Here is a 56,457-nt window from a genome sequence, read left to right on the forward strand (position 1 = left end):
CCTACTAGCGATCGCAACCTATAAGCAATTCAAATATTACCCAATCCATTTGAATATGTTATGAATTGGATTGCATTGTTTCTTTGGGGTGGGGGCGATCGCGCCTTTGTAGAATCCTTGCAACTGCCTCTGTATAAGGGTTTCAGCTATTCTAGGTATCGCTTGGGATAGGGGGATCGCCTTTTTGTTCCAATTCAATTCATTAGATATCCATATCAAACCATGGAAATATCCAATCTATTTATCCATATTCATTTGAATTTGTTATGGATTGGCTTATCCAATTTGTTCTGAAAGATATGGATATAAGCAATCCAAATCAATCGAATTGGCTATAGATTTAGGTTTGTAGATGCTAGCCAAACTTTCCACGATCGCCTAGTTCGCCTAGTTCGCCTAGTTGCAATAATTGAGCTGCCTTAGTCCAATCGCCTAACTTATTAGTTTGAATTGCATAAACTATGGATTTTATATTGATTTTGAATATGGATTGAAATAGAATGAATATGTAATCCAAAAAGGTAGCTGCTTCATCTAATTGGATTGGATACTCTATCAATGAGAGGTAGTTCCATGCTATCAAGGCCCACACTCTCTAAATCTGCTGTGAGTTTCTCTCCTTTTGTCTCTTTATTGGTTGCTTTGGTTGAGCTAGCGATCGCTAATCTCAGCCTCTTCTATTGTTCTGGGAACCAGCATTTGACCTTTCAGCAGGCGATCGCACACTCTACAAGCTTCTATCTTTCTCCTGGACAGCGACTCACTAATAAACAAGCGATCGCAAACTTTAATCTCTTCTCCTTTTCCACTAAGCAATCATCTACCACTAAGCTGGCGATCGCTGGCTTTATGTTCCCCTGTCTCGCTACTAGCCCGCAGTTAGTCCTTGAGCTGGCGATCGCGGCTGTGATAGGACAAGGTTCTCTCTTTGGGTTCCTGGCTCTGTGTGCTCCTGATAGACGAGCCTTCTGCCATAGCTTATGACCGCTCTTTGGGAGACGGTATCTGTCTCCTTTTCCATCTCATTTAACCAATAAGCAATGCAATTTGGAGAACGGATATGGGTAAACGTGCTTGGCTCTCTCACTTGATTGACAATGACTATCTTCCTGCGATCGCTCTGCTATCTGATTCTCCTCAGGACAGGGCCAAGGCTCAACAACTCGCTGCTCGCATGCGCCAAGAGTGGTCCGATCGCGGGGCTCTAGCACTCAATCAACAGCAGAGTTTGATGGACCAAACTCGTAGGGCGATTAAAGACCAGTTGGGAGAAGACCATTTCTCGCTCGACTATATCAAGTTCTCGACTGAGGAATACACTCAGCTCAATGATGAGAAGCAGCGATCGGTCTCAGAACGCAATGAAGATGTCAAGCCGTTGCACAATCCTGATGGTATCGTGGCAACCGCAGTCCGCTTGCTGGAGTCCCCGGAGTGGGCAGAGGTGGCAGCAGGCTTGGCTGTACTGACCGGAAGGCGATCGAGTGAGCTGCTCTCGACGGCTAAGTTTGAACCCAAGACGCGCTGGAGTGTGGTCTTTACGGGGGCACTTAAACGTAGGGAAGAAACACAAACGCTCAGTTTTGAGATTCCCACGCTGACGACCTCGGAGAAGGTGTGCAAGGCCTTAGATAAGGTGAGACGTGAGTTACCGGAGACACAGGAGCTATCAGCTAAGGAGGTCAATGCTCGCTTTGGCCCCGCTATCGCGGCGGCGTGCGATCGCCACTTCTCGGACTTGGTGCCTCCTAGGGCCGGGGGCAACCTCTACACTCACTTGTTCCGCGCCGTCTACGCTACGATCGCCACCTTTTGGTACTGTCCGCCTCGAGTAGACCCAGTGGAGTTTAGAGCCGCGATTCAAGGCCACTATGCAGTCCTTGATGAACACAATCCCGAACTCAGGCGATCTCTGGCCGCTTCTCGTCACTACGCAGATTTTGAGATTGCGGACTCGGTCATTGCTCAGTATGCGGGCAAGCGCAAAGGGATTAAGCTGGGCTTAGGCGGCATTCAACCCATTGCTCCGTTTCAGGATAGGGTGGCTGACACTCCAACCAGAGAACGCCAGCGCCAGCAGCGCACGAGCCTTCGCATCTGGAAAGACGACCAACCCGCGATCGCTGACATCCTCGAACACTTTGACGGCAAACTCCAACCTGACAAGATGTCTGCTTGGGTGGCTTGGTCTCTCCAGCAATTGTCCACAAGAGCGACAGCAGCTGAATTTGAAGAAGTGATGGTTGATGAGGTAACGGAGGTTGAACCTACCGAGGCGATCGCTCTAGTAGAAACGGAAGAGATTACTACTACCGATGAACCAGAAGCGACACAGGCGATCGCTGCCACTTCTAAAACCACTGAGGCTGCACCAGAACCGATCGAGGAAAGCGAAGTTAATCAGCCAATCCAATCCACTGAACCCATAAGCAATTTGTCTCTGGAGCAGCCAACAGCTAACGGATTGGAATCTAAACTCGACAAGCTGATTGATGTTATGGCTCAGTTCGTTCAGTTTCAACTCCAGGCTCAACCACCTCAGATTCAGCAGCCAATAGAGCAAATCGCGATCGCTCAAGCAGGGACAACTAGAGTGGCGGCAGCACCCGAGATAGAGGCAATAATATCTCAACCCGCGATCGCTGACCAGGCGATAGATACGGCAGAGAAGACAAACACTGAAGAAAGCAAACCTCGCAAATACAAAACTGGTGAAGCTGATGCGATCGTCAACCGGGCGATCGATGCCATCATCCACCACAACAACCTCCCCAACCAGCTTCATGACCTCAAGTGGGCGATCACCATCAACGGGCTCAAGAACTTCACCACCAACCAAAGGGTCATTGAACGCATTATGCAGGAACGGAAAGCGGAGATCGATGCTCATCATCAACTCCACCAACTTCTCCCGGGCCACAACAACCGTCACAAAAGAAAACGCAAAATTGGCGATGTCGTTAGAGTTTGAGTGAGAAGTAATGCACTTGAGGTTATCTCAGCACTCTGAAACCTACCCTCGCTGAAGCGATCGCTATCATGAGTCAAGCGTCTTCTAATGCAACCGGGTCATTGACTTGATGCTTATGCTTCTTAAAAATCCTGTATCCGTAATGGCAATCACTTTTGGAATTTTGGTGCGTAGTTATTTATTAGCTAACTACGCACCAAAATTCCTGCTACTAACTAACGGCGGCTACAGTGCTCAATCCAGTCTGCAACTGACATAATTTCTCCATTGGGAGAATCCCAGATCGCAAGATGTTCAACTTGAGAAAAGCGGTCTTCTAGGTGCTCGATTCGCTGCTCTAGATTGCTGAGCCGCTCATGGTCTGTCAGTTTACTTTTCCATTGTCGGCTAAACTTTGACATTGTTTTTTCTCCCACTCCTAGGTTTCCAATGATTCTCAACCGCCCGGCGAAACAGCCCAGATGGGCTATGCACTATTCCTCGTTTTCGGTTTTCTTGAACGACTGCAATTGCATCCCGAATTACTTCGGGGTGCGATGCTAGGACAAGAGTTTCTAACCCGCAGTCGAGTGGAATATCTGCTGCTTCCACCTCTGCCCTAATGGAGTGACTATTGACCCCAGATGTAGACACTGCTGGGCTGGAACTATCATCTGCTACGTGATTGTCCCCTAAGCTCTCTAGCCCAAGGAGATAATCTAGTCTTGCAAGATGTTGCTCAATAGAATTTGCATCCAGTTCTATCAGCCTTGCTAGGTACGTATTCACCTGCTCAAGCAAGTCAAGCCGAGCGGTATTTGAAGACACGCCGTTTGGAACCATAATGTTGAGATGTAATAAAAAGTGTTTCGGCTCGCCTTTGGGTGGCCGAATTTTTTTAGATTCTGCATCTAAAGGCGAGTTGTTGAAAAATACTATAGCTTTCCCTTAAAGTCTTGTCCAGCAAGGGTTTTGGTTACTAGAAGTGATTCCAGAAAGCAGCCCTGATATGCTATTTAATGACATAGCAGATATGTTATAAAGATAGCAGCCTGAATAGAGTTAAAAAGACATGTCAGTTATGTTACTTAAAGCCAGTTCTGATATGCTACTCTGTTACACACAAAAGATAATCCCTTGTAAAGAGAAACCTTAATAAGGAAATCCCTGTGAAGTAAGAATCACTCTTTTAGATTCTTATGAGGGTAAGGAGCTGAGGCTCATGATTGCCGAAAAAAAGTTGAAAAATTTTTCAAATTCTTATGTCCATGCCAACAACTCGCTCTCGAAAGCAGCCGAAAACGGCAGACCCGGCTTGGAAGGCCCATGAAAACGAGAGTTGGATCTTCATCTCTAACGCTATAGATACTTACGGTTTGAATGTCTACGAGTTTCGAGTACTAGCTCATGTAGCGCGGAGAGCATCCACTAAGGGTTTTTGTACTGCTAGCCAAAAAACAATTGCCGATTATTGTGGAATGAATACACGCAAGGTAATGGAGGCCCTGAAGCTCCTTTGTGCTGCAAACATTTTGGAAGTGACTAAAACTGGACGGGCTAATAAGTACAAGTTGAAAAAAAGCCAAGAGTGGCTGCATCCGGTGGCTTTATCAGCTCTGCGACGACAAGCAAGACAAGAGGATTGATGCACTTGGCAATCGAGAATCGCATGTCGCGGTAGTCAAAGCTTCCCTACGCAGAATCGCTCTTGTGTATATCGTTTTTGTCTTGCAAGATTAGTGTGAATTTGTAGTTTTAGTAGGATTGCTACTCTGTGAGCAAGCCCCCGTTTGTTCCTAGTAAGTACCAGAAGGACATCTTTGACTGGGCTCTCAATGCCACAGGTAGTGCTACTGTTTGTGCGGTTGCAGGCAGTGGGAAAACTACAACTCTCATTGAGGCATCCAAGCTACTCAACAGCTCTGATGTCTTATTTGCTGCTTTCAACAAGTCGATCGCTGACTATCTCAGGACACAGGTTCCATCTCGAATCGATTGTCGAACCATTCATGCTATTGGTTGGCGGTGCTTAGGCAGAAGGTTACCAGGTGAGCTAACCCTAGAGTCTAATAAGTACCGTAAGTTGATTCAAGGCAGAATGGTAAGGCTAATAGGAGCTTGTAACCATCGATATGGGCTTCAAGTAGTTCAGTGGCACCTGGATCAGGAAAACTTGGAAGAACCAAAACCACCAGTTGAGGCAGAAATTCAGCAACAACTAGAACGAATTGTTCACCTTGCCCAATGTACCTTGACGGAACCATCAGACTACCAGGCAATCATAAAAATGCTGCGTCACTTTGGGGTAGCTCTTGATGAAAACTATCAAGACCTACTTCTTAATGAAGCTGAATCTATTTTGATTGAGGGGCCTGATCTCGCTATCAGTGCGCGTTTAATCTCGTATGAGGATATGCTTTGGTTGCCATATCTCTGGAATCTTCAGCCAAAACAGTATGAATGGGTGTTTGTAGATGAAGCCCAGGATTTGAGCGCTGCTCAGTTAAATCTGATTCTCAAATGTAAGCGGCCAAAAGGCCGCATGCTTTTTATTGGAGACGATAACCAAGCGTGCTATGGCTTTGCTGGGGCAGATTGTTACTCATTTCAAAGAATTCGCGACACTTTACGAGGAGCGGAGTTTCCGCTCAGTGTTTGCTATAGGTGCGGTACTAAGATTTTAGAGCTAGCCCGTGAACTAGTTCCTCATATCGAACCTCGTCCTGATGCTCTTGAAGGAAAAGTAGAATCTATTTTTGAAGATCAGCTGCCTAAAGTAGTGAAAAGAGGAGATTTGGTTATTTGCCGATTGGTGGCTCCTCTGATTACCTGGTGCATCGAGTTGATCAAGAAGCAGATTCCAGCTCGAGTGAAGGGTCGAGATGTCGGTAAATCTTTAACAGCGATCGTGCGTCGAGTCGCTGAGTTTGAAGGTTTTACGTTTGCTCAATTTCCTAATTTTCTGTCGTTGTATCAGGGGCACCGAATCCAGAAGCTTAAAGAAACTCCTTATAGTGAAGGGCAAATTGCCTTGCTGAATGACAAGATTGATGGCATTCTCAACTGCTATAAACGTTTCAATTGCAGCAATATAGAGGAATTTTGTGAAGCAATTGAGGCTCTATTCAGTGATCAATACCAGGCCGTAATGCTATCAACAGTGCATAGCGCTAAGGGGCTAGAAGAAGAGAGAGTGTTTATACTCTATCCAGAGTACTTACCGATGAAGTGGGAAAATCAGCAGCCTTGGGAATATCAACAAGAGCGAAACCTGAAATATATTGCTATTACGCGTTCTAAGTCAGCTCTTTTCTTCGTCCACAAGAGCAATGAGGACAGGCGTAAGGAATTAGATGTAGATGAGTTGAGCAATCCTTTAAAGTTAATGATTACGCATGCCGCTAAGAGCCACCGTTGATGAGAAAGAGATTGTTTCTAGGTTAGTTCCATTAGATGAGTGGAATTCTCTCAAAAATCGCAAGCATAAAGAGGTAGTCTTACCTTGCGGTTGCAAGGGAAACTTACGCACTTCTAAATTAGGGTTACAACACTTTTATCATCACCGACGTAGTACATCTTGTGATTGGGAAAATGAGGGCTTCGAGCATCTTTTAGCAAAATCCGAAATTGCTCAGGTCTGTGAGCGGTTGGGCTTCCTGATACAGACCGAAGCGGTGGGGCCTGACTGGCGTGCTGATGTTTTAGCTGTGCGGCAAGGAACCAAAAGGCTGGTTCGGGTTGCTTTTGAGGTACAGTGGTCTCCGCAAACCCTAGAGGTTACCAAGGAGCGTCAGGCGAAGTATGAACGTGATGATGTGAGAACTTGCTGGTTGTTTCGGAAGCTACCAACGCTTGAGCAAAGCTACAATTTGCCCATGTTCACTCTCAGTTTAGAGCCAGATAATCGGCTGATGGTAGAGATTGGGCAGCAACTAATGCCGATTGATTTATTTGTCGAATCGCTGTTATCTGGAAAAATCAAATTTTGCCAGTACTACACTTCCATACCTGCGACCACGGCACGGATCTACTTTCCCGTCATCAACTGCTGTAATTGTGATTCTCCTTACCACTATTATTGTGTGCAAAGAAAGTCAGTATCTTGTTGCGGCAAGAAGTTTGAGTTTGAGTCCAAGTTTCGGGAAAGCTGGCCTAAAGTCCCAAATGTTGAATTTGAGCCAGAGGTTCAAAGAGTAGTAGAGGAGTACAAGAATTCTTCTCACGGTCGAAATCTTTATCTGGGAGCGATCAAGCTGCGAGAACAATTGATTGCTTCTGAGCCAGCTAACCTAGCTATTGTCGAACCCTCTTCAGGTATAGATCCTATGCGCCAGTGGCAAAACCAAAGCCAAAGGCTGATCAATCAACGTCGTCATTCAAAGGTATCAACACTAACTTTTGGTTGTCCGTGGTGTGATGCTGCTCTTCCAAATAGTCTTTTTGGGCGCAATTTGGAGTCGGCTATTTACCTAGATCTTGATGCTGAAGTTACAGTACCAAGATCTAGGCTCAATAACGGTAAGCATTGGTGCTATTCAAAGCAGCGTACCTTCTGTGAACCTTGAGCATGACCTTTGGATAGCAATGAAGCCAATCAGCTGCTGTCTTTTGACACGCTTTTTGTGTCCTGTCAACACATTCAGTGTCCTATGGAGGAAATTCAGAATCCATGTATAGCAAGCGTTCTAGCCTCTTTCTGTTAAAACCCCAAAAGCAACCGTCCCAAAAGAAAATGCAAGATTGACGATGTCGTGAAGATTTGAACTCGCAGGAATGTAACGGAGAGTGGGAGATTTTTGGTTGGGATTTTGAGAGCTTCGTAGCTAATGGAGGTAAACCTTCTGCAATTCTTTAGATGTTTATAATACGCATCATTGAGTCAGGGATAACACGCTCAAAAACTCCGAAAATAAAAATAGAATCATGATCTGACATATCTGATGAGATAACTATTGGTGGGTAATTTTTTCTCCGATTCTCGGATAGCAGTTCGTGTTTGTTATACCGATAACGGTAGCGCTTAATAAGTATCTGATCGTTTACTACTGCTGTCACGATCGCACGATCTGGTGGGCTTTCAAATAAAGGATTCATTTCCTTCGCAACAATATAAGCACCATCTGGTATTCCAGCATCTTTCATCGAGTCACCAGCGGCTCGAGCAAGGAAAGACTTGTTAGGATTTTTAAGCAGTATGCTTGGGACTTCGATCTCCTCATAACTAGCATCTCCACCAGGAGAAGTTATGCCAGGAGTTGCCGAGATCCGGAAATCATATAGCTTCATTCGTTGCATCTTAAGCGTTCCATTCAAGCACCCTAGGATGTATTGATGAGCATCTTCTGGATCAGTGAATTGGTCCCGAATATAATCAATTTCAGTAACAATATTTAGAGGCAGCCGAGGTCTTACAACCTCTAGGTTTCCCCATGTTGAAGGACGCCCAGGAGCCTGTTTTTTCTTACTATGCGGCATCAACAATCCTCCTTATAAGCTCTTAGATGGGGGTTCTTGATTAGGCAATGCAGGATTTGGTAGGTCTACCCGACTATTTGCACTTTGCCATTGGGCAACTACAAAAGCTAAGAGTATAAGTGCTTTCAGGAAAGCAGTTAAAGACCTTTCAGAGAGAGTCAGTCGAAAACCTTCACTAGTGCAATCTGAGTTTGGCTTGTCAGAAGGCTTAGTTTTCATAGTTCATTAGCACTATATTGACACAATCAGAATAGTACTAATGAACTATTAACGGCTAGCTTTGATTTATATATGGTCCAGAAATTAATTACATTTCTCAGCCAAAGCTCCAGAATTTAAAGCAGCCAATGGCTGATTAGTTAATTGCAGAATGGAAAGCAGCCTTAAAGCCTGCTTTCAGTAATTGAGTTAGGGTTCCCAGTCTTTATAGAGCAGCCATTAGAGCAAAGAGCCTCGATCTTGGATATGAAGTTGAATCAGGATGAACCGTTCCTAGCTTTAATGGTAGTAGCTACCCAGAGCTTGCCTGATTCCTTGCCTAAACCGTTACGGGAAATAAAAGCATTCACACAACCAGAGTTGACAAACGCAATGTACCCCATCAAGCGACAAAGGCAAGTCAAAGTCCAAAGTTACAATCGCCCTAACCTTCACAGATAATGGGCCAGAGTCTTTAGAAGAGCGTGAGATCAAGAAACCAATTCAATCACACAACTTATAAGCAATTTCTTTCTGGAGTGACCCAAAGCAAACAGATTGGTAGCCAAACTCGACCGACTCTGATGCCAGAGCTCAGAGGAAACCAAAGGCTTTCAAGTGGAACCCAAGCTATGGATTGTGGAACACACTTGAAGTTGGTGAGAAAACGCTCGTATCCTCACTCGAGACCACGGACGCCTTTGATTAAGTACTTGATTTCGTCGGTTTGATACCCAAGAGTGGCAATGACTAAACACTGATTTGAAAGTGGGTTGTTGAGATACCTCTAGGAAGCATCTCTATTGGAGCAACCTTCTCTCAATGCAATCTTAATCCCACAAGTCAAAATCTGCCTCATCTACACCACTGGCTGCGATCGCTTCACCAAAAGAGCGTATAGAACCCATTTGGCATCTTTATAATGGTGAATGCAGGCACCTACACCCTCTACTTTAGTCGCTATGGCATATTCCAGCAGTCTCACCGATGCAGAATGGAAAATTCTTGAACCCCTGTTGCCTCAGATACTGCCGCAGAAGAAACGGACCCGACCCTGTGACTGGACGAAGCGGCAAATCTTGGATGGGATCTTCTATCAACTTAAGAATGGCTGCAATTGGGAAGACTTACCCAAAGACTTGCCGCCCTATTCGACGGTCTATTGGCACTACAAACAGTGGCGAGCCGCAGGTGCAATCGAAACGCTGATGCAGACGTTACATGAACAAGTGCGATCGCAGGTAAAAAAAGCCCAAGTGGACAACGTTAATCATCATTGACTCTCAAGCGGTGAAGAACACTTGCACTGCGAGTGTGGAGTCAAAGGGATTCTGTTTTTATAAAGCAACGAATGGAATCAAAAGACATCTAGCCGTTGACACGCTTGGGTTTCCCTTCTTTACCCACAGCACTCCTGCTAATGTTTCAGATGATGTCGGGTTGATTGAGATGCTGAGTCTCAACCTCGATTATTTCAAGTCGAAACCCGTCAATATTCCCAAAATTACCATCTTGCTAGACCACGGCTACCACATTGACTATTTGATTCAGGAGTTGGAGCAGGTTTATCCCCAAATTATGACGAAAATCCGCTTTCAATTGTCCACCAAACCCTCAAAACAAGAGAAGGTGGCACAAGGAAAAACTGGATTTGTCCCAGCGGTCGCTCGCTGGGTGATAGAACGTTCCAATGCGTGGATGGAGCGCTGTAAAAGTTTAGTTAAGAACTTTGAGCGCACTTTATCTCATGCCACAACCAAGATCAATCTCTGCTTTGTCCGGCTCATGCTCAAGCGGCTTACAGCCCCTTCCTGAGATCTCAAATGGGTTCTATAAGCCTTTCACGTATCAGGTCTGTACTTCCATAAAACTTCTGATCCCTAAAGGGGGAGCTGGAAGATGAGGCGATCGCTTAAATAATTCCTAGATAAGCGTTCTGGCAATTATCCTATCTGTGAAGCAAGGTGTGACAATGGATAGCTATTCATAGTGCTGGATTGTACTTCTCTGATTGTCTTATGCTCGGCATGATGCTAGCGCAAACGAGAGGGCGTTCTCGTCTCGTTTGGCAGAGGAGCGGGGCTTAATTTTTCTGTAATTAGGTCTGCGTGGATTGTCACAGCTCTGTTACCAGCGATTGCCCCTACCTAAACTTCTGGTGCTGCCTAAATATAATCCACCTCCAGCATTCGTTCTCAATACAAACGAGAGGCGTCGGACTGCCAGATTGAATTTTCCAAGGTGGTTACATTCTCATGCTGAGAATATCTGAGTTTTCTGCACCACTAAGCTAAAATAACCAAAACTCTTATTTTAAGGCTGTTTTGGAGTAGTATGCCATCTAACCTAGACCTAAATCAGATCCTAAATACAAATTACGAAACTGATCACAAAGACCTTCTCTTAGAGCAGTACAAGATGTATGTAGAGATGCATGACAGGATTAGTGCGAGAAGAAATCAAGTAAATAGCTTTTTCATTTCTCTTCTATCTGGGTTGCTAGCTATCTTTTCTATAGCTAGCAACCAGGATCAAATGGTTAAGTTTCCTCTGATTGGACTAGTAGTAGGTTTTTTAGGTTCCATCTTATGCATCCTATGGAATTTTAATATTCGGGCATACAGAAGATTGGTTGAGCGTAAGATCCAGATTATTTTAGAGATGGAAGAGTTTTTGCCATTTTACTGTTACAACAAAGAAAGTCACTTGAGAGAACAGGATCTAACCGAAAAAACTTATTTAAGACCTACCAGTATTGAACAGTGCGTTTCATTCATTTTTGGAATTGTTTACATAGTATTGATGATTTATTCATTGTTTGACCTCAAGTAAGTATGTTTTATTCCGTTGTGATGGAATGATTACACAAAAGATGGTAGAAGAATTAATTCCGCAGCTTATTAATCTTTTAAAGAAGTGGGCTAAAAATCAAAATCATAAGCAATTTAGTAATTTCTATATTTTTGGTAGCCTCATCAATGGAGGCGGAAATCAATTTCTTCAAGATATAAGTGATATTGACTTAATTGTTATTATTCAAAATAACGGTTCTTTAACTAGAGCTAGATTATGTCAAAAACTTCAAAAAGCTAAATTCGAGCTTGAATTACTTTTACGACCGATCCTCCAGCGAAAAAACAAAAATAAATCAGTTGTTAGTTTAGTTTTAGTAACTAACAATGAAGTGATTTGGGATGTACATAAATCAAAATCACCAAGGTTTTTTCGAGAGAACAAAAACAATTTCTTAAACCTCTTAGAAGGAAGTGATAAATTAACCTCAGTAGGGCTTAAAAATAGAGAAGCTTTATTAGATATTATTCAGGCTATTGAAAAAGCTCAAGATTATAGAAATAAATATCTTTCTATCAACTCTAATAAACCTAAAGAGTATAATGAGCAAGACATTTTTCCAAAAGATTTAGCACGGAGTGCCGCTCAAGTTCACTCTTTTGCTGTGAAAAATGAAAACAAAAAGTTTGATATCAATTCGGGAAGTAGCTATCTGATGTTTTTGCTTAAGCAAAAGGATCGTAAAACAAGTAATGAATGGTCTCAGCTAAACAGTAAAGTTGAAGAACGAGTTAATCGCAGTAGAGAACGCCCTGCTCTTAACGATTTTGATTTATTACTTCTTCATGAATTATTGTTTGATAAAGCATGTGCCTTACTAAAACAAAATTCTTCTAGTAACTCAAGTAAAAGTAGGCATCTTCTAGGAAGTAGAAGAAATTTATTTACTCCTTCTGCTACTAAGAAGACATCAGAGGTAAAGACAAAATCTAAATCTTCGACTGTAACTCACGATCGCAAAAAAACATCATCAACAACTACAACAAAGCTAGCTACAGAACCTTCTATAGCCCGTAATCGGGGGAAAACACCATCAGTAGCTTCAGCAAAGCCAGGTATGGGAAAAAAAACATCAACAATATCCCAGAAAACCACTGCGAAAAACGGTACACCTCGCAACACTGGATTAGTGAAGAGCCCCGGACATTGGATCATGCTAAATGAAAATTTCTTTTTAACAGAAAAAATTAGAACTAAACCAGATCAAAGTATTGAACTTCAACTATCACCAACGGCGGATATAGAGCAAGTTGTCGAGTTAAAGTCTCTTTATTCAGGGAAGTCCCATAATAGCAAGCAAATTTCCTACGCAGATCAGTCGAACGCTGGTATGGTGCAAGTCTTGTTTATGGAATCTGAATTGAGCGGGAGAAAAACTAGATTTAACATCACGCTTACGCCAATTCAGCGGTCACACAATAGTTATTTTGGAATGGAGATAGGCTATAGCAGAAGCTACAATCCGGACGAGATTGCTGAATTACGTGCTCGTCAGATGCTACTAGCGGAACCACTTCCAGAAGAGCTCGCATCGTTGTCCTATACTACTCAAAAAGAAATTTTTCCTGAATTGTGGGTGAAGCTGCAAAAACAACCAAGGTTATTTTTGCCAAAAGCATGGTTAAAAGCAGTGCATAGCCTGAAGACGAACGGAATTGTTGAGGATGTCTTAGAGCTAGAACTGGGTACAATCAGGAACAGGATAATGCGTGTCCGATTTCAGGGCAGGAGACAAGCGTCTGCAAATCAAAGCGGTGGCATCATCAAGTTTGAAGGAAGCTGTATTCTCGATAAATAGAACTATGCCTTAGTCGCCTTTTGCTTAATAAAAGAGGAACGATCCAGGAGCAAAGTCCGACAGTATCACGTTCCGCGCTATTCACCCGCGATCGCCCACCAGTATCTAAGATAAAAACTGGGAAAAGTGAGGGCAGCAGTGAAAAGGTTGCATCGTTTATCTACTGTTGCGGTGGATTTTCCATCCAAAGGGTACATTTTACATTGCGGTCTTGGTTGCAACGAAGCAACCGTTGCTTATTGTCAGCCCGGTTAATCAATTGTTGACTGATGGTGTACCAGTCTTGGTCGCCAAACTCTTGGGCAGCGATCGCCCGTCCCTGCTGAGTCCCGAGCCAGTAAGCTGACCCTGCCACTACGACTAGAGCGATCGCCGTGGCACTACTGGCCCAAACCAAACCTTGCCAAAAGACATCTTGCAGATAGAGCTTGCGAGTGCGGACGAGCTCTTGGCTCCAATCCCGCAAAGCGGTGGCGTTGATCTGATTAATCTCTTGACGGTACGCCTCCACCTTCTTTTTCAGTACTACATCTGCTGACTGAATGGCCTGGTCGAAAGCTGCATCAAAGGTAGACCTGAACTCAGGCAGCAAAGCTTTGGTGTCTTCCCCCCACTGCAACCGAATGCCTTCGATTTGGGCCACCGAATGATTCAGATTGGATTGGATGCTGCCATAAACCATGGCGGCTTTACGAAACGATTCATCCGCTGCTGATTTCATTGCGGCTGGAATTTCTCGGAGAATCTGCACATAGTATTGCAACGCCACTAAGAAGGGGTGCATTGGGTCATTGGTCGGAATACCCAACTCTGCCATCAATCGCAGAATAAACTCGCGATCGCCTTTGTCCAATTGGTTGAGGAGTTTATCGAGAACCGTATTCCCCGTCAGAATTGGCTTATGGTTGTTGCTATTGCTAGGAGTGCTGCTAGACATCATGGATACCCAACTGAGTTAATACTTGTCAGATTGAGCTGCCTTGCTTCCAAGATAGAAAGGTAAGTTAATCGCACCCTGAATCCATGTTGCTCGGCCTTCTTTTAGGCCAACCCCAAAAACTCGGCAGCTTTGAGAAATTCTGCTTCAGCTTCATCTAAAAAGACTTTCACCCGACGGCGATCGGCCATCGGTAATCCACTTTCAGGCTTTAAGGCGTCACTAAAGGTCAGGTTTTTATCGTCTAGTACGTCGTAAGTACTGTCGTAAAGGTCAGGGAAATTGAGAATTACGCCCCCTGTTTGCAGCAGCAGCTCTTTCGTTTTGCTGTGGTCAAAGCGGCTAAACTTTTCCGGTTCTCCAAAAAAGCAGTTCTTCAGCACCACATGGTCCGCGCGATCGCCACAGTACTCCATCAGCGTTCTGAGGGAGTTGATACTATCCTTAACCCGACTTAGTACACTGACCATTGTCAGTTGATACCCGATTTCGCTCAGGAAGTCGAAGAGCTTTATCTCTCGTTCAAAGCGCTCGAATAGTTCTCCTCCACCCGCAGGAAAATCAATCAGCACAATTTGAGTCGTGGGAGATTCCAGACTATTGAGGAGTTCATCGGCTCCTCCTCTAACACTCAGATCAATCCGGCTCACGCCTACATTTGAATCAAAGGCAGACGAGAACGCTTGGTTGTAATGACGATAGAGTTGAGCATTGCGGCGATCGCAGTCAAACGCCCGAGTGGGAATCTCTCGTCGAATAAGAATGTCACCCAGAGCCCGAGCGACTGTGCTTTTGCCATTGCCACCTTTGTCTGAGGTAATCCCAATCATCCGTTTCGGGTTCAGTTGCTTGGCTCGGGGTTCAGCAACTTGAAGTTGGAGTTTTGTCGTTTTACTGGCCATTGCTCCACTTTTTATCTCCGTTTAGAGGTCGTCATCAGCACGCATTTCTTGAAAACCATGCTCGTTGGTATTCGTTAATAGCGGTCGCATTTCACGCTCTATATGAGGTCGTGGTTGCTCTTCAACTGGTAGCCCTGATTTTGGCGATCGCGAGGAGGAAGTAGGAAGTGAGTCAGTCTGTTTGACCTTAGTAGGCTTGGAATCTAAAGCAGGGATTGTCGGCAGGTCAGCTTGGGGATTGAGAGCTCGGCTCTCTTGTAAATACCGCTTCAAAGTATTTAAGGTCAGGTCAACGCCTTCTGCCTTAAACACATTGACAATATCTTCTAAGGTGTAGCCTGACTCCTGCGCCGCTTCGATTTTAGGTCTGAGCCGAAACACCAGCTCTTTCACCTGCAAGCCCTTGGGATTTTGCGCCAGGTGCTCCAGTTTTGAACTCAACTGGTTCGCTGTACTCTCGGGATAAATCTTCGGCGGCTTGCCCATAATGGCCTCACTGAGTCTTGCCCAAATCGCCATGACTCCGATGGAACGCTCCTACTACTCTTCTAACGAAATCATGCAGAGGCTGACGGCTTCAGAAGGCGGTCTTAGCAAAACTTTGAATTTGGACTTGAAGTTTCTGCCATTGAGCCTGCCGAAATCTATCCGGAAGTGTTAGTACAGAATTCTGATGACTCGGTGGCGAGTTGGAGTTTTATGCCTAAGTTTGAGTCGATGGATCAGGCGATCGCGGAACTCAGAGGTGAAATTCGAGAGGCTTTAGGAGAGTCTGAGCTGCATCAACGCAGAACGATCGCCAAGCGCTTTTACGTCACTGAAGGGGAAGAACGGCAACTTGAAGAACTGCGGCAGGGGGTCAACCTTTCAACGTTTGTGCGAGCCAAAGTGTTCGGCTCTGGCATCCCTCGTCCTCGAGCGATCGCCCCTCAAATCAATCGAGAAGCCTACGTTCAGCTCGCTCAGCTTAGAGCGCTTTGCAACCAAATGGCGAAGGCAATGAATATAGCAGTCCAGCAAAACGGAGATTTACCGCTGACTCCTGCTTACCTAGAGCAACTGGAACGGTTGGAGCAACTGCTGGTAGAAATTGGACTGCAATTGAGCCCAGGCAAGCATACCAATCAGGAGGAAACAGACGCATGATTGGGAAGACGTTGCAGAATCACAACTTTAGAGAAACGACTCAATACGTGCTCGATAAGGAAGCGGCGCGATTGCTTGGTGGTAGCGTAATGGGCTCTGACTCGGATACGATCGCCCGAGAATTCCTGCTGTCACGGGACTTAAACCCCACCATTGAGCGGCCCGTTTATCACCTGATTGATGCCTACAGCTATGAGGACGCAGTGACTCAGGAGTTGAGTGACGAGTTTTTGAGAGACCGAGCGATCGCCCGTTTTGCGGGATTGGTGGTATCAGCACGAGAACCGGAATTGCTACGACGTGACGACAAAACCGAATACAAGCAGAAGGTGAATGAGTTTATCGACTCGGAACTATACGAGTATCAATGGTTTTGCGCCGTCCATGAAGATACGAAGCATCGGCATACTCATTTCGTTGCCAGTCGCATCAATCTCTTAGACGGGCGAGCCATTCCAACGTGGCAGGACCACGAGCGCAGCCAGCGGATTTGCCGGGAAACTGAAAAAGAGTATGGGCTTCAACCTCTAAAAAGCTCCTACGAAATCGAACGGCGATCGCCTACCCGAAGACAAATGGAGGCGTGGCAGAAAACTGGAATTCCCCCTGTGATGGTGCTGATGCAAGACGCCATTGACCAAGAGGCAATTCCAGGGCGTGACCTGGAGCAGTTGCAAGCAGCACTGCTGCAAAACCACAGCATTACAATCAGGCGGTGCGATCGCCCCAGCAAACCAGGCATCATTTTTGAGCAAGACGATGTAAAAGGCGAAGTTGTCAGGATGTCGGGATCTCAGCTGGGACGAGGCTACACACTCCCAGCACTCCAGCAACGGCTAGCAAGAGAGATTGAAACCGAACGTCCTGGGGTCGAGTGGGTAAACGGACAGGCAGTTGGGATCGACCCACTTGAGGATATTTTGAGGGTACAAAATGAATATGTTCATCGCTTAGTCCCTCAAATTCGAGAAATATGGAACCGGGACAAGGTGGGCAGAGGCAAACTTAAGGCTGCAACGTTTGAGGACTATCAGATTTGCTTGGGTGAAGAAGGTCAACCAGAACTCTATCACCGCGATCGCCTTCTAATGGGGTATTCAGAGGGTCAATACCAAGGGTATGGCCTGACGGAGCAGGACTGCTCGGCGATCGAGCAACTCAACCAACAATTGCGACAACCAGAGCTGCCACAGCCACTAAACCAGGAAAAGCAGCAGCAAGCAAGCAATTCTCCGAAGCGATTGCCCTCTCACTCACGGGATTTAGAACGATGACTAAGGCACTGTTAAACAAGGTTCTCTTTGAGGGGGCGAGTCTTTATCCTGGACTCCACAAAATTCACTAGGACTGAATGGAACTAGGTTTTCACTGAGCTGAGTCGAGTAGAAGAGCCTGAGTAGAATACAGTGAGCACTCGTTGCTTTGATATTTAGTGCCTCATTAGGAAGAAGATCAGAATTGAGTTCTAAGAAACTTCTGTCTTCGTAACAGCCAAAAAATAGCGGCATACTACCTTTTGTGAAATTATGTCCTAGTGGGCAGCAGCTCCAAGTAACCGCTAGGACTCAGTTTTAATCGGGCGATCGCTCTACCTGTAAGATGCCTAATCGTGCCCCAACCTTAGAACTAAGGCTAAAAGATGTCTGAAATTCGGACATCTAGAGCGATCGCTCAGCAGTTCACCGCATTGGTTGATCAAATTTGAGAAAAGTCAGAAGGGCGATCGCACGAGTCACGTAGAAAGGCAATCGCTCTAGATGGTTTTCAATGGCGACCTTGCCAGCCATACTACTTACCTGCAAGGATATTCGGCAACGTTCTGCCTATCCTCCAAAATCAAATGAATAGGTAGAACGTTACCACCTAATAGTAGTTAGACGTTTTCTTGCACCAGCCGTGGATGAAACTCTTGAGACAATTGTTCGAGCATTCCAAGCCGACGTTCAGCGTGGGTTGGCATTGTTTCGTCAGTACACCGGAAGCGACGACCTGCTATCGTGGCGCAGTCGCCGACTTCCACTCAGTGGTCACCTCGATGCGGAGAAGAGGCATCACTACTTCTTTCACGGCATTGGTGTCCGAGTGCAGCTTGCACCAAAGCTACACATTGACTGGGACTTCGGAAACGGTGGGCGCATGGATGGCTTTGATCTTTGGCGGTTGCAGCTTTTTCTTGAGGAGCGGTCGGAACTCCAGCACTTGCTTCCACTCGATAGACTGGGCCTAGTCTTTGATGCAGCCGTGGCTGATGGTAGTATCATCTCGCCCTGGAGAGGGCAGCACGATAGTCTTTACTACATCGCCGATGATTTACGCACGAGCGCAAATGCCTAACCATGCGCTGCGGCGAACGGCGGTATCACGTCGCGGTTGCAATTGCCGTGCCTCGTGACCGTTGTTCGCTGAGTTTGGGTCGTTAGATGGCCTTGATTGCTGTTGAGTAGTTAGTTTGTAAGAATGGCATTCTTACAAGAACTCACACCAGAAGAAATAGCGCTCATACCGAGCTATCGTCAATTTTGGTATGAAACTGCTTTTTCAACAGCTAAGCTCAACCATAAGCAAGTTCAAGACTCAATTCAAAGTCTCTATAAGATCTTCGAGCTAGAAATACCAAGCATCCATTTTTGTAATAATCTTTTTGCTTTGATCGAAGAAAGTAGAGACTTTTTCCAGCAATCATACGGCTGTGAAGATGGCTCAGTTTTTCCTAGTCAAGTAATGGCTCAAATTCATGAACTTCAGATGAGCTTCTTTGACAACGTTGGGCATTGGGACATGGCATTAACCTTCAAACTAGACTTTAAAGATGGGCAGGAGGTTGAACACAACATCTCGTCCTGTTTGCAGCAAACATTACTCAGCAATCTACCAGCTTGCTTCCAAGGCTACGAAATGTATACATACTGGGTATTTCCAAGAGTTTGGTATGCGAGTGAAGCAAGCCTATATGATTTTCACTTGTCTTCTGCCCAACGAACTCTTTTCAAGGCATATGATGATGTATTTTGGCAAATTTATCGACAACTTGTTCAGTCATCCAGTTGGTTTACTGCATTTGAGTCCGATTGCTTCGTGTGCGAACGCCCCATTGACTTCTTATTTAACTCTGATGGCACAAAAGTCTCATCTATTCTGTTTGTTGATGGAGCGCAGTTAACTTTGTTATAAGCGGTAATCTAATCGGGTCGAGGAGAGCATTTAACTCTCCCCGACCACACCATTTGCCATGCGGGTCCGCAACAGGCGGTTCCTGAAGACGCGCAAAACAATACTGGACAGGTGACAATCTTAATCTAAACGCGAGTATGATTAGCTCCGTGTCCCGGTAATCCTAAACAGTGCTAACTTGCATGTCCTCCAATTTTTGTTCGGTACTTAAGGCATTAGAACATTAAATCACTAGTCATCAATCCATGAATCATTTCATCTTTTGGGCACTTGGGTTTGGCACCTTATGGGTCGGTCTGAAGCTATTTGACGATGAGGTGATTCTAATTGTCTCTATTTTTGTCGGTTTAGGTTTCATCCTGGCTGGGCTGATTACGGCTCCGCTGCCGCTGCAAATTCCGATTGAAATCACGTCAGTGATTGTCTTGTTCAATGTTTGTATGCAGTGTATTCAACGGGGCGATCGCTCTTAAAGCGCTCTCTACAACCTACAGCTAGAGAGTGCTTTGTTGCTTCTATGAAAGGTCTGCAAGTCCTTTACCCTTGATCGGGATGGTTAGTCAGCTTCAGAGAAAAGGTTTTCTAGTTCAGTTAGTAGCTTCTCAAGCCGCTTTTGCTTTTTAGGGTTATTCCAAACCTTAGAGCGCTTTGACAAACGATAAGCATTATCTAGGACACTTTTGAGTGATTGCTGGGTAGAGCTGGTTGATTCAGCATTGCTAGCTTTAAGGCTTGCAACTCGTTCTTTGATTTGTGCCAAAGAGAGGTCTTGGGCGATCGCTTCCTCCAAAACCTCTTGCCGTTTTTGGGCATCCTTGATCCGAGCGATCGCTCTTGCCTTTGTGTATTCCAGCTTTCCTTGGCGAAGGGCTTGCAAGACATCACCGGGGAGATTTAGGAGCGGGAGGCGGCTGGTACGGAAAGATTCGGGGGTGAAGCGCCCGATGCCAGAGAGAGTAGTTTCAATGGTTTTGAGTTGGAGGAAAACGTTTTCCTCCAGTGCCTGATCTCGATTTTTAGCGTGGTTAGCACGGTTGAGGACAGAGACTACATCGGTCGTATCTCCATCAATCGCGATCGCTAGCAATTCAAGAATGGCTTCAGTTTCTTCAACAGGGTTTAGGTCTTCCCGTTGTAGGTTTTCCATCAAGGCGATCTGAAGGGCTTCCCTATCACTTAGTTCTTTGCTGACGATAGGGACTTCCACTAGCCCGACTGTTTGAGCGGCTCTGAGCCGTCGCTCTCCAGCTACTAGTTCGTAGTCATTGTTGCCAAGAGGACGAACTAGCAGAGGCTCTAGAATTCCATGCTCTTGAACGGACTGAACCAACTGCTGCATTTTCTCAGGATCGAAGTAGCGACGAGGTTGCTTTTCAGGAAGCTGAATCCTATCAATAGCAACAGATTGACCTGCTTGAGCTGGTAGCTCGTCTAGGAGGCGCACATTATTAAGTTGGTACTCGGGAAGCGGTTTGCGTCGTGCCATTACACAGCCTCTAATGCATCAGTAATTTGGTTGAGGATATCGACCACTGGATGTTTGGGGAAGCTAAGTGCTAGGGGTTCATGCAGTTGAGCCGCATCTGCAAAGGCGATCGCTCTTGGAATAGCTGGAAAAACGGTTGCGATGCTAGATAACTGATTCTGTACACTATTAAGGCTGGTTTTTCCTTGAACTGTTTGCCCTTCGTGCATAGTGGGGATAAAGCCTGCAATTTTGAGCTTGCGGTTGGCGCGTTGGCGAACCCGAGCAACCGTATCGAGGAGCATGTCGCAACCAATTAGGCTTTTGTAGTGGGTCTGAATAGGAACCAAAACATGGGTTGAGGCAACCAAGCTGATGTAGCTAAGGATAGCTAAGCTGGGTGGACAATCGATCAAAATGAAATCGTACCGATCTTGTACTGGCTCCAAGGCATCTTTGAGGCGAACTTCACGGAACTCCGCCAGGACCAGTTCCATTTCTGCACCGCTAAGTTGGATGTTGGTAGGAGCTAGATCCAATCCATGTAGGTCAGTATGAATGGGTAGCTCTTCATCCTGAACAATGGCGTGGTAGACGGTTTTAGAAAGTTTATAGGCTTCTACCCCCATGAAGTTGGTAAGGGACGCTTGGGGGTCCATATCTACCAGTAGAACGCGATGGCCTCGCTGGGCTAGCTGATATCCCAGGTTCATGGTGAGGGTGGTTTTGCCAACGCCTCCCGACTGGTTGAAGAGGGAAATGATTTTTACCACAGTCAACTTTTAGGCGACATCAAAAAGTGTAGGGGATTGTGATGGAATTATCCCTGATTTCACCACTATTTCATGCCAAAACTTAAGGCACTGGGTAGAAGCGATCGCATATTAGGTTGTGGGCATCCTAACTTTGGTTCTCGTGATACTCCCAGTAAGTCTAGGGGAACGGACTAAAGTACTCATCCTAAGCAAACTTTTTTGCTAGCAGACCTAACAACCAATAAGGAAAAAGACAATGACAGCCTTGTGGTATTACAAGCAGATTGATCAAGAAGTGGGTCCGCTCTCCCCCAACGACCTGGTGCAAGCAGTGGCTCATGGTCTCATCGCGCCAGAAACGGAGGTACGCCAGGAACCAGGAGAGTGGATGCCTGCCTCGAAGGTGAGTGGATTGTTTGAACGGGCAACGCGTACAAACCAAACAGCTACTATGGCTAACGGAGCCACGGGGCTGAAGCCTCCATTAGCTTCTCAAGGCTTAGGTGATGTTATTGAAGTGCTTGATTCTGCTGTGAATGGTGGTTTTAAGGTAGAAGTCTTGGGGTACCGCAGTTTGTCAGGGTCTCATGATCCCTCTACAGCCCAAACAGTTTTCTTTGCAAACCAAGCTGGACTAAAGCTTAAGCAAGTGAAGATTACGCTTCAAAATCATGAAGTACAAATCGAAGCTGGAGCCTTGCACTATATGCATGGTCGCCTGGAGATGGACAACAAGGCTGGGGGAGTAGCTGGCTTAGGGAAAGCGATGCTCAACAAGATGTTGACGAATGAAGCAGCATTTAAGCCCCGTTACCGAGGAACAGGCGAGCTTTACTTAGAACCATCTTTTGGCCATTTTCTGATTTATCAACTTCGTAATGAGGAACTGATCGCTGATAAAGGATTATTTTTCTGTTCCGAGGGGTCGCTAGAAGTTGGGGTTGCGATGCAGAAAAACCTCTCATCAGCGTTCCTAGGCGGTGAGGGACTATTTCAAACGAAGGTGAAAGGCAACGGTATTTGCGTATTTGAATTGCCTGTGCCTGCTAATGAGGTTCGCTGCGTTCAACTGAGCAACGAGACACTGAAGGTGGATGGTAATTTTGCCTTGATGCGGACGGGCAACATCGAATTTACAGTAGAGAAGTCAACGAAGAGTCTGTTTGGAACGCTGACCAGTGGAGAAGGGTTGCTGCAAACCTTTCGAGGAACAGGCAAAGTTTGGCTGGCTCCAACTCAAGGGATTTATCAGAGAATACAGTTGGGCGGGATGAGCAGTTTGAGTACTACTCCAAAATCGTCAAGTACAGCAACTTAACAAACAGCCATTCCTTTCCGATGTGCAGTTGATTTTCCTTAAAGGATCACTAAAGGCTCAATGCCATTGAGGTAAGCTCGGCTAAGTGACAACTGGTCTGCTGAACTTACCTCTATCGCTAAATAAAAGTGGGGCTGCTTAGGGAGTAACACAGCCTAACTACTTGAAGGTCTTTTTGAAAGTTGGATGTTCAATCAACTAGTGTTTTTGAACTAAACGTCAGCGCGATCGCTTCTTTTGCTGTTTCTTGGGTGGTGTGCGGTGATCGCCGAAGTACTTTTCGCTGCGGTAGCGGAGCCAAACTCGTAGAACTTGAGGAATTTGGTCTTTTTGCTCTGGGGTTAGGGTGTTGTAGAGAGCTAGGGCACGATCGCGTTCTCGACGACAGGCTGCATTGTTGTGAGCATCCCAATAACTTCTAGCCACTCGAATGAGACGGCACACTTCTTTGATGAGTTCTGGCCCGGATAGGGGTCGCTCTTCTGGGGCCATCGCTATGCTGGTTCGCTGGGGGTGAGGCGTGCGAGTTCTTGGGCTTCCAATACGGCTAACTCTGTAGCGGCGTTGGCAAGCTGCTGGGCAACGTTGACGCGAATACGTGGGTCAGCTTGCTCACAAACTTCGCGGCTGAGCATCCGAACTCGGTAGCGATAAGCGCTGAGGGATTGGGGATCAAGAACTCGCATGGGTCAGGACTCTACGAAGGTTTCGATGTTGAGCAACACCCGTTCTGACTCTAAGTATACGAACAAAATCAGGATCAGGTCTTCATCGCTCGTGACTTGAAATTGAAAGGCAGCGGCGATCGGTTCGACTTGGGGATGGGTGGCGATCGCAATGTACTCCCCAGGAGCGACATCAACAATGGTGGCGCTGGCATAGGTGAGGTCAACAGTTTGTTGAATGGCAAGTTTATTGCCCTGCTGGATGGCAATGCTGAAGGGAATGCCTTCGATGGAGGTGAGGGCTTGGCCGACTTCGTTACGGATGTTAAGGATGAGAACGGCCATTGGGCGCTGTTACAGTAAGAAGTGCGAGGTTGAGTTGCAGGAGCGATCGCGGATGATTGCTAGCCCGAAGTCACGATATTTTACCCCGGAGGAGTACTTGGAGTGGGAGGCACAACAGCCGCTCCGGTATGAGTATGTGGGTGGCGAAGTGTTTGCCATGACTGGGGGCACGGTGGCACACAACACGATCGCGCTCAATTTGGCTTCAATGTTGCGGGGGCATGTGCGGGGTGGGGCTCGCCGGGTGTTTATGGCAGATGTAAAGGTGCAAGCTCAAGCCCAAGGGCCGTTCTATTACCCAGACGTAATGGTGAGTTGTGATGACCGCGATCGCTCGGCAGTGAGATTGATTCAATACCCATCGCTGATTGTGGAGGTGTTGTCGCCAAGTACTGAAGCGTATGACCGAGGGGGCAAGTTTGCTCAGTATCGCCGGATCGCAACGCTGCGGGAGTATGTGCTGATCAATGCGGAAACGGTAGAGGTGGAGTGTTTTCGGTTAAATGCAGCGGGCAAGTGGGAGTTGAACCCCTACAGCGAGGGTGAAGAGGTCTATCTAGAACGCCTCGATTTCCACTGCCTGATCGCGCTGATTTATGAGGATGTCGTGTTCACACCTCCAGCTTGAGTTGCTTGGCTCGTTTTCCTTTGGTCTTTTTCCCGTTATCTGCTTTTTCCCGCTCGGCTCGAATGCAGTCGAGTAATACGGAAGCAGGTTCATCGTTGGGATCTTGTTCAACCAGCTCACCTCGAAAGGCTTTGGCAAGGATTGCTTGTTCTAGTTGAGGGATTTTTGTAATTGCTTGGTCTACCCACTCAAAAGTCCTGTTGAGGCAAAGGAAAAACTGCTCTGCTTCTGCTTGGAGTTCAGGCGGAGCAATCGGCATAACTAGCTGCTGAAGATTGCGAAGATACACTCTATAGCGAACACTGCCTTGAGTCTCAATTTCTAAGCGGCTTTGTCCTGAACGACTACGGAGATAGCGACAAAGTAGCTCTGATGACATGGTGCCTTTAGTCTGAAAAACTTGATACTCTGGGCTAACAATTGCAGGTTCATCCTTTCGATACCTTGCAATTGAGCCAATACTAAATCTGATTGGATTGAATACAATATCGCCAGAGCGAATAACTTTGCATTTTGGAGCAGACTTTTCTCCTAAAGGCTCTCTACGCTCGGTAATACACCCTTCATTAGATAGCCCAACGACTGGATATTTGTACCAGTAATCTCCAGCTAATTCATTACGGGCTTCTATATGATTACCAAGTTTTCCTTCATCCCATGAGGTTGTGTAGTGAGCAACTAAAAGATGTTCAAGCTGGTGGGCTTGCTCAAGTGCTTGTTTTGCCCGTTGATAGCGATCGCGCAACTCCTCAATCTTGGCAACAATCCGCTTTTGCTCATTGACAGGTGGAAGAACTACAGGAGCAGTTTCCAATCGGCTTTTATTCAAAATTGCTGCGTTGACCGTGGCAGATGCGTTCTCAATAATCCAGGAGCGTAGGAAATATTGTGACCAGTAGTAGAGAAAATGAGCAGAAACTATTTGAGCAGGTACTAAAGCATTAAGCTGTTGATTGATTACAGATGGGCAATTGAGTAAGCCAATTTTTCCAACAGTTCCTATGCAAACTGCTAAAGTGCTGTTTTCAGGAATGATACGAGCTTGCGCCGCTCCTAACTGAGTTAAAGTCCTGTTAGGAAGCAACATTCTACCAGAAGGATCAATTTGTGATGGCGTTACAAATGGGATGTCACCCTCCCAAAAAGCTGAATTACTAGTGGATGGAGTTTTTCCAGTAATTACAGATGCAATACTTTTGATATCTGTCCAGATCCAACCATCAGGTAGTTCTGTCAATTCGTCACTCATATCTTGCAATCAATTCAAAATTAAGGAAGTAGAATTCAATAGGGAAGGGCGATGCTGTTATGTTTCGTCCTCTTCTTCAGGCAATGGGGGCAATAATGCTTCTACCTGTAATAACAATCCTGGTAATTCTGTTGTGAGTATCTGCCACAAAACTTCCTGCCTAACTTGTTCATAACGATGAGCAATAATATTTCGTAACCCAATTGCATTTCGCCAATCGATTTGTGTGTGCGCCTGTTGAAATTCCAATGATATTCGTCGTGCAGCTTCACCCAAAATTTCAAACTGACGCTCTACAGCACTCTGCATAAAAACGCTAGCTAGATAATCTTCTAATGAAGCTCCTTGAGTGAATTCTTGAATGCGCCTGATTGCCTGCGCCATATCCCACAAAGAGGTTGCATCACGGTTATTCGCTTGCATAAATCACTCGATTGGTCTTCAGAATCTCAGCTCTACTATAGGGATTTTTAAGTAACTGCTTTTGAGTTAGATCAACTTTCCTGCCAAATAGATTTTCTATTTCCTCCTGCATATCTAGCCAGCTAGAAAGCGTTAAACAGTAAGCAGGAGCAAAAGTAATTAAAACATCGACATCACTACTATCGGGGCGAAAGTCATCTCGTAACACTGAACCAAACAGCGCAAATTCGGTAATCTGCCAACGCTGACAGTAAGCCTCGATATCTGATAGAGAAACATGGAGGCGATCGCGGATGATCTGCTGTAAATCGAGTTCAAGGTTGTACATAATCACCGTTATAGATAAACAACCTCAGATAAGACCCGCTCTCGAATTCTCGGTTTTAAGCCATTTTTGGTGACCACATCCACCTTCATCCCCAGCACTTCGCTCAAATCTTCCCGCAGTTCAACCAACTTAAATAACGTCGGAGCCTGATCGTAGTCAATCAACACATCCACATCACTTGCCTCAGTCTGCTCTTGCCGAGCATAGGAACCGAAGATGCCCAACTCGGTCACTCGGTAAGCTTGCTGCAACCGTGGCTTAATTTGGGTCAAGCGCTCTTTAACTTCCTCAAGCGTTTTCATAACGGCTTAAGCTCCTTCAGTTCTACAAACCTTCTAATTCACGCAAAAATTCATCTGGGCTTAGCTCGATTTCTCGTAAAATTTCTCGAACGTGGCTTCCTTTTTGCCTCACTGCCTCAAACCCTAACTTTTCAGCAGCTTGTCCATCGTCTGAAAATTGACGATTGGTCAACGGCTCATGCACTGACCTCAATCTGTTGAATGCCTACAAATCTCGGCAAATTCTCTAACTCATTGCCGTACTCCTCTAGGCAAAGTTCCAGCACTTCCTTGAGGTTGATTTGCAACTCATCTAAGCTCTCTGCTTGGGTATGTGCCCCCGTAACCCCTGGAACAATCCCAACATAAAGTTTTGTCTCTGGATCATATTCCACGTAAGCGGTAAAGGTTTTCATCAGAGTTGCTCTACTTAATTTCAGTGGATTGCTCGTGTCTTCTTATTCTAGAGTTGGCATCCCGACCGAAGCACTGGTTGCCTCTGCTGCTTCTTCGCCTTCCAGCAACACCATCAGGGCTTCCATCTCCTTCGTGGCAATCCGCAGCTTCTCCATAATCTCAGCCGCGATCGCCTCTGGTTCTGGTAGGTCATCCCCCGACTGCAAACTCTCATCCCGAAGCCAGGAAATATCGAGGTTTTCATTGCGCTTCGTGATCTGCTCTCGCGTAAAGCAACGGAACCGCCCCTCTTCACCCAGATCCACCCGCGCACTCAGGCCGTTCGGATCATCTCCATAGCACTGCTCAAACTCCACAAAATGCTCACGAGTTAGAGGAATGCGCTTGCCAAAGCTGGGCATATTGGTTCGCATATCGTAAATCCAGACCGCCTGGGTGTTGCCCTTTTCTGTCTTGCCCCGTTGGAAGAACAGCACATTGGTTTTCACCCCCTGCGCGTAAAAAATTCCCGTCGGCAATCGCAGAATCGTATGCAGATTGCACTTGTCCATCAAATCTGCCCGAATCGATCGCCCCTGACCATCCTCAAACAGCACGTTATCTGGCAACACCACCGCTGCCCGTCCCCCTGGCTTGAGCGATCGATAGATGTGTTGCAAAAACGCCAACTGCTTGTTGGAAGTGGGATAAGTAAAGTCATCCCGCGTCGGCATTCCCCCGCCCTTCTTGGTGCCAAACGGCGGATTGGTCAAAATCACATCAGCCTTCGCCAACCGTTGCCCATCGGGTGCCAGCGTATCTCCCAGCGTCACTGCCCCCTCAATTCCGTGCAGCATCATATTCATCAGCAACAAGCGGTGAGCATCCTGCACCAGCTCAATACCATAAAACGCTTGCTGTCTCTGAAATACCTGCTCTGCTTCACTCAAGTCAAACAAGTCATCCGTGCGCTGCTTGATGCAGCGATCTGCCGAAATCAAAAATCCACCTGTCCCCGCTGCGGGGTCTTGAATTAGTTCCCCGGGCTGCGGCTGCATCAGCGCCACCATGCAATCAATCAACGGACGCGGCGTAAAATACTGCCCTGCCCCCGACTTCTTCTCACTGGCATTCTTCTCCAGCAACCCCTCATACAGGTCGCCCAAACCCTCTTCCTTGGCAGAGTACCAGTCCAGCTCATCAATGCTCTGCACCAGCTTCTTCAGGATGCGAGGTTGCTTCACCGCTGTCTGAGCATTGGCAAAAATCGCCTGCACTCGCTGCGCCGACTCCTCCGACCCCAAATGCAGCAACGCCGCCCGATAAAACGTCAGTTGCTCCACCCCATCCTTGCTAGTTAAATCGCCCCAGCGATAGCCCTCCGGTAACTGCCCTTCATTCCCTGTCTCCTGCATCATCTTCAGAAACAACAGGTAGGTTAGCTCAGTTACATACTGCAAATAAGTGATGCCATCGTCCCGCAGGACATGACACAAACTCCACAGCTTTTGGACAATATCACTCGTTGCGCTCATTACAAGTCCCAGGCGATCGCGGTTACTGTAGAACCTAAAGTTCCTAGCTTATCTAGCGTATGCAAAAACCAGCAGCAGTCAATAGCTTGGAAAATCTCGGATGAGGCCGTAGCATTCTAGGGATCTAATTCTGGCGATCGCAGCAGGCAAACATCTCTGCGAAGAACTCCTCGAACTCATGCAAAGTATCTTTGGACGCATCACCATCAGCTCTGGCTACCGCGCTCCCGAAGTCAATCGCATCTGCAACGAGAAACACTTAGGCTGCGCCAGCAATAAATCTGACCAATCGGGACACATCTGGGATCAATACCTGAAAATTTCCTATTCTCAAAGGCAACATTACCTCAATTGACTCGATCGAGTACTAGAGCAAAGAGATCGACAAAGTTTTAGGAATTCTACTAAGTCCTTTTCAAGCTTGTCTGGCTCAAATTGGTATTTGAAGATTGGTTTAATCCAGGTTTGAAGTGTTTAGCTTCATGGTTTAGGAAGGCTGCAAGCCGATTGTGAATACGCTGTACACCTAACTGCGATTGTCCAGATAGCTGATAACAGAGTAGAATTTTTTCCTTTTCCGCAATTTCTAGCGTTGCTTTGTGATAGAAGTAACGGAGCCTATAACTCCCCTGAATAAAACTATATTCTCTAATTTTCTCATTATTAGTCTTTGTATCTTTCCCGCGATAGTCAAGAATAGACTTAGCGTCCTTAACGGCTTGAGAAAGTAATTTTTTATAGTTAGCCTCATCTTCTCTTAAATGCTCTATATCAATTGTGGATAGAGCCATTTCAGAATTGCGGATTGTTGGATCTTGTTCTGCATTGGGAGTTTTTTTCTTGAACTCTTGTGCAAACAATTGAATATTGTCAAGATAATCTTGGTTTCGTCCTGTTTCTCTAGCTCTAAAGTACCAAACTCGTAAGTCGTTGAGACAAGGAATACAATGCTGAAGATGGATTTCAAGGGTTGAGTTAAGTAATTCTCCATGAACTACTTTATTGGGCATAGTTACTTGATATAACTTAGCACCATCAAGATTGGCATTAGTAATATCAGCATTTGTTAAATTAGCATAGCTTAGGTCTGCATTTTTTAGATTAGCCTCTCTAAGGCAGGCATTTGTGAAATCTGAAGAACTTAAATTTACATCTGCAAAATTAACTTTGCTTAAATCTTTATTCTTAAATGTTGCTCCGTGAAGGTCACAAGTTATACGAGGATTTTGCTGTCTCCACTTATTCCAAAAATCTGTGCCCCTATCCAGAATCTCTAGCAGATGTTTGAAGTTTTCAGCTTCTTGATTTCTCCATTGCGATTCATCCCATTCTCCCCAGTCACTATTTTCCATCAGGTATCTCTAATCTCTTAAAATGAACTAACTTCTTGCCAAAGGTAATCACCAACCTTGCTCAAGATCGCCTCTAGCTGACCATTGAAAGTTTTGTTTAGGCGCTCAAACCCCCCACCTTGAGTTCTAAACTCGCCCTGATCTAAAGCCTCGCGATCGACAATCGTTTCTGCCTTCAATTGCTTACCAATCCGCTCCAGCCATTTCCGCTGTGGCGGTGTCCAAGCCCGACTTGCCAAAATTTGCTTAATCGCTCGATCCACGCGATCGCTGTAAGGAATCAACGCATCACCTAAAGCCGCCTGCCGGATAAAGCCAATGATTGAGGCGGCAGTATCTTCGTTCGTTGCATCTCGCCAAGCTACTTGGAGCGTAGTTTCTGAGTAACCCTTGGCATCCAGTAACAGCTTTAGCTCCTTTAGCTGTGCCCTGGTCAGTTCTCGCGGTCGTTGTGTCACCACCATCAGCGCTGGAATCTCATTCAAATTCTCTACTAAAAAGGCTTTGAAGCTGTCCAAATAGTCTTGAGGGCGTTCCGCATTGCCATAACCTCGCTCGATGCTGAGTAGCTCGTCTGCATGGCGGGAAATCAAAATCGGAGCCATTCCACCATCTCGTCGATCCAAAATCTCCGCGATCACTTTTCGCTGTCGAAACCACTCTCGTACCTGTGCTGAATCACTCTGCTTCAAATGCGGTACCAAATCACCCATTGTCATCCCAGCGATCGCCTCAAGCTGCTCCCGGTTGCGATCGCTCAAATGCTGCCGTTTGCGCTGCAACTTCGCCAAAAGCTGATCCAGAATTCCCTCAACGGCTGCTGGCTCTGTCACAGCTTCCAGTTCATCAATCAATTGCGTAAATGAAATGTTGGGATTGACCACTACTGGCTTCATCGTCGAAACCGGGGCGATCGCTTCGTACAAATTCACCGCATCAAAAATGCGAAACGCCTGTTTTTGACTGCCATCATCAAAGGTGCAAAGCCGAGTTGCCCGCCCCAACATCTGCTCATAGAGAATCCGCGACTTGACTCGGCGAATAAACACCAAATTGCAGATCGACGGCACATCAATTCCTGTCGTCAACAGCTCCACGGTCACTGCGATCTTCGGGTTCACCTCATTGCGAAACTGCCGAATCAACTGCAACGGCTTGTCCACACTCCCGGTAATCTTGGCGATCGCCTCATCCTCGACACTGCCATACTGCTGAGCGATTGCCTGCTTCAGTTGATCCACCACAATATCGGCATGGTTGTCAGTGGCACAAAAAATTAGCGTCTTTTCTGGCAACGAGGGATCGATGTGCTGGGCGATCGCCTCACAAACAACGCGATTAAACTCCTCCGTCACCACCCGCCTATTGAACTGCTCTACCTCCAACCGCACTTCATCCGGTGCGTGAACCAAGTCCAACTGACCCGTTTGAGGGTTAAAGAACTCCATTTGCTCACCCGCATCCCACACCATGCCTGATTCTGAGAGCTTGGTTTTGATTTGAAAGGGCGGCTCATGGTCGATCAAGTAGTTGTCGATTACTGCTTCTCGATAGCTGTAGGTATAGACTGGGTCTCCAAAAATTTCGGTAGTGTGCAGTGCTGGAGTGGCTGTCAACCCAATCTTGACCGCATCAAACTGCTCCAACACCCGTCGATACTTGGAGATGTAGTCGCTATAGTCACGAAATTCCAACTCCGAATCGCTCAGCTCGCGATCAAGCAAATAGCCCCGGTGGCATTCATCCACGACGATGCAGTCATACTGATCCACAGTCGGTACAGCTGCTTCATCACTTGGGTACAGAATCCGCTTCACGAAGCTTTGAACCGTGGCAATATGCACCTTGGTTTCTGTATCTGGTGCCGTGTCTTTCAGCTCTTTAATCTCAAAAATGTCGGCAAAGGTCTGCAAACTCTCCATACGAGAGTCCTTAAACGCATTCGTCGTTTGCTCCCCCAACGCCGTGCGATCGACCAAGAACAGCACCCGCCGGAAGCGCCTTGTTTTCAGCAGCCGATAAACCAGCGCAATACAGGTTTTGGTTTTACCTGTACCCGTTGCCATTGCCACCAGTAACTTCCGTTCATCCTTGGCCAAAGCTGCTTCTACAGCCCGAATCGCCTTAATCTGATAGTCCCGCAGCCTCAATCCGTAATTGAAGCCTTCCTGCGCCAGTCGCTGGTGAGCCTGTGCATGATCTTGGGTCAGCATTTCACTTAAACCCTGAGGAGTGTACCAGTTCCGTAGAGGTCGGCGTATGTTCTCAGGACGGCGCAAGTCCCGAAACCAGACCCCACTCTTAGTCCGGATCTGTTCGAGGAACTCTCGACCATTAGTGGCAAAGGCAAATGGAATTTTGTAGTCACTCCAAGGCCCACCCGGTAAAGTTTCCTCGCCTTGCACTTGGTAATCTCGGCTATAACGCTGCGCTTGATCCAGCTTCCCAGGTACATCAAGCCCTTGCCGCTTAGCCTCTACCGTTGCAACTGCTTGCAACCCAACGAACAACACATAATCCGCAGGTCCACTCTTCGTTGGCCATTCTGCGATCGCTAAATTCTTGCCTTTCTGAGGTCGAGTCCCCTTCTGGTAGGTTAGTAGCTCCGAATCAACCTCCCATCCTGCTGCTCGCAATTGGGCATCAATTAACCTGCGGGTTTCACGCTCATCCAGATCGACTAATGTATCTTGAGCCTGGGCGATCGCTGCTTGAATCACAGGTTGAGATTGGCTGACTGCGGCTGCCTGAATCTGGGCTAGATTGTCCAGCAGTTCCTGATTCTTAGTGGTCACCTCTTGCGCTAGTTCTTCAGCAACCAATCGTCGTTGCGCCTCGGCATCAGCCAGCGCTTGGGCTGCCTCTGCGGTTGATAGCGTGTTCCGAACTTCCTCCCGCAGCTGTTCTAATTCTGCTTTGAGTTCTAGCGTCTCTACTGCTGGGTCTGGGGGTGGAATAAACGGCCCAGGATCAAAATTGGGATTTTTTGTGAAAACTTTGTGGAACCAAACCGCTAAGTAACGGGCATATTTCAGGCAGCTCAACGCCTGCCGCTGGTTCCCTGCTAGACCATGCGTTGCTTCATTACCCGCCATCCGTAGCTCGTGAAATAATTTATCGACATCCCCTTTTAGGAGATTGCGATCGCGCAACCGCCTAAGCAAGTCAATCTGCCGCTCATCGGCTGATTTATAAAGCCCCACTTTTGCTGCTGCTAACTGAGCCAGCAATTCGCCAAACTGCCGCAGTTTAATCAAGCAGGTATTGGAATCGGTGGCAAAATACCGTTCAGCTAAAGCACCCAGCCGAACGAGCTGCGGATCATGGACTTCTAGAAAGGCAAAGTTGAGCGAGACCAGCATCGTGTTTGTAGGACCTCTATCAGCAGAGTCTCTGCATAGAGAACTGCCTGAAATCAGTTGTAGAGTTCTGCTTTAGAATCCCCGAACTAACCAGGTTTTAACCTACTTAGAGTAAAAATCTGGTGAAATGTATGTAAAAACCTCAACAAGTTCTACCCTTGCATCAAGCAACTTGCAATTTAGCTTATTTATTGGGCTCTAGCTTGTTTTGCGCTCTTGGATCGGGACAGACATACAAGGCAGGAACGATCACCTCGTGCCAACTCATACCATCGTCTTGAATAACTTTGCTAGTAAGCTGAACTGGCTCTCCGTAGACAATTACACCCAACATAAGATAACGTCGGGTCTAGGAGTAGGCGGTAGCATTGAATTAGATTGAACTGCCCAAGCAAAAACAGAATTCCGGTTGGAGTTTGATAGTGCGGCAATCATTCTAATCATCCAGGCGATCGTTTTATCAATAACAATAGGTTTGACGACGATTCACAGTAGTTTTGTTGTGATTGATCAAGAGCCGAGTTGAGTAATTAATTGGGCAGCAATAATCCCTTCAGAAGTAGATTTTCCACAAGAGTCGCAGACGTATAGCAGCGAACCTCTATTCTTTTTAGTGCGGGACAGAATACCCTCTTTGCACTTGGGGCACCCAACCCCTACATAGGACGCGGATGCCATCTCGGATGCAATGACAGAATCAGGGTTTGTAGGTTCATGGATGCGGGTGGATGCACTGGGATGCAAGCTGGATGCTGGAACTTCATCCACTAGTTTCACGGATGTTATCTGGTCAAATCCATAACATCCAAAGTGAGGGAGCTCAATGAAATAGGGTTTCTTCTGCGGCTCGATTACCAAGGCAAAACGGTAGGCTTGGGGGTCAGTTTTATCCAGACTCAGCTCTGCATTTTTAGCCTCACAAAATTCCATTAACTTGTCATATTGATTCTGTAACTCTGATTTCAAATCAGACGACATATTGGAGTTGACGATCGCGTGTTTTGCGTTGCTGCCAATATGCACATTCACGCAGTTTTCAAAATCGCTTCGATCCATGCCTGGATACTCGGACGCATTCGCATTCTGCCCAATAAAAATCATTCCGAGATTTTGGTGGGAGGCTTGCTTGACCGCAGACAGAACATATTGAGAAGCTGATTTGTGTTTCACAAAAGTACTATCAATTTCATCAAACATATACAGCACAAATTCTTCAAACCCTTCCGCTCCGGTGGAACGTCTCTCAACGCGATCGGCTAATTCTTTCATCCCTGCCACTGATTCTTTATGCGATGTCCAAGTGACAGGAATAGACCAGTAGTTTTTGCGGCTGTGGTACTGAGGATTGGACAGCTTGACCTGACCTGGGTGGGCTTTGAGCAGGCATACCGCGAGATTTTCGGCAGTAGGGCTCTTCCCTGCCTCGCTCCCACCGGTAACTCGCACTCGAATCCATTGAGCCGCTAGTTTTTCAAACTGCGACTTGGGTCTCCAGAGCCGAGACACATCTTCAACGCCGAGCGGTGGCTTCCGAGACAGAGCCAGCTTCACGCTCATTAAACCCGATTCTGAATCGTAGGCAAACTTTGGTACGTTTAAGCAGCGCAAAATCTGCGGTAACTTCTCAGCGTGTTCGTTTAACTCCCCTGACAAAATCAGTCGCGGGTTGCGATCGCTGTGGAAGTAAAGAATCGTTTCATGTTTACGATAGTCACTCCCGGCACGGTCGAGGAGAATGCCATGCAGCCAGAAGTATTCAATAATTTGATTCCCCATCCGCAGGTCATCACGGGTGGCAGGGCTGAAAGTCTGCGGCTTTCGTAGTTGCTCCACCTGTTCTTGGAGGTTGGCAATTTCACGGGTAGCCCAGTCAATCTGCTGAAGCAGCTTTTGCATGTAGGCATCCGTGTCACCGTTCAACTCAACTTCCAGGGCTTCAACCTGTTGAGCCAGAGAATTGAGCACTTCATCCTTTTTGACTTGAAACTCACTGAGAATCGCTTCATGCTGACTTCTAGGAATGAAATCTCGCTGGAATCGCTCTAATCCTTGCTTCAATTCATCGAGTTCAACCGATTTCTCGGCCAGTTGGGACTGGTAGTGCAGCTTGTCCCCCGTGTTGAGCACGTTGCGATACTTCACTTTAAGGGCAGAAAGCTCCTCAAATTCCTGCTGTAGAAGCTTCAGCGCTTCATCGACAAATGACTTGAGGTCACTAGAGGGGGGGAGGTTTGTAATGTGGTTGAGGTGGTCCGTAGCCACGTGCTTTACTTCAGTGGCCAAGCGTTTTAGCTGCGGCACCAAGTCGCTTCGTTGGCCCACAGTTGCTTCAATGGAACCCAGCAGGCGATCGCGGTACTCGACCACGGCTGCTGTCATCGTCGTTTTAACCCCAACTGCTAAAGCGTCTACTGATGCCTGAGCTTGCTGGCGATCGCGCTCCTGCTGAGCACTTAGGCTTTGAATGCGTTGCTGCCAAGCTTCAAGGTTGGATTCCAAGAGCGCGATGTGGCTGTTGAGCTCTCCATTTTCAGAGCGCAGCTCAAGTAAAGCAGTCTGAGCTTGCATGAGTTGCAGCTTTAGGGCTTCTCCATGTCTCTGCTGGTGTCCCCAGAAGGTTTTCCACTCCTCCAGCTTGTGGGTGAGTTCACTCACCTGGGCTTCTGACAGTTCTAGCGCATTGTCCTGGCGGCTGAGCTCTTTGTCCATCGCATTCAGGGCGCACTCTGCGTAGAGCTGGGCGATCGCACTATTGGCTCCCACGGTACCCATACCCGCCATCAACGCGGCAATAGAGAGATTCCGGGTGAAGGAAGACTCACTGAAGCAGCCGAACAGCCCCAACACAGCGATCGCACCCGCCGCAATATCGGCAATCAGCTTCGGCTGTTTCAGTTGTTGTAGGAGTTCGGCTCGTTCCATTGCTGCCTCCTCCCTTAAACCGTGGCATTGGTCAGTTGACGAATATCGGCATCAAGCTTGGCATTCGCTTCAAACACTGATTGCTTTAGGTCAGCGATTCGACTGGCTTTGAGCGCTTTTTTCTGTTCCCATTCCTCCCGGATTAGAGGCGTCATCTCCACTATGCCATCTAAAACCGCTTGCTCTTGGATCAAGCGCTCTTGAGCTTGGTTCCATTTGGTTTGCGCCATATCGAGGTTCGTTCGAGCAGTTTGATAGTTGATGAACTTGCTGTGGTTATTGACTTTGGTGGTGCCGTAATCAATCACGGTGCCCACAAACTTCTGGAAGGCAACCCCTGTGCCAGCGGCATCCTGGTTTAAAGCAATATTGGCTTGAGCCACTCTCAGGGTTTGCCGCTTTTCCTCAATCGAAGCACAAGCAACATCTGCCTCAGCTTTGGAGGTACGTGGCAAGGGGGAGGAGTCGCTGAACAAGTCTGAGGCAAAGTGGTCGTTGGGGTTGAATTCAGGAAAGTTCAAACCGTGATCTACTTCCCCCAGGTTGAAATTAGCCACGGCTCCGTGACTGCCACCCGTGAGGGGCGAAAGGATCGCATCCACCGGATTAGAACTAGCGCCATTCTTAGCGGAACGGGAACGAGATTTGCGGGAAGAGTCTGCCATTGGAAATCTCCTCTTTAAGATGTCGGCAATGAGTTTTAGGGAGTGAGCGATCGCGGAGGTGGAAGTTCGACAATGTGGCGATGAAGGTCGTCATTCCCACTGCTTACCTCCAGTAGCTTTGAGGGCTGTAGTGAGAGGCAGGAGCGGGCGCATGACGAATCGCGCTGCTCACGAGCAACCAACTTCCGAAACCTGCCAGCCCAATCATTCCTGCTGCCACCAACGAGAAGGCAAAAATGTCTTGTTGGTCCACCCAAGCATTCCATTTGCGCCAAAAGTGAACCGTGACCTGAACATCTGGCGTTTTTTGTTGCTCTGTTACTAACCGCTGGGCTTGGAAGATTTGCTCACTCGCAACCCGTTGCGCTTGAAAAATCAGAGCAGCTGTCTCTTGCGAGTTCTGATGTATCTCGGCAGCAGTCGTGCTAGAGGGTGCGATCGCAGGCTCAACTCCCCAAGAAGTTTGAGGCTGAAAGTACTGAGCGATCGCATAAGCCGCATCAGCTGGGGTTAGGGATTCATCTAGAGCTGGGTCAGACTTAAACGTGGTTTGATCAATGGGCTCTGCGTACAGCGCGGTTGAAATGCTGGGAGGCTGGTACAGGAAGTTGGGAGACGCTTTGACCATTGCTCCACCTTGGCAGTGCTGTATTAGAGCTTGCTTAAACGCTTGAGCTTGCGGCGTTGCGATTAAATCAGCGAGCAACAGCAGGCCAGCTAAGGAGTAGAAAACGCGATCGATGTGATCATTGCCCCTGATCTTGAACCAGTGCTGATTCTCGGCCAGCTTGGGACGATGCTTATTCAATTGGTATTCATTGGGAACTCGAAAGGCGGCAACCGCAGATCGATGGGGGAATAAGTAGCCCATCTGGGGATGGGGAATGAGTTGCTGTAGATACTCTTGCATGGTTGAAAGGCTCCAGTAGCAGGGCTTTAAAGAGATAGTCACCCATTTGGGTGAATTGGGCGATCGCCAGGGTGGTTCAGTTGCTTTCCAGTTGCTTGAGGTGTTGCAAATAGGTCGTTAAGGCTTTGTGAGTCAAGCTGTCGAAGCTCTCAGTCGGATGAGTGTCTAGCACTCGTTGCAGTTGGTCAAAGAGTGGCTCTGGAAGCGTGATTTCTAAGGCGATCGTGGGGTGAGAAGTTGTGTTGATCATGGTGATTCATGGAGTTTGAATTGCTGCTGGGAGCGTCGTCAGCTCGCTGGCAGAGGGGCATGGAGTTTGAGAGCGCAGGATTCTGGAGGCAAGGGCAATTCTGGCTTGCTGGTAGCGAATGAAGGCAAGTTGGGTTTCCTGGGTCGCGATTGAGGTCGCAAAGCCAGCAATTTCACAACTCACGGCAGCACGTTCCACCTCCTCTACAGCAGTGTTGAGCGCTAAATTTTGGAAAGCTAGGGTTTCGGTAGGGGTGAAGCGTTCCATTGGGTTGAGCCAGTGTGGGGTGGAACTTGCGGTATTTGCAAAGATGAGAGCACTGGAGCGATCGCCCAAAGTGCCAGGATTGAAACCAATGTCAGGACAATTAAGCTGATTGCGAGGGGGAGTTTTGCGCTTGCGGCTTTCCCGGCGCTGGAACATTGCCGCGCTGAATCCGATACTGGGTTTCTCGCAAGGTGTTCTCAAATTCAGCTTCTAGCTCTGTCGCTAGGGCAGCCGCTTCTAAGCGGGTTTGCCGCAGTAAGCGTTGTCGTCTCAGGTCTGCGGTTCTGTCCCACTGGGCTTGATTCTGGTTTAGGCGAGTGTAGCTTTGCTGCATTCGATTCAAAAGCTCGATTTCCTGCACTTCCAGAGCTTGCAATTCCGCCTCTTCTTCCTCCAGCGCAGTCAAATAGTTCACACCTGTGGGAACGAGGGATGAGGCCGCAGTGCGATCTACAGACGTTGGCTGACCCTCTCGGGGTAAAACTTCTGGGCGAATTGCTGGGGCTTCCGGACCAGGGGCATGCGAGGTAGCGGCGCGATCGCCAAAGCGTTCCGTCAGCACTTGCGCCCACTTCTTTTTCGAGCCCGCAAAGTAGCGATCGCCCAAAAGGTCAACAGCCAGAGGTGTATAGCGATCGTCGCTCAGACGCAACTCGGATTCAGCCAACCAAGGCGCAATTTCTCTGAGATCCACAAACCATTTCTGAATCGTCCGCTTCCCTTGCTGGTAATGTTCCGCGATCGCCTTGCAAAACTGAGGCTCCGTCGGTTTCCAATGCCCAATCTTCAGCAACTCCTCACTATTGCTAAACCGAGGTTTAGGCAGTTCAGCCTCCTCAAAGCCTTGTTCGCACCCGTCCGAGTTCTCGTTCGTAGCAGGGTCGTGCGAATACTCGTAGGAACGATTTTGCAAGGTCGCAGAGTCAAGTCTTTCGAAGGCTTGGGCCGATTCAGAGCTACTTAGGTCAAAGAACTTAGCCACTGTTCATATTCTCCATAGTGAAAAGTCGTAAGCGGTCGTAAGGTGCTCGGGACACTCGCTACGACTAACTTTTTGTTCGCTTACGATTCAAGTTAGCATATTGGATATAAAATGGCTATAAATCGGATATAATAATTGCTAGATTCTAGCCATTTGGTGATCTTTCTATCGTTCGCCCCTACACTAGAGGAGTAGTTATGAATCAGCGATGTGAGCAAGGACCGAGGGAAGCGAATATTCTTGTCTCTCCCTCCAGGAATTTTGGAGGCTTTAGAGCGATGGGCTGAGTCAGAAGGTAATCGCCCCACGAGTCTTGCAAATTGGATCGTTGAAACGGCAGTGCGCGAGGCAATAGAGAATGGTAGGGTTCCACCTGCTGAAGAGAAAGCACCATTACTCCCGCCCGCTGACTTAAAAGGGTTTCTGACTCAACTGGCGTGTGGTGAGTTGCCTACTAATGGACAGTTGGTAACGTTAGCTCACGATTTGGGCGTTCCAACAGAAGTTTTGATGGAACTACGCGATCGCGTCCGTCGTGGCAACAGCAACAAGAAAGAAGGGCAGACGAATGGAACTTGAACATCTCGTTGCGAAAATTTTCGGTGATAACCAGTGGGGGATTGGATTTAGCCCAGAATGTTTTTTGCTGTCCGTACCGTCTCAAACTGAAGCCTTTAAACTTGCTTCACTCGAACCTGAAACACTAGCAGAGTGGGCAAAAAAATTTGGTAAAGCGGCAACCTTGATCAAGTATCCAGGCGGCAACGCTTATCGAATTCCTGCAACAATGGCTGAATCAGAGGTCAGTATGGGCGAAGAAACACTAATTCTTGATCCAGAAAATCCATTAGTAGAGATTTATGCGCTATCTCTGTCTCCTTGCCTATATAGAGAAATTGGTTGGTTTTTAGAAAATCCGACACAAGCTGGTGGTATCGTGCGAGTTGCTGATAATCAGCAGGTAGCGATGTCCTGCGCTAATGCTAAAAAGAGCGCAGACTTTACAGCCGGAGCTGGAGTCAAAAAAGCAGTCAGTTGGAAACGTGAGAACTTTTGGCATCCAGGTGATCTTAACGATTTCGATCGAAACTGGAAGCAGGAGATAGAACCAAACAATCCAAATAGCTGGATTGAGTACAAATGGAGGTCGTTTGATCCAGAATTAGGACTAAATTCCGAAGCTGGCTGGATTGAGTTTGTTAATCGTTACAAACTACTTGTAGACGAACTTGGAAACAGTTATCACGTTTCCTGGAACCTGGGAATGAATGATATAGCCAAACCTGTAGGGGTATAGGAGATTGCTATGACACAAGCAGTAGTTAAGCAACGATTTACCTTTACTGAGTGGCTCACCTACAACGATGGGACTGACACCCGTTATGAATTGGTAGACGGGGAATTAATCCCAATGAGCATCGGCAAAGGGAAGCACGGCGCGATCGCAGACTTTCTCAATGACAACTTCAAAGCTGAAATTTCACGCCAAAGCAAGCCTTGGACTTCCAAGCTGTTTTCAATCGGGGTACGTTCTCCCCGTGCTGGGCGATGGGACACTGCCAGAATTCCTGATGTAGTAGTTCTTGCAGTAGAGCAGTGGGAGGCTATGCTCGACCGCGAAGCAGTGATTGAGTTGTATGAACCACCTCCGATCCTAGTCACTGAGGTTGTGAGTGAGAGTACTCAAAGCCAAGACTACAAAGCAAAACGTGCTGAGTATGCGGTACTCAATATCCTTGAGTATTGGGTGGTAGACCCCATTCAGGGAAAGGTCACAGTTTTTAATCTCGATGAGGGGATTTATGAGGGCAGGGAGTTTGTGGAGAGCGAGATAGTCGCTTCATCCGTCTTTCCTGATCTAAACCTCACCACAACTCAAGTTCTGGCAGCAAGGGCATAAGCATGTTTGCAGGAGTGCAGGAGCGATCGCTATGACACAAGCAGTTGTTAGACCAAGAGTGAGCTTTGAGGAATATATCGACATCTGTGCTCAGACTGAGGAGCGGTATGAATTGGTGCGAGGAGATGACCCCATTCAGTCTCCGGCCTTCAAATGCTTAAACTTGACAGCCAATCAGGTTTGCTCAACTGAAAGGAGTCAGAGTTAATGTCAACGACACCTATCCTGCAAACGCCAAGCAAGGACTACCCTGAAACGATTGATAACTGGGCCGTCCTCAAAGAGCTGGAAACGCTCCAAGAAAGGATTCAGGAGCAGGAAGTAGCCGAGTACGTTGCACCTTTCGACAACCGGGAAGCCCTTCAAAAACTTGAGTTAGAGAAGGACGAGCTATCCGCCGTCATTACTTCAATCGGGTTCAGCTCCATTCTGACTGGTTTGACTACCTTCTCAATAGGTTTACTCGGACTGCTTTTAGCATGGAAACCGATGGTCAGACTGGAAAAAGTGGCCCGTCTGATCAAACTCATGAAGTTGATTTTGGAGAATTTTGAGGAGTTGGGCGTAGAGATGTTACCCCTCCACAAAACTCCCAAAGCTCAACCGATTGACTTGATTGTTAGATTCCCAGGCAAGGAATTCCTACTTTTCGCCATTCGCTCTCACGGTGAGTCAACGGTTGTTTATAACCAGAACAAAGAAGCTCTGTATCATAAGCGGGGTCAGAAGGGCATGAGCCGATGGAAGCCTGACCCTCTCGATGATCTGGCAGAGCAAGAGTTTTGGCTGAGAAAAAACAGGCGCAATTTCTTTGGCGGCACTGCCAAAGGGAGTCGTAGACCGATGGCAAAAGTTTTAATTGTTTGGGGGCAAACTCGATTAGACGATCACCAAGAACAGTTGTACGCTAACGTAGATAATCAAAAGTTTTTATTTATCCGCAGAGAGAAAGGAGGAGCGTTCTATGTGATCCACCAAACTCAGGTGATTGAATTCATGCGAGCGTATCTCGCTCACCGTCAGTCACAGGAAGAAGCAGTTTAGATTGTTTAAAAGTTTGAACTCCCAACGTCGGGTATCGACAGAGGGAGTTCGATAAGCGGAACCAGGGTCTTAATTTTTTGCTCGCCAGCAAAACCCGACGTTCAATCGGAAGGGCTTGGATGCCCTCGTCTTCAATCCTAACCCATCTTCTATGGGATTGCATCAGGATATCACTGGATTGCTTATATGACGCAACTTTCAGCGATCTTTGAAGATTTGACGAAGCCACCTCTTAAACAGAGAGTGGGGCTTCGATTCGATTGTTAATCTCGGTGACTCTGGTTCCTTTGACCCCCCACAAATCAAAGGAACTTCCAAGTGCCACAACTTTTACTATTTGGAGCTTCTGAGGATCTGCGAGAGCCTCAGTCTCCATCCAATCCCAAATCAACCCCAACGCAATCCCACTCTCCTCAAGCTCAGTGGATTGCATGCTACGTTGTCCACCAAGTTGCAATTCAGCCTGAGCCAGAAACAGCAAATCCAGCAACCCTTTCACATCCTGACGGAGCTTGCCTCAAGCGGCAGGAACCCATCAGCATCACCGATCTAGAGCTAGAGGCTAACCTTTGCTCTGCCGCCTGTGGGTGGGTCGTTGTTCTCACTTGGTTCGCAGCCCCCTGCCAAAGCCAAGGGGGTGGACAATGAACCGCTCTCGGGTTCTAGGTTTTGGGCGCAAGGCTCGATCGCTGCCGACTACCTCCTGTCAGGTGCCGCGATCGCTAGAGGCATTCAGAGACAAGATTGAACAAGAATTTTGTCAGGGATCAGGGATTGATCCCGAACTGTTTGAAGCAGCGATCGCCGTCGAGCTAGACCTGAAGCAACTGCCAGGAGGAGAGGTAGAAACACCCCTGCATGACGCTCTCAACTGGCAATTCCGCCGCTTCCGCCACCAAGCTAATAGCAGTCAGTATGGAGCCCTCTTCCTCAATGAGGACGGGAGCTGTTGGCAAGCGAAGTTAGCTTGCCCCAACTGGGACGCCACAAAGAGACAGTTCCGCAAATACGAAAGCGTTTACCAGGGTGGGAGCCGCGCTTATCTGCCAGCCATCGACCAGGCCACTCGCCAAAAAATTGCTGCCCGTTATGGTTGTGACTGCCCTCCTGAAGGCGAAAGCTTTTGGCGCTGGTTGGAGGAGCATCCAGAAATTCCGATTATTTGGACTGAAGGCGGTAAGAAAGCGTTGTGCTTGCTCAGTGATGGCTATGTGGCGATCGCCCTGTTTGGCGTTTATGGCGGGCATCGCAGTAAGGATGCCTTGGGTAATGCCGTCTTACCTTATCTGATTCCTGATGTGCAGCGCTTCTGCCAAAGCGGCAGGCGACACATCCTCGGCTTTGACCAAGACGTGAAAGAGCAGACTCGGCAAAAGGTCACGAGGGCACTGTCGGGGTTGGCTGGCCTGCTAGCGAAGACAGGTGGCACAGTGGCGATCGCGCAATGGGACCAAGAGCAAGGCAAAGGCGTGGACGACTTGGTTGTGAACCAGGGACGAGCGGCTTGGAACCGAGCTTATGAGCAAGCGTTGAGCTTGGAGCAGTGGCTGGTTCACACTTACCGCTCTTTGACCTATCAAGCTCAAGTGGTTGTGAACCAGCGCTATCTCGGGGAGCTCTTCATTCCAGACTCCGCCCGGCTCATTTGCCTCAAAGCGCCCAAAGGGACGGGGAAGACAGAAGCGATGATCGCTCTAGTTCAAGCGGCGATTGAGCGGGGGCAACGGGTCTTGATCCTCACCCATCGCATTCAACTCGGTCAAGCCCTCTGCGATCGCTTCGGTATCAACTACGTCACAGAAATCCGTGACTCCCAGACCGGAGACCTATTGGGGTACGGTGTCTGCGTGGATTCCTTGCATCCGCAGTCGCAAGCAAAATTTCAAGCGGAGCACTGGAAAGACCCGCTCGTCATTATGGACGAAGCAGAGCAAGTCATTTGGCACACGCTCAACGCCGCGACTGAGGTTAAGCGCCATCGGGTGGCGGTGCTGCGGGAATTGAAGCAACTGTTGATCAATGCACTTCATCCCAATGGCAAAGGGCGGGTGATCCTATCGGATGCTGACCTCACAGACCTCTCCATTGACCTGGTTAAGGGGGTAACGGGACAGCCAGAGCTAACTCCTTGGATTGTGCGCAACGATTGGAAGCCGGAGCAAGGCGCTAACATTTACCACTACGACCAGACGACCCCAGCCCTCTGGTACAGCCGCTTGAAAGCGCATTTGCAAACCACCTGCAAAGCCGTCTTGATCCAACTCAGTGCTCAGAAGCCTCAGTCTACCTGGGGCACTCGCAATGTTGAACGCAACCTGCGCCGTCTATTTCCCGACAAACGCATCCTCAGAATTGATAGTGAGACCATCAGCAATCCTCAGCATCCAGCTTATGGCTGCATCTCTAAACTCAATGAAGTGCTGCGAGAATATGACATTGTAATCGCTTCACCATCAATTGAAACCGGAGTCTCCATTGACCTAGTTGGGCATTTTGATAGCGTCTGGGGCTGCTTCCAGGGAGTGGGAGCCACCGATTCAGTGCGCCAAACCCTAGCACGTCTAAGGGAGCCCGTCGATCGCCATGTATGGATCGCTCGTTGTGGCTCTTCTCGCATCGGCAATGGGGCGATTCATCCTAACAGCTTATTCAAGAGCCAACAAAAAGCAGTCCGGATTGCCTTAAAGCTGCTGATGAATGCTGATTTTGATGATATTGCCACCCCTGTTGATCCAGTCTATGAACGCACCTGGGCGCGGATGGCCTGTCGTATCAATGCGGGCATGCTGAAGTACCGAGGCACTGTCTTGCACGGGCTTCAGGAGGAAGGACATATCCTCCTATGCATGATCCCCGAGCCAGAAGCTGAGTCAGACCAACTGAAACAGGAAAGGGATGCCATGAAGCAAGAGGCCACCGCAGGGCACCGGGAAGAATGTTTAGGTATAGAGCAGGCAGAGGCAATTACCGATGCAGAAGCTGCCGTTCTAGAGCAGCAACGAGCGAAGACTGATACGGAACGATTTCAACTTCGCAAGCATCAGCTCCATCAACGTTATGGCATTGAGGTGACGGGTGACTTAGCCGAGAAGGATGACAATGGTTGGCTGCCTCAACTTCGCCTGCACTACTACTTATCCCTTGGTCGCCAGTACTTGGAGGAGCGAGACAGTCGTATTTTGCAAAACGCGATCGCGAGTGGCAATGGCACAGTCTGGCTGCCTGACTTGAAAGGGTCCTTACTGATTCAGCAGATTGTTGGAATGGAGCGCCTAGGCATTCTGGAGTTGTTGCGTCCGGACCGTGAACTGCGTAACTCCGATACAGACTTGATTCAGCTGAAAGAGAGGCTGACGGTCAACGAATGGCAGACGAAAGCGCTATTTGGCATCAAAATTAATCCCAATGCCTCCCCCGTCACCATTACCCGGCAGATGTTAAAGAAGTTAGGGCTACGGCTGGAGATGATAGGACAGCCTGGGCAGAGAGGCAAACAGACACGAGTGTATCAAGTTGTGGGGCACGAAGATGGTCGAGAGGCTGTTTTTGCGGCATGGCTCGCTCGAGATGCGGCTAGAGTTGCTGAAGTGTATCCTTCTGATACGGTAAACAGTGACCGTAATAATAAAGGAACAGCGTTATTGTTTTCCTCTTCCAATTCTCTAGCTGCTTGGTTTAAGCCTGATTGTTTAAGCGACGTACAGGAAATGGTGGCAGCAGCGAAAGATGATCCAGCCCTGCTAACGGAGGTTTTCAAACTAGTGCCGCCGCCGGTCCTGAAGCATTTGGGATTCGTGGCATGAACTTCTACGGATTGAATAAGCCTAAATCAGATGCTGCACAGCACAGTTGAATCATCCTCGACGAGAGGCCAAGGAACTCTTTTGGGTTGCTAAGCCACTAGACTGTGCTTCTGATGCAGTGCCATCTTTTATGGAATGGCAAGAGTAGGAAAGCAGCAGATTTAGCGATTCGTAAGGTTCCCTGCTAGAAAAAGGCGAGCGATCGCTGGAGCCAAAAGAGTTCAATACTTTAGCGAGTTGCATTGTTTAACACAGGCAAGGAGGAGCACCCCTCCCTCTGATGACCCAGAAGTAAGCGATCGCTGATAGGAAAAGGCAGGATTTTTAATTATGAGCAGCCAATCATAATTGTCATTTCACACCCATTACTTCTGCGGTACGATAGGCTTGTTCAATCAAGTTTTTTTAGCTTCTGTATTTGGGTCTGTTACGAGGACCAGACCACTTTTAAAACGACGCAGAGCTGTTCCCGTCTTGCACCAATTCCGGCTTTGCTGCCAACGCTGTCCACTCTGATGTAACACTTGCCAAATTGTGTAAGTACTCAGCCTTGCAATGCTGCCAAAGGCCATTGGCAAGCGCCGTCCACAGCAAGATCTGGTTGTTGCTGTGCCACCTCAAGAATTGGCTGGCGTTGTGGAGCCTCATACAGGAACTTGGCTCCACCCCTACGACGAGGCGTTAACCCCGCTAATCCCTCATTGTTAAATCGCTCCACCAATTGAGCTACCGCATCTCCTGAACGTCGTCCACAGGCATGAGCAGCAGCGGTATAACTGTGTCCTTGAGAAACGGCAGGTAGAGCTTTTGCACGAGCTACACGGCTGGTTGATTCACTGGTCGCACGAGCAATTCGTTCTAGCTCCTGTTGTTCTTTAGGGCTCAGATCCCGCAAGGGGTGTTTCTGGCGACGAGTCATGGCGATTTGGCCTAGAGGACGCTTCTAGCCTGACAAAGTTTGCAAAAAATGGCTATCCTCATGCCAAATGCCCTACTAGTTTTTATAGTGACAATCTAAACACACCGCACTCCTGATACCATCTTTTCTACTACTCAATGCCAACGGCATTAAAAGCTTTATCAACAGCCACAAGCTTCTCATCCCGAGATGGATCTCCTCGAAAAAGGCTATAGGCAGATAGTTTGACACCCCGCCTACTATCACTGAATCCAGATGTCCGAGATAGATGTTGAGTAAGAGCAAGATAGAAAATCTGAATAACAGACTTTGGGTCGAACAAGAACTCTCCACTATCTGCCTTAGCAGTGAGAAGATTATAAGCTACCTTGTTATGAATTCCGCTATTCGTGTGTACTCCGCCGTGGTCGTTCATTGTCTGAACGTAGTTATCCATATGCTCTGGTTGATTGTATCGGGGCGGACTACTTAAGTCCCGCATCGGAATACCAGTCTCATCCAGATCTTCCCCCATCTCCCAGTTCCATGCGCTAAGATTCGGTTCGTGAAAGTTAGAGATAATGATCCCGAAGATATCTGAGTAAGATTCGTTTAAGGCACCGGACTGTCCCTGGTACTGGAGCCGACTCGTACGATCAGTGAGCCCATGGCAAATCTCGTGGGCAACTACATCCATAGCGGCAGCATAAGACCGTAGATCAGTTCCGACCCTTCGCTGCCCATATACCATTTGACTACCGATCCAGGCAGCATTTCGCCACTCTTTGTTGGTTGCGTCTGTGCTGTGTCGCCAGTATCGACAGTTAACACTAGAGACAAACGGTTCACCCTGATTATCGAGACCGTTCCGTCGAAGCACTTCTCGAAGGAAGCGGGCAACTTCGGTAGCATTAGCATGGGCACTTACTGCACCTTGATCCCATGGCTCTGGTGGGTTGAGTACATAATCCCCAGGTAGAACTTGGTTTTGCAGCTCAATATCAAGGTACTTGAAGTCATGGGTGTGAACGTTGTAGTTCCGATCAACCAACTGCTTCTTAGTTCCATCACTCACACAAGCAATTGTCCGAGGCCTGCCAAGAACATCGATAATCCCAACTTCCTCAACCACCTCCTCAGCAGTTTGCGTACGTGGAAGTTCTGCAACAACCTCACCTGTATGAGCATCAATTATGTAATCGGCTAACTGAGGAAGCCCATGAACCGACTTTGTATCATCTACCATCCGCTTAAGGACATCCTCTGTGAGGTACGAGAGCCGCCATCGAGAGGCAGCGGAGTCGTAATAGTAAATAAGACGAGGGACAACATCTAGGGGTTGTGCTCCATATCCTGCAATCTGGCGAATGATATTTATGACTTGCATTGGCGAGATTCGCGCAATGTGATCAACGTTAACGGGGCTTCCTAGTGACGAGTTGATGGCAACGAGATTATTGTCCTTGCCCAATTCAATAGTGACAAGCGTGCCGTAGACTGGAATTTTGCGATAGTATTGGCGAAATTTGACTATCTGAGTATCGGTTAAGGAAACGACTTCTACTCCTAGACTTTTGAACTCTGGTGAGACACCATTTACCTCTTCCGCCTTAAATTGGGAAATGGCATTACTTGACAGTGATTGTCGCAGATAGTGCTGAGCAGCAGACTCAGGAGATAGAGCAGCGAGAGGAACAGACGGAGCTGCCAGAGTAAAAAAGGGTCCTGAATTTCCTATCTCATCTGATTTTTCATCCGCATGAAGGGCAAAAGTCCTGAGCCCATTCACGAACTTGGTCCGAGTAGGGGAGTTGGGAGAGAAGGCATCAGTTCTAGCCTGGTTACTCTCCTTCTCTGAGCCATGTTGTTCCATAATTTAATCTCCAAGTGGGAATAAGCCGAGAGAGTACTCAAGGCATTTAAGGCACTCTCGACTAATTACAAAACGAGCAGAGACAGTCTTTAGGATGAGGGAGAAAGCAGTGAATCGGGTCTAGCCCAATATTTTTTGATAGCGTTTCTTGGTGAAAAATTAGACACCAAAAAATACAAAAATATGACACAATCGCTTTAATATTATGTCTGATTCAGCAGGAAAAATTTTGGACTACTGAAATTGGTAACAGTTAATATTCTAGCATTTGCAGTTTGACTTCTAAACTTGAACGCAATTTTCTCCAAGCGTCAATCGCTTTTTGATAGTCCTTTTTGTTTGCTTGTTCAACTATTTCCATGGCAATTGGTGAAGCTATCTCAGCTACTATAGTAGACTTTTCAGAATCCTGAGAAAGGCTGTTGATATATAGAGCGGAAGCATTCTCATACTCTCTAACAATTGAATTGCCATAGTTAGATGTAAGAAGATATTCTCTCAAGCTACGAAGGGCATTCATCTCAGAACCATCATCAGCCAACCCCATTGTATCAACGAGAATATCTGTAAACAAACAGTTCGCAATGGATAAACCCCAACCGGAGTCGTAATTATAGGTAATATTCCCAAATTGATTATCACCTACTCTAAAGCAGGCCGAGCAAACTATTTTAAGGTTTCCACCATCATCAAGAATGTCAGGTAGGTTTGGATCAGGTATTTTCCACCAGGAATCCCATCCACTGATCTGGTTATATCGACCTCTTACACCATCAATATCAACATTGTCGGGAGATCTTCTACCTGGACCAAGTACATGAGCAATTGCAGATCCCGTATCTGTTCCAACAACAAATACATCTCGGGATGAGCGATTATATACAATGCCCATATTAAACTCCTCCATTCTCCATCTTGGGTACGAGTTTTAACATTGAGAAGCATATTGTTCTAACAGCATGGTTAGAACTTGGATATAAACCTCAAATTAAAGGTGGAATGTATCCATTTCAATAGGTGTTACGAACTCTTATTTCAGTGTTTTCACTAATTCTATTCGCAAACCCTACTGTTGCTAGGTTTCGTTATATAGATTTACTGATGTAATCAAACTCAGTACTAATGCAGGTAGTGCCATTTAGTAAAGGATAGAGAAAAATAGCTAGTAGTCGAGTTTTACCCCAAATTCTTAGCGATGAAACCCGATTTGATTTGCCCCACTTGCAGCTCCTATGATGTAATGAAAAACGGCACCACTCGTCGAGGCAAACAAAACTACGAATGCCGGGATTGTGGTCGTCAGTTTGTCGAGAACCCGCAGTGGAAGCCCATTGATCCTGATAGCAGAGCGATGATTGAGCGGTTATTACTGGAGCGAGTTCCTCTAGCTGGGATTGCTCGTGCGGTGCAGGTTTGTGAGAGCTGGTTGCAAAGCTACGTCAATTGTTATTACCAGGGGGTGCCACAGCAAGCGCAGGTGGAACCTAAAGACAAGAGACGCTTAGTCTTGCGGATGGGCGAACTGTGGTCTTTTGTAGATGAGACATCTTGCATAAACAGGAAAGCGTGTGACAGTTGACAATTGCAGCCAGGAAAAGCAGGCTAAATTCTAGATAGGAATGACTTCCAGAAGTAGCTATGCGATACCAGGAGTCAGAGCATCTAGCAAATTCTGAATTCAAGCGTTGGTGCGGTGTGAGTCGTGGCGCTTTCCAGGAGATGGTTGAGCTGGTACGCCCTCACCTAAATCGGCAAGGCCACCGAGGGGGACAAGCAAAGCTGAGGGTCGAAGACCAGGTCTTAGTCGCCTTGGCCTACTGGAGAGAGTATCGCAGTCAGTTTCACATCGGTGTGAGTTGGGGGTTGCACGAAACTACAGTCGGGCGGACTGTGAGAAAAGTGGAAGACCTGCTGACGCCCCAAAAAAACTAGGGCGGCAAAACTAGCTGGAGAAATTTCTGCTCTAGAACCGCGAGGTAACGAGCCGGATCTTGCCGGAATCGACGTTGCTGAACGCGCTTGTGCTGATGCTGTTTTAGCTGAGCTCGCAACTGCTGCAATCCGCAGGATTAACTGTCGCTAATTCAGCCGCCGAATAGGAACGGCGCTGAGTCGCCACAGCAGCAACCAGCTGTACTGAACCCCGGGTGACGGCGGTGGCAGGAGCGACTTTACGTCCCGTACAGCGACGTTGGTGATGTCGCCACTGACCAAAGAGATGTACCAAGTCGTTGTTCGTTCTGGGTAAGCCCTCAACGTCATAGCAATGAAACAATCCCGGCCAATAACTGCGCGTCACCTTGAGAAACTGCTCTAGCGCCTGGGTCAGCACTCCGGCTTGAGCGATCCTGCCTGAGATTGCACCCAGCAATCCGCTCAAGCGACGACGTACTTGAGTACCCGGCAACTCAATTTCATTTTCAATTTGACGAGAGCTTGAGGAAGCCCCCTTTTGTTCGAGTTGTTCGAGACTTTGCTCAATTGCCTGAAGTCTTTGGTGCAATCGTAATCCCGCTGCATCCAACGGTGGACGACCATCATCGGTTAAAGCAGAGCGCACCGCTTGGCAGTATCCCTCTATCACCTCTGTTATGGCATCATCACCCTTTGTTAGAGAGCGTTCAATGGCTCGTACGCCCCGCACCCGTTTCTTGAGTTCCTTCTTGGCATGGCGATCTGCAGCATAAATCTCCCTCGCCGCTTCGCGCAGATACTGGAAATGGCACAGCCCATGAGCAACCTCAGGTAAAGCCATCGCTACCGCTTTACGAATCGATTGCTGCCCATCACTGACCACCCCGACAACGGGAACACTCAGACTTGCTTTCACCTGCTTGAATAAGCTGGCCAGGTCATCAGTGGTCGCTGACAGCAATGTCTGTGCCAGCAGAATCTCTCCACTCAGGCAATCGCGAATTACCCACAACACTTCATGCCCCATATCCGGTTGCAATCCATCAATGGCCAGAATCACTCGCTGCTGATGAGTGAGCCGAGCTTTCAAAGCCTCACATTTGCTTAACTTGAGGGCGAGCAATTCGTCATAGCGCTTTAACAGGTTACTGACGCTGCGTTCACTAATGCAGATATCTCGTTGTTGCAACTGTTGGTGGATTTGAGGCACGCTTCGATGGTTTTGGTAGCGCCAGGCTCCAATCAAGGCCATCACATCCAAGCCAAATTCTTGTTGGGGCAGCGCCCATTTGCCTTTAGCTTCGGGGCGATAGGGCTGATGGTAACGCTCACACTTTGGGTGAGGACAGCGACGGATTTGTAGTTGCAGTTGCACTACGCCTTGAAGGGTGCGGACTTGACGATAGTTGTCATAGGCATGCCACATGGAGCTACCACAGCTGGGGCACTTGCGACGGGCACACTTGAGCCCTTTCGCTTTCGTTGGTATTGGTTGGGGACTGTTTCGCGCCATACGTCTCGGCTCGTTGCACTCAGTTCATACCTTATCGGAATTTGTAGTTATTGCTCTAGTTGACTTTGCCGCCCTAGAAAAAAACAAAGACGCTACTACAGTGGCAAGCAGCGCTGCCACACGCTAAAAGCACAGTTGGTGGTGGAGTTTGAAAGCGAACAAATTATTTGTACGGCGCTAGACACGGGCAGAACCCATGACTTTAAGCTGCTCAAGCGCAGGCGCTTGCCGTTCGTCTCGTCTCAAGTGTGTTTAGCCGACCGAGGGTATCAAGGCTTTGCCAAACGTCATTGTGGGGCTTGTACTCCCGCTGAGAAACGATGTCAGCAACCTCTAGCTAAAGAGGAAAAGCAACATAATCGGGCCTTAGCTCGACTGCGGGTGAGAGTGGAGCATGTGATTCGTTGCCTCAAAATCTTTCGCATTTTTTCAGGACGCTATCGCAACCGCAGAAAGCGGTTTGGCCTACGCTTAAACCTAATTGCTGGGCTACTCAACTACGAATTGGCACACCCCTCATGATTTATGCAGGATGTCTTATAAGGCATCGATTAGATTGGCTGGTCGCGTCAATTAAAAATCTTGCCCCTTCAATAATTGTCATTTAGGTCGCGTCAATTATCCGTCAAGCCACAACCTCTTCAGAGCCAGGAATGCAGGCTAATTGTCATCATGATTTTCTTGGCGCGATCGCTGATAGGAAAGGGCAAGATTTTTAATTGTGAGCAGCCAATCATAATTGTCATTTCACAATGTCTACTGATTCACCTTGGGTAATGGTGGAACGCTTCTTCCAGAGGCATTCTTCAGCCAATGCGGGCTGGTCTAGAACAACCATATCGGGGTTATAACCTGACTTTTCTGTATCTAGTGGTTTGATGATCGCCTGCCGAAGAATGATGTAGGGCAATTGCAGCCGCTTGCTTTCTAAGAACTCGTAAAGATGTCAAATGGATTCTATATGGTTAGTTATTGGTGGGTGAGACTGTTTAGGATTTCCTCAAGCGTGCAGAAGGGTGCGTGTCACCTTCTTGAGAGAAAAATAGATTACAACTGGTTATTGAGATAAGCACAACGATGAGCTAAAACCTTTGGCACATGTTCTGGCTTCCATCGTGCCCCTGAAATTTTGAGTCGCCGATCAATTTGTTTGACCGTTGATTCAACGGCCCCAGAACCAATTGAGCAAATGCCCTCCGCTTGCAAATGATCATAGTTGACAATGCGATGATGATGTTTTCGTAGATACTGACGGAAACAGTGAGCTTGGTGCTTTTGACACTCCTCAAACAATGCTAGGGTCTCATTCACTTTTCCCTGCCAAAGCAAGGAACGAGCCTGCGCCAAACGCTTGAGTGACCCGCCAACTTTTTCCAGGTTCTCCATCAAGTGATACCAATCGAGAATTTCACGACGCTCGACCTCCCCTCTGACCTGCTCAAACAAATTCCAAATCCCATCATGTCCATCTCCTAAACACGTCACAACCGCAGAGAGCGGTTGCTCATTGAGCCACTCCAATAAGGCTCCATTGTCATCTAACCATGCTCCATGAAGCTTCTCTGGGGACAGATGTATAGCTTTGTACTGCTTCCAGCGGGGTTCTTTCCCTGGCTCCACGATTAATCGCACTGTCCCACCGTCAATGCTGACTTCCTCCACTTCTGCTTGTGACGGGGAGCGTTCAAACGACTGACGCTGCACAAGTCGTTGTTGGGTTTTCGCACTCACCCGCATCCCAGTCAACAGTTCGATGTCTGCGGCTGTACGCTGGTACGACACATTCGCACTGACTCGCAAACAACATCTCTCCAACATGGGGCTGAGATGACTGCCTGACTTGACCTGTAAGCGTTCAGCCTGTTGGCTGGTGATGCACAATGTTCCTAAAAAGCTCTTTAGCGTTCGCTGGTATCCTTCTGTGGTTGCAGTCGCTGTTGCAATAAAAAAACACCCAGTTGAGGCAACACCCGTTCCTGGGTCTGTTGGCGAATCGTTTGCTCAATCCCTTCCAATGTTTGCAGCTGCTCGGCAGGGGTATTGCGATACAAAATCTGGGCAATGGTATCAATACTCTGTTGTAGTTGTGCTTGATCTTCTGGAGTCATAAGACAGTTGGAGAGTAGGCTTCTCTCCTAGCCTAGTTTTTCTCTCAAGAAGGTGACACGCACCCCGTGCAGAATTGGTTGAACAGCCTAAAACCTAGACCTATCTTAATCATATGAATCTCGTTACGCATCTCGTGGTCAGTCAAGCCAACTGACACTTTATAACCCCACATCTTTTAGGAGATTTAGACCGCTTGCCCTTATGAATTATTTACTAGTTAACGTCACGCAAATTGAAATTCTAGAGAATCACCCAAATTTATGGAATAAGCTTTAGGAGTTGGACGTCTATACGAACATCATGAAATTGCTCGTTAAGCCAACTATCAAACAGTTCTGTTCGAATACTTTCAACAGTAAAGTTATCTAGCTCTGCTGGTTCAACTCTCTCAACTTGAAAAAGGTGAAAATTTGACGAAATAGGAATTGGTCCAACAACATCATTTGTCTTTGCAGAAAAGATACTTTCAACTGAATCTAGCGGTAAGTGACAACGAAAAATCAATCTAGTCCCATCATCTTGGTTCTCCACCGTTTTCTCAATTGAGTAATTACGTGCTACTTGAACAAAATCACTATTTTGTTGGCTAAGCTGATTATATAATGTCTGAGCTAAGTCTTCTCTTGGAACGATAATCTGATGTATGTAGGCGCGATCGTAGCGACTAGAATCTGCATCGAAGCGTACTGTAATTTGGCCCCGAGTAACATAGTCGCGAAGTTTACTCATAAGTAAATTGCGGTGTAAGGAATCTTCAAAATCGGCTATGCTTATATGCTCACGAGCTAGCCAAGCATCCATCTCAATAGTGGAAGTTAAGTCGTTCTGTTGGCGAAATGTATCTGCAGCATTTTGAAGTTCATGCGGTGTTATTTCTATCTCAAAGGTATTAGCATATTCCAACAGAGATCGTTCGATAGTAGCTTCACGCAGTAAAGGCAAAAGTTTGCCACGTCTATGAAGTCCCTTCAGAAATTCTGCTGTTAGTACTGCGTATTCTGCCAACTCAAAGTTGAGTGGTGGTTGTGAACCAGAAGGTAAAAATTCTGGAATTGAAGGTTTAATGCTTGAGTTGGCAGATTCTTGTTGGGTTATCTGTACTGTTTCTGAAGCAGATGGTTTTCTGTCTGTTATTTTTTCTTGATTTAATAATTGTTTTGAAGAAATCGCTCTTACACTATCTGGTTGAAAAGATGGATTTGGCTTTGACATAAATAATTGTTTGAAGGTAGTTACTAGTTATGCAATGAGGCTGTCTTGAATCAAGCAATTCAAGGATCACTAAAATGGCCACCAACCAGGCAGTCCTGGTACACCAATCCCAATTTTTGAGATTAACTTTCCTGCCTTATCAAAGACTGATTTTCCGTATTCCCCAACACTGTTCCAAATTTCGACAATCGTTGTTCCGTCAAACTGAGCAATGTATCTCTCTAGCATTTTATCGGCAGTGCCGGTAGCATCAGCCCACACGCCTTTCCAGTAGCGTTCTGTTCGGTTCCAATATTCTTCTACCCACTTACCATCTGCTAGCTCGCTGAAGCGCTCTAGCATTTTATCGGCAGTGCCGGTAGCATCAGCCCACACGCCTTTCCAGTAGCGTTCTGTTCGGTTCCAATATTCTTCTACCCACTTACCATCTGCTAGCTCGCTGAAGCGCTCTAGCATTTTATCGGCAGTGCCGGTAGCATCAGCCCACACGCCTTTCCAGTAGCGTTCTGTTCGGTTCCAATATTCTTCTACCCACTTACCATCTGCTAGCTCACTGAAGCGCTCTAGTATTTTGGCACCGTCACCAAGCTTGTCCCATACCTTTTTCAGATAGCGTTCTGTTCGGTTCCAATATTCTTCTACCCACTTACCATCTGCTAGCTC

Annotated in this window: 56 protein-coding genes and 2 pseudogenes; 25 read left to right on the forward strand and 33 right to left on the reverse strand. The window is 47.3% G+C overall.

Annotated features, from left to right (window positions below; genetic code table 11):
• Positions 1 to 573: 573 nt before the first annotated feature.
• Both KME12_19180 and KME12_19185 read left to right on the forward strand, forming a co-directional pair.
• Positions 574 to 984, forward strand: a complete 411-nt coding sequence (locus KME12_19180) for a hypothetical protein (protein MBW4489910.1) — start codon at positions 574 to 576, stop codon at positions 982 to 984.
• A gap of 76 nt (positions 985 to 1,060) precedes the next feature.
• The gene (locus KME12_19185) at positions 1,061 to 2,971 is read left to right on the forward strand and encodes a telomere resolvase (GenBank protein ID MBW4489911.1); all 1,911 of its coding nucleotides are present in this window, start codon (positions 1,061 to 1,063) and stop codon (positions 2,969 to 2,971) included.
• A gap of 215 nt (positions 2,972 to 3,186) precedes the next feature.
• Here KME12_19185 and KME12_19190 read toward each other — a convergent pair whose 3' ends face one another.
• Positions 3,187 to 3,372 (reverse strand): hypothetical protein, encoded by a 186-nt coding sequence (locus tag KME12_19190; protein ID MBW4489912.1) that lies wholly within the window; start codon positions 3,370 to 3,372, stop codon positions 3,187 to 3,189.
• Positions 3,373 to 4,212: 840 nt separating this feature from the next.
• Between KME12_19190 and KME12_19195 the strand changes: the two genes are divergently transcribed.
• From KME12_19195 to KME12_19205, 3 genes are all read left to right on the forward strand, one after another.
• Positions 4,213 to 4,596 (forward strand): helix-turn-helix domain-containing protein, encoded by a 384-nt coding sequence (locus tag KME12_19195; GenBank protein ID MBW4489913.1) that lies wholly within the window; start codon positions 4,213 to 4,215, stop codon positions 4,594 to 4,596.
• 128 nt (positions 4,597 to 4,724) lie between these two features.
• The gene (locus KME12_19200; GenBank protein ID MBW4489914.1) at positions 4,725 to 6,368 is read left to right on the forward strand and encodes a UvrD-helicase domain-containing protein; all 1,644 of its coding nucleotides are present in this window, start codon (positions 4,725 to 4,727) and stop codon (positions 6,366 to 6,368) included.
• A gap of 457 nt (positions 6,369 to 6,825) precedes the next feature.
• Positions 6,826 to 7,515: a hypothetical protein gene (locus tag KME12_19205; GenBank protein MBW4489915.1), complete on the forward strand. Its 690-nt coding sequence runs from the start codon at positions 6,826 to 6,828 to the stop codon at positions 7,513 to 7,515.
• Positions 7,516 to 7,801: 286 nt separating this feature from the next.
• Here the strand turns inward: KME12_19205 and KME12_19210 are convergent, their stop codons facing one another.
• Positions 7,802 to 8,425 carry a S24 family peptidase gene (locus KME12_19210; protein MBW4489916.1) on the reverse strand — a complete coding sequence of 208 codons (624 nt, stop codon included), beginning with the start codon at positions 8,423 to 8,425 and terminating at the stop codon, positions 7,802 to 7,804.
• A gap of 1,160 nt (positions 8,426 to 9,585) precedes the next feature.
• Here KME12_19210 and KME12_19215 point away from each other — a divergent pair.
• From KME12_19215 to KME12_19225, 3 genes are all read left to right on the forward strand, one after another.
• Entirely contained in the window at positions 9,586 to 9,903 is a 318-nt protein-coding gene (locus KME12_19215; protein ID MBW4489917.1) for a transposase, read from the forward strand.
• A complete protein-coding gene (locus tag KME12_19220; GenBank protein ID MBW4489918.1) occupies positions 9,896 to 10,438 on the forward strand; it encodes a transposase in 543 nt (180 codons plus the stop codon). Before KME12_19215 ends, KME12_19220 begins: the two co-directional genes overlap by 8 nt.
• A 1,057-nt stretch (positions 10,439 to 11,495) precedes the next feature.
• Complete coding sequence (locus tag KME12_19225) at positions 11,496 to 13,274, forward strand: hypothetical protein (protein MBW4489919.1); 1,779 nt, start codon at positions 11,496 to 11,498, stop codon at positions 13,272 to 13,274.
• Positions 13,275 to 13,434: 160 nt separating this feature from the next.
• On the opposite strand, the gene KME12_19230 is transcribed toward KME12_19225, so the two are convergent.
• From KME12_19230 to KME12_19240, 3 genes are all read right to left on the reverse strand, one after another.
• The gene (locus tag KME12_19230) at positions 13,435 to 14,214 is read right to left on the reverse strand and encodes a hypothetical protein (GenBank protein MBW4489920.1); all 780 of its coding nucleotides are present in this window, start codon (positions 14,212 to 14,214) and stop codon (positions 13,435 to 13,437) included.
• Between the two features lie 101 nt (positions 14,215 to 14,315).
• The gene (locus KME12_19235) at positions 14,316 to 15,113 is read right to left on the reverse strand and encodes a hypothetical protein (protein ID MBW4489921.1); all 798 of its coding nucleotides are present in this window, start codon (positions 15,111 to 15,113) and stop codon (positions 14,316 to 14,318) included.
• A gap of 21 nt (positions 15,114 to 15,134) precedes the next feature.
• Positions 15,135 to 15,632, reverse strand: coding sequence for a hypothetical protein (locus tag KME12_19240; protein ID MBW4489922.1), 498 nt, complete (start codon positions 15,630 to 15,632; stop codon positions 15,135 to 15,137).
• Between the two features lie 180 nt (positions 15,633 to 15,812).
• On the opposite strand from KME12_19240, the gene KME12_19245 reads away from it, so the two are divergent.
• From KME12_19245 to KME12_19265, 5 genes are all read left to right on the forward strand, one after another.
• Complete coding sequence (locus KME12_19245; protein ID MBW4489923.1) at positions 15,813 to 16,259, forward strand: hypothetical protein; 447 nt, start codon at positions 15,813 to 15,815, stop codon at positions 16,257 to 16,259.
• Positions 16,256 to 17,533 carry a relaxase/mobilization nuclease domain-containing protein gene (locus tag KME12_19250; protein ID MBW4489924.1) on the forward strand — a complete coding sequence of 426 codons (1,278 nt, stop codon included), beginning with the start codon at positions 16,256 to 16,258 and terminating at the stop codon, positions 17,531 to 17,533. Before KME12_19245 ends, KME12_19250 begins: the two co-directional genes overlap by 4 nt.
• A 622-nt stretch (positions 17,534 to 18,155) precedes the next feature.
• Positions 18,156 to 18,593 carry a hypothetical protein gene (locus KME12_19255; GenBank protein MBW4489925.1) on the forward strand — a complete coding sequence of 146 codons (438 nt, stop codon included), beginning with the start codon at positions 18,156 to 18,158 and terminating at the stop codon, positions 18,591 to 18,593.
• A gap of 123 nt (positions 18,594 to 18,716) precedes the next feature.
• The gene (locus KME12_19260) at positions 18,717 to 19,430 is read left to right on the forward strand and encodes a hypothetical protein (GenBank protein MBW4489926.1); all 714 of its coding nucleotides are present in this window, start codon (positions 18,717 to 18,719) and stop codon (positions 19,428 to 19,430) included.
• A gap of 245 nt (positions 19,431 to 19,675) precedes the next feature.
• On the forward strand, positions 19,676 to 19,903 hold the full coding sequence (locus KME12_19265) for a hypothetical protein (protein MBW4489927.1): 228 nt from the start codon (positions 19,676 to 19,678) through the stop codon (positions 19,901 to 19,903).
• 83 nt (positions 19,904 to 19,986) lie between these two features.
• Here KME12_19265 and KME12_19270 read toward each other — a convergent pair whose 3' ends face one another.
• Together KME12_19270 and KME12_19275 are read right to left on the reverse strand one after the other, a co-directional pair.
• The gene (locus tag KME12_19270; protein ID MBW4489928.1) at positions 19,987 to 20,916 is read right to left on the reverse strand and encodes a ParB/RepB/Spo0J family partition protein; all 930 of its coding nucleotides are present in this window, start codon (positions 20,914 to 20,916) and stop codon (positions 19,987 to 19,989) included.
• Complete coding sequence (locus KME12_19275; GenBank protein ID MBW4489929.1) at positions 20,916 to 21,668, reverse strand: AAA family ATPase; 753 nt, start codon at positions 21,666 to 21,668, stop codon at positions 20,916 to 20,918. The genes KME12_19270 and KME12_19275 overlap by 1 nt, the downstream gene beginning before the upstream one ends.
• A 238-nt stretch (positions 21,669 to 21,906) precedes the next feature.
• Between KME12_19275 and KME12_19280 the strand changes: the two genes are divergently transcribed.
• Positions 21,907 to 22,968 (forward strand): AIM24 family protein, encoded by a 1,062-nt coding sequence (locus KME12_19280; GenBank protein MBW4489930.1) that lies wholly within the window; start codon positions 21,907 to 21,909, stop codon positions 22,966 to 22,968.
• A 219-nt stretch (positions 22,969 to 23,187) separates the two neighbouring features.
• Here the strand turns inward: KME12_19280 and KME12_19285 are convergent, their stop codons facing one another.
• From KME12_19285 to KME12_19295, 3 genes are read right to left on the reverse strand one after another with little or no spacing between them, the layout of a single operon-like run.
• Positions 23,188 to 23,460, reverse strand: coding sequence for a Precorrin-3B methylase (locus KME12_19285; protein ID MBW4489931.1), 273 nt, complete (start codon positions 23,458 to 23,460; stop codon positions 23,188 to 23,190).
• Between the two features lie 2 nt (positions 23,461 to 23,462).
• Positions 23,463 to 23,654 (reverse strand): hypothetical protein, encoded by a 192-nt coding sequence (locus tag KME12_19290; GenBank protein ID MBW4489932.1) that lies wholly within the window; start codon positions 23,652 to 23,654, stop codon positions 23,463 to 23,465.
• Positions 23,655 to 23,657: 3 nt separating this feature from the next.
• Entirely contained in the window at positions 23,658 to 23,978 is a 321-nt protein-coding gene (locus KME12_19295) for a hypothetical protein (protein MBW4489933.1), read from the reverse strand.
• 52 nt (positions 23,979 to 24,030) lie between these two features.
• Here KME12_19295 and KME12_19300 point away from each other — a divergent pair, with 52 nt between their 5' ends.
• Positions 24,031 to 24,606, forward strand: coding sequence for a Uma2 family endonuclease (locus KME12_19300; GenBank protein MBW4489934.1), 576 nt, complete (start codon positions 24,031 to 24,033; stop codon positions 24,604 to 24,606).
• On the opposite strand, the gene KME12_19305 is transcribed toward KME12_19300, so the two are convergent.
• The 15 genes from KME12_19305 to KME12_19375 all read right to left on the reverse strand — a co-directional run bounded on the left by KME12_19305 (position 24,590) and on the right by KME12_19375 (position 39,528).
• Positions 24,590 to 25,855, reverse strand: a complete 1,266-nt coding sequence (locus KME12_19305) for a restriction endonuclease subunit S (protein ID MBW4489935.1) — start codon at positions 25,853 to 25,855, stop codon at positions 24,590 to 24,592. The genes KME12_19300 and KME12_19305 overlap by 17 nt on opposite strands.
• Before the next feature lie 57 nt (positions 25,856 to 25,912).
• The gene (locus KME12_19310) at positions 25,913 to 26,278 is read right to left on the reverse strand and encodes a DUF86 domain-containing protein (protein ID MBW4489936.1); all 366 of its coding nucleotides are present in this window, start codon (positions 26,276 to 26,278) and stop codon (positions 25,913 to 25,915) included.
• Positions 26,265 to 26,606 (reverse strand): nucleotidyltransferase domain-containing protein, encoded by a 342-nt coding sequence (locus KME12_19315; protein ID MBW4489937.1) that lies wholly within the window; start codon positions 26,604 to 26,606, stop codon positions 26,265 to 26,267. The genes KME12_19310 and KME12_19315 overlap by 14 nt, the downstream gene beginning before the upstream one ends.
• Positions 26,607 to 26,614: 8 nt before the next feature.
• Positions 26,615 to 26,908, reverse strand: a complete 294-nt coding sequence (locus KME12_19320; GenBank protein ID MBW4489938.1) for a nucleotidyltransferase family protein — start codon at positions 26,906 to 26,908, stop codon at positions 26,615 to 26,617.
• A gap of 22 nt (positions 26,909 to 26,930) precedes the next feature.
• Entirely contained in the window at positions 26,931 to 27,092 is a 162-nt protein-coding gene (locus KME12_19325; protein MBW4489939.1) for a type II toxin-antitoxin system HicA family toxin, read from the reverse strand.
• Complete coding sequence (locus tag KME12_19330; GenBank protein ID MBW4489940.1) at positions 27,085 to 27,303, reverse strand: type II toxin-antitoxin system HicB family antitoxin; 219 nt, start codon at positions 27,301 to 27,303, stop codon at positions 27,085 to 27,087. Before KME12_19330 ends, KME12_19325 begins: the two co-directional genes overlap by 8 nt.
• 42 nt (positions 27,304 to 27,345) lie before the next feature.
• On the reverse strand, positions 27,346 to 28,818 hold the full coding sequence (locus KME12_19335) for a type I restriction-modification system subunit M (protein MBW4489941.1): 1,473 nt from the start codon (positions 28,816 to 28,818) through the stop codon (positions 27,346 to 27,348).
• A 404-nt stretch (positions 28,819 to 29,222) separates the two neighbouring features.
• Positions 29,223 to 30,170, reverse strand: a complete 948-nt coding sequence (locus KME12_19340; protein ID MBW4489942.1) for a pentapeptide repeat-containing protein — start codon at positions 30,168 to 30,170, stop codon at positions 29,223 to 29,225.
• Positions 30,171 to 30,187: 17 nt separating this feature from the next.
• Positions 30,188 to 33,532 carry a type I restriction-modification system endonuclease gene (gene hsdR, locus KME12_19345; protein MBW4489943.1) on the reverse strand — a complete coding sequence of 1,115 codons (3,345 nt, stop codon included), beginning with the start codon at positions 33,530 to 33,532 and terminating at the stop codon, positions 30,188 to 30,190.
• Positions 33,533 to 34,042: 510 nt separating this feature from the next.
• Positions 34,043 to 36,454, reverse strand: a complete 2,412-nt coding sequence (locus KME12_19350; protein MBW4489944.1) for a hypothetical protein — start codon at positions 36,452 to 36,454, stop codon at positions 34,043 to 34,045.
• A gap of 14 nt (positions 36,455 to 36,468) precedes the next feature.
• Positions 36,469 to 37,119: a hypothetical protein gene (locus tag KME12_19355; protein ID MBW4489945.1), complete on the reverse strand. Its 651-nt coding sequence runs from the start codon at positions 37,117 to 37,119 to the stop codon at positions 36,469 to 36,471.
• Positions 37,120 to 37,222: 103 nt separating this feature from the next.
• The gene (locus tag KME12_19360) at positions 37,223 to 38,029 is read right to left on the reverse strand and encodes a hypothetical protein (GenBank protein ID MBW4489946.1); all 807 of its coding nucleotides are present in this window, start codon (positions 38,027 to 38,029) and stop codon (positions 37,223 to 37,225) included.
• A 76-nt stretch (positions 38,030 to 38,105) separates the two neighbouring features.
• On the reverse strand, positions 38,106 to 38,279 hold the full coding sequence (locus KME12_19365) for a hypothetical protein (GenBank protein ID MBW4489947.1): 174 nt from the start codon (positions 38,277 to 38,279) through the stop codon (positions 38,106 to 38,108).
• A 6-nt stretch (positions 38,280 to 38,285) separates the two neighbouring features.
• Positions 38,286 to 38,702 carry a hypothetical protein gene (locus tag KME12_19370; protein ID MBW4489948.1) on the reverse strand — a complete coding sequence of 139 codons (417 nt, stop codon included), beginning with the start codon at positions 38,700 to 38,702 and terminating at the stop codon, positions 38,286 to 38,288.
• Positions 38,647 to 39,528 (reverse strand): hypothetical protein, encoded by an 882-nt coding sequence (locus tag KME12_19375; protein MBW4489949.1) that lies wholly within the window; start codon positions 39,526 to 39,528, stop codon positions 38,647 to 38,649. The genes KME12_19370 and KME12_19375 overlap by 56 nt, the downstream gene beginning before the upstream one ends.
• A 240-nt stretch (positions 39,529 to 39,768) precedes the next feature.
• On the opposite strand from KME12_19375, the gene KME12_19380 reads away from it, so the two are divergent.
• The 7 genes from KME12_19380 (at position 39,769) to KME12_19410 (ending at position 46,275) form a co-directional block, all read left to right on the forward strand.
• Positions 39,769 to 40,107 (forward strand): hypothetical protein, encoded by a 339-nt coding sequence (locus tag KME12_19380; GenBank protein ID MBW4489950.1) that lies wholly within the window; start codon positions 39,769 to 39,771, stop codon positions 40,105 to 40,107.
• On the forward strand, positions 40,097 to 40,825 hold the full coding sequence (locus tag KME12_19385) for a hypothetical protein (GenBank protein ID MBW4489951.1): 729 nt from the start codon (positions 40,097 to 40,099) through the stop codon (positions 40,823 to 40,825). The genes KME12_19380 and KME12_19385 overlap by 11 nt, the downstream gene beginning before the upstream one ends.
• A 9-nt stretch (positions 40,826 to 40,834) precedes the next feature.
• Positions 40,835 to 41,428 carry a Uma2 family endonuclease gene (locus KME12_19390; protein ID MBW4489952.1) on the forward strand — a complete coding sequence of 198 codons (594 nt, stop codon included), beginning with the start codon at positions 40,835 to 40,837 and terminating at the stop codon, positions 41,426 to 41,428.
• Positions 41,429 to 41,459: 31 nt separating this feature from the next.
• Positions 41,460 to 41,636, forward strand: coding sequence for a hypothetical protein (locus tag KME12_19395; protein MBW4489953.1), 177 nt, complete (start codon positions 41,460 to 41,462; stop codon positions 41,634 to 41,636).
• Entirely contained in the window at positions 41,636 to 42,472 is an 837-nt protein-coding gene (locus tag KME12_19400; protein ID MBW4489954.1) for a hypothetical protein, read from the forward strand. Before KME12_19395 ends, KME12_19400 begins: the two co-directional genes overlap by 1 nt.
• Positions 42,473 to 42,790: 318 nt before the next feature.
• Complete coding sequence (locus tag KME12_19405; protein MBW4489955.1) at positions 42,791 to 43,120, forward strand: hypothetical protein; 330 nt, start codon at positions 42,791 to 42,793, stop codon at positions 43,118 to 43,120.
• A complete protein-coding gene (locus KME12_19410; protein MBW4489956.1) occupies positions 43,117 to 46,275 on the forward strand; it encodes a DUF3854 domain-containing protein in 3,159 nt (1,052 codons plus the stop codon). The genes KME12_19405 and KME12_19410 overlap by 4 nt, the downstream gene beginning before the upstream one ends.
• A gap of 544 nt (positions 46,276 to 46,819) precedes the next feature.
• Here the strand turns inward: KME12_19410 and KME12_19415 are convergent.
• The 3 genes from KME12_19415 to KME12_19425 all read right to left on the reverse strand — a co-directional run bounded on the left by KME12_19415 (position 46,820) and on the right by KME12_19425 (position 49,938).
• Positions 46,820 to 47,194, reverse strand: a complete 375-nt coding sequence (locus KME12_19415) for a helix-turn-helix domain-containing protein (GenBank protein MBW4489957.1) — start codon at positions 47,192 to 47,194, stop codon at positions 46,820 to 46,822.
• Positions 47,195 to 47,324: 130 nt separating this feature from the next.
• Complete coding sequence (locus tag KME12_19420) at positions 47,325 to 49,046, reverse strand: M4 family metallopeptidase (GenBank protein MBW4489958.1); 1,722 nt, start codon at positions 49,044 to 49,046, stop codon at positions 47,325 to 47,327.
• Between the two features lie 253 nt (positions 49,047 to 49,299).
• Complete coding sequence (locus tag KME12_19425; protein MBW4489959.1) at positions 49,300 to 49,938, reverse strand: hypothetical protein; 639 nt, start codon at positions 49,936 to 49,938, stop codon at positions 49,300 to 49,302.
• A 303-nt stretch (positions 49,939 to 50,241) separates the two neighbouring features.
• On the opposite strand from KME12_19425, the pseudogene KME12_19430 reads away from it, so the two are divergent.
• Positions 50,242 to 50,367, forward strand: a pseudogene (locus KME12_19430) (IS1 family transposase).
• Between the two features lie 398 nt (positions 50,368 to 50,765).
• Positions 50,766 to 50,978, forward strand: a complete 213-nt coding sequence (locus KME12_19435; GenBank protein MBW4489960.1) for a transposase family protein — start codon at positions 50,766 to 50,768, stop codon at positions 50,976 to 50,978.
• Here KME12_19435 and KME12_19440 read toward each other — a convergent pair.
• A protein-coding gene (locus KME12_19440) for an ISNCY family transposase (GenBank protein ID MBW4489961.1) occupies positions 50,975 to 52,386 on the reverse strand; the annotation gives its coding sequence in 2 pieces (ribosomal slippage) (positions 50,975 to 51,115 and positions 51,118 to 52,386; 1,410 coding nt in all). The genes KME12_19435 and KME12_19440 overlap by 4 nt on opposite strands.
• A gap of 156 nt (positions 52,387 to 52,542) precedes the next feature.
• Here KME12_19440 and KME12_19445 point away from each other — a divergent pair.
• Positions 52,543 to 52,995: pseudogene (locus KME12_19445) on the forward strand (transposase).
• A 220-nt stretch (positions 52,996 to 53,215) separates the two neighbouring features.
• Here the strand turns inward: KME12_19445 and KME12_19450 are convergent.
• From KME12_19450 to KME12_19465, 4 genes are all read right to left on the reverse strand, one after another.
• Positions 53,216 to 53,383 carry a hypothetical protein gene (locus tag KME12_19450; GenBank protein ID MBW4489962.1) on the reverse strand — a complete coding sequence of 56 codons (168 nt, stop codon included), beginning with the start codon at positions 53,381 to 53,383 and terminating at the stop codon, positions 53,216 to 53,218.
• A 137-nt stretch (positions 53,384 to 53,520) separates the two neighbouring features.
• Positions 53,521 to 54,581, reverse strand: a protein-coding gene (locus KME12_19455; GenBank protein ID MBW4489963.1) for an ISKra4 family transposase whose coding sequence is annotated in 2 segments (ribosomal slippage) — positions 53,521 to 54,425 and positions 54,425 to 54,581 — 1,062 coding nt in all. Because the reading frame shifts where the segments join, the coding sequence is not laid out codon by codon here.
• Positions 54,582 to 54,840: 259 nt separating this feature from the next.
• Positions 54,841 to 55,794 carry a peptidylprolyl isomerase gene (locus KME12_19460; GenBank protein MBW4489964.1) on the reverse strand — a complete coding sequence of 318 codons (954 nt, stop codon included), beginning with the start codon at positions 55,792 to 55,794 and terminating at the stop codon, positions 54,841 to 54,843.
• Between the two features lie 69 nt (positions 55,795 to 55,863).
• Positions 55,864 to 56,457: hypothetical protein (locus tag KME12_19465; GenBank protein MBW4489965.1), on the reverse strand; the 594-nt coding region annotated here is incomplete at its 5' end.

It is taken from the genome of Trichocoleus desertorum ATA4-8-CV12 (genome assembly GCA_019358975.1).
Classification (GTDB): Bacteria; Cyanobacteriota; Cyanobacteriia; order FACHB-46; family FACHB-46; genus Trichocoleus; species Trichocoleus desertorum_A.

Coding starts and splice junctions, on each gene's coding strand:
- KME12_19180 (MBW4489910.1), top strand. CDS start 574: ATGCTATCAAGGCCCACACTCTCTAAATCTGCTGTGAGTTTCTCTCCT.
- KME12_19185 (MBW4489911.1), top strand. CDS start 1,061: ATGGGTAAACGTGCTTGGCTCTCTCACTTGATTGACAATGACTATCTT.
- KME12_19190 (MBW4489912.1), bottom strand. CDS start 3,372: ATGTCAAAGTTTAGCCGACAATGGAAAAGTAAACTGACAGACCATGAG.
- KME12_19195 (MBW4489913.1), top strand. CDS start 4,213: ATGTCCATGCCAACAACTCGCTCTCGAAAGCAGCCGAAAACGGCAGAC.
- KME12_19205 (MBW4489915.1), top strand. CDS start 6,826: ATGTTCACTCTCAGTTTAGAGCCAGATAATCGGCTGATGGTAGAGATT.
- KME12_19210 (MBW4489916.1), bottom strand. CDS start 8,425: ATGCCGCATAGTAAGAAAAAACAGGCTCCTGGGCGTCCTTCAACATGG.
- KME12_19215 (MBW4489917.1), top strand. CDS start 9,586: ATGGCATATTCCAGCAGTCTCACCGATGCAGAATGGAAAATTCTTGAA.
- KME12_19225 (MBW4489919.1), top strand. CDS start 11,496: ATGGTAGAAGAATTAATTCCGCAGCTTATTAATCTTTTAAAGAAGTGG.
- KME12_19230 (MBW4489920.1), bottom strand. CDS start 14,214: ATGATGTCTAGCAGCACTCCTAGCAATAGCAACAACCATAAGCCAATT.
- KME12_19235 (MBW4489921.1), bottom strand. CDS start 15,113: ATGGCCAGTAAAACGACAAAACTCCAACTTCAAGTTGCTGAACCCCGA.
- KME12_19240 (MBW4489922.1), bottom strand. CDS start 15,632: ATGGCGATTTGGGCAAGACTCAGTGAGGCCATTATGGGCAAGCCGCCG.
- KME12_19245 (MBW4489923.1), top strand. CDS start 15,813: ATGCCTAAGTTTGAGTCGATGGATCAGGCGATCGCGGAACTCAGAGGT.
- KME12_19250 (MBW4489924.1), top strand. CDS start 16,256: ATGATTGGGAAGACGTTGCAGAATCACAACTTTAGAGAAACGACTCAA.
- KME12_19260 (MBW4489926.1), top strand. CDS start 18,717: ATGGCATTCTTACAAGAACTCACACCAGAAGAAATAGCGCTCATACCG.
- KME12_19265 (MBW4489927.1), top strand. CDS start 19,676: ATGAATCATTTCATCTTTTGGGCACTTGGGTTTGGCACCTTATGGGTC.
- KME12_19270 (MBW4489928.1), bottom strand. CDS start 20,916: ATGGCACGACGCAAACCGCTTCCCGAGTACCAACTTAATAATGTGCGC.
- KME12_19280 (MBW4489930.1), top strand. CDS start 21,907: ATGACAGCCTTGTGGTATTACAAGCAGATTGATCAAGAAGTGGGTCCG.
- KME12_19285 (MBW4489931.1), bottom strand. CDS start 23,460: ATGGCCCCAGAAGAGCGACCCCTATCCGGGCCAGAACTCATCAAAGAA.
- KME12_19290 (MBW4489932.1), bottom strand. CDS start 23,654: ATGCGAGTTCTTGATCCCCAATCCCTCAGCGCTTATCGCTACCGAGTT.
- KME12_19295 (MBW4489933.1), bottom strand. CDS start 23,978: ATGGCCGTTCTCATCCTTAACATCCGTAACGAAGTCGGCCAAGCCCTC.
- KME12_19300 (MBW4489934.1), top strand. CDS start 24,031: ATGATTGCTAGCCCGAAGTCACGATATTTTACCCCGGAGGAGTACTTG.
- KME12_19305 (MBW4489935.1), bottom strand. CDS start 25,855: ATGAGTGACGAATTGACAGAACTACCTGATGGTTGGATCTGGACAGAT.
- KME12_19310 (MBW4489936.1), bottom strand. CDS start 26,278: ATGCAAGCGAATAACCGTGATGCAACCTCTTTGTGGGATATGGCGCAG.
- KME12_19315 (MBW4489937.1), bottom strand. CDS start 26,606: ATGTACAACCTTGAACTCGATTTACAGCAGATCATCCGCGATCGCCTC.
- KME12_19320 (MBW4489938.1), bottom strand. CDS start 26,908: ATGAAAACGCTTGAGGAAGTTAAAGAGCGCTTGACCCAAATTAAGCCA.
- KME12_19330 (MBW4489940.1), bottom strand. CDS start 27,303: ATGAAAACCTTTACCGCTTACGTGGAATATGATCCAGAGACAAAACTT.
- KME12_19335 (MBW4489941.1), bottom strand. CDS start 28,818: ATGAGCGCAACGAGTGATATTGTCCAAAAGCTGTGGAGTTTGTGTCAT.
- KME12_19340 (MBW4489942.1), bottom strand. CDS start 30,170: ATGGAAAATAGTGACTGGGGAGAATGGGATGAATCGCAATGGAGAAAT.
- hsdR (MBW4489943.1), bottom strand. CDS start 33,532: ATGCTGGTCTCGCTCAACTTTGCCTTTCTAGAAGTCCATGATCCGCAG.
- KME12_19350 (MBW4489944.1), bottom strand. CDS start 36,454: ATGGAACGAGCCGAACTCCTACAACAACTGAAACAGCCGAAGCTGATT.
- KME12_19355 (MBW4489945.1), bottom strand. CDS start 37,119: ATGGCAGACTCTTCCCGCAAATCTCGTTCCCGTTCCGCTAAGAATGGC.
- KME12_19360 (MBW4489946.1), bottom strand. CDS start 38,029: ATGCAAGAGTATCTACAGCAACTCATTCCCCATCCCCAGATGGGCTAC.
- KME12_19365 (MBW4489947.1), bottom strand. CDS start 38,279: ATGATCAACACAACTTCTCACCCCACGATCGCCTTAGAAATCACGCTT.
- KME12_19370 (MBW4489948.1), bottom strand. CDS start 38,702: ATGTTCCAGCGCCGGGAAAGCCGCAAGCGCAAAACTCCCCCTCGCAAT.
- KME12_19385 (MBW4489951.1), top strand. CDS start 40,097: ATGGAACTTGAACATCTCGTTGCGAAAATTTTCGGTGATAACCAGTGG.
- KME12_19390 (MBW4489952.1), top strand. CDS start 40,835: ATGACACAAGCAGTAGTTAAGCAACGATTTACCTTTACTGAGTGGCTC.
- KME12_19395 (MBW4489953.1), top strand. CDS start 41,460: ATGACACAAGCAGTTGTTAGACCAAGAGTGAGCTTTGAGGAATATATC.
- KME12_19400 (MBW4489954.1), top strand. CDS start 41,636: ATGTCAACGACACCTATCCTGCAAACGCCAAGCAAGGACTACCCTGAA.
- KME12_19410 (MBW4489956.1), top strand. CDS start 43,117: ATGAACCGCTCTCGGGTTCTAGGTTTTGGGCGCAAGGCTCGATCGCTG.
- KME12_19415 (MBW4489957.1), bottom strand. CDS start 47,194: ATGACTCGTCGCCAGAAACACCCCTTGCGGGATCTGAGCCCTAAAGAA.
- KME12_19420 (MBW4489958.1), bottom strand. CDS start 49,046: ATGGAACAACATGGCTCAGAGAAGGAGAGTAACCAGGCTAGAACTGAT.
- KME12_19425 (MBW4489959.1), bottom strand. CDS start 49,938: ATGGGCATTGTATATAATCGCTCATCCCGAGATGTATTTGTTGTTGGA.
- KME12_19435 (MBW4489960.1), top strand. CDS start 50,766: ATGGTTGAGCTGGTACGCCCTCACCTAAATCGGCAAGGCCACCGAGGG.
- KME12_19460 (MBW4489964.1), bottom strand. CDS start 55,794: ATGTCAAAGCCAAATCCATCTTTTCAACCAGATAGTGTAAGAGCGATT.